This window comes from Kitasatospora sp. NPDC059827, from assembly GCF_042731675.1.
Taxonomy (GTDB): domain Bacteria; phylum Actinomycetota; class Actinomycetes; order Streptomycetales; family Streptomycetaceae; genus Kitasatospora.
Window position 1 is genome coordinate 1 of record NZ_JBHWIV010000064.1, and the last position, 47,962, is coordinate 47,962.

At 73.0% G+C, this 47,962-nt stretch carries 31 protein-coding genes, 1 tRNA gene and 1 pseudogene; 11 read left to right on the forward strand and 22 right to left on the reverse strand.

Annotation, left to right across the window (positions count from 1 at the left end):
* Positions 1-102: 102 nt before the first annotated feature.
* The 11 genes from ACFV8H_RS30425 to ACFV8H_RS30475 form a co-directional block, all read right to left on the reverse strand.
* Positions 103-1,212, reverse strand: a complete 1,110-nt coding sequence (locus tag ACFV8H_RS30425) for a methyltransferase (RefSeq protein WP_380406416.1) — start codon at positions 1,210-1,212, stop codon at positions 103-105.
* A gap of 55 nt (positions 1,213-1,267) precedes the next feature.
* Entirely contained in the window at positions 1,268-2,008 is a 741-nt protein-coding gene (gene fabG / locus ACFV8H_RS30430; protein ID WP_380406419.1) for a 3-oxoacyl-ACP reductase FabG, read from the reverse strand.
* On the reverse strand, positions 2,005-3,045 hold the full coding sequence (locus ACFV8H_RS30435) for a beta-ketoacyl synthase N-terminal-like domain-containing protein (RefSeq protein ID WP_380406421.1): 1,041 nt from the start codon (positions 3,043-3,045) through the stop codon (positions 2,005-2,007). Before ACFV8H_RS30435 ends, fabG begins: the two co-directional genes overlap by 4 nt.
* The gene (locus ACFV8H_RS30440; RefSeq protein ID WP_380406424.1) at positions 3,042-4,274 is read right to left on the reverse strand and encodes a beta-ketoacyl-[acyl-carrier-protein] synthase family protein; all 1,233 of its coding nucleotides are present in this window, start codon (positions 4,272-4,274) and stop codon (positions 3,042-3,044) included. Before ACFV8H_RS30440 ends, ACFV8H_RS30435 begins: the two co-directional genes overlap by 4 nt.
* Positions 4,271-4,519 carry an acyl carrier protein gene (locus tag ACFV8H_RS30445; RefSeq protein ID WP_375895633.1) on the reverse strand — a complete coding sequence of 83 codons (249 nt, stop codon included), beginning with the start codon at positions 4,517-4,519 and terminating at the stop codon, positions 4,271-4,273. Before ACFV8H_RS30445 ends, ACFV8H_RS30440 begins: the two co-directional genes overlap by 4 nt.
* Positions 4,520-4,577: 58 nt before the next feature.
* Positions 4,578-4,784, reverse strand: a complete 207-nt coding sequence (locus ACFV8H_RS30450) for an MbtH family protein (protein WP_030289532.1) — start codon at positions 4,782-4,784, stop codon at positions 4,578-4,580.
* Between the two features lie 104 nt (positions 4,785-4,888).
* Positions 4,889-12,043, reverse strand: coding sequence for an amino acid adenylation domain-containing protein (locus ACFV8H_RS30455; RefSeq protein ID WP_380406428.1), 7,155 nt, complete (start codon positions 12,041-12,043; stop codon positions 4,889-4,891).
* A complete protein-coding gene (locus ACFV8H_RS30460) occupies positions 12,040-19,902 on the reverse strand; it encodes an amino acid adenylation domain-containing protein (protein WP_380406431.1) in 7,863 nt (2,620 codons plus the stop codon). Before ACFV8H_RS30460 ends, ACFV8H_RS30455 begins: the two co-directional genes overlap by 4 nt.
* The gene (sbnA, locus tag ACFV8H_RS30465; RefSeq protein WP_380406434.1) at positions 19,899-20,903 is read right to left on the reverse strand and encodes a 2,3-diaminopropionate biosynthesis protein SbnA; all 1,005 of its coding nucleotides are present in this window, start codon (positions 20,901-20,903) and stop codon (positions 19,899-19,901) included. Before sbnA ends, ACFV8H_RS30460 begins: the two co-directional genes overlap by 4 nt.
* Positions 20,904-21,150: 247 nt before the next feature.
* On the reverse strand, positions 21,151-21,456 hold the full coding sequence (locus ACFV8H_RS30470; protein WP_380406437.1) for a hypothetical protein: 306 nt from the start codon (positions 21,454-21,456) through the stop codon (positions 21,151-21,153).
* A gap of 253 nt (positions 21,457-21,709) precedes the next feature.
* Positions 21,710-22,012, reverse strand: coding sequence for a hypothetical protein (locus ACFV8H_RS30475; protein WP_380406440.1), 303 nt, complete (start codon positions 22,010-22,012; stop codon positions 21,710-21,712).
* Positions 22,013-22,248: 236 nt separating this feature from the next.
* Here ACFV8H_RS30475 and ACFV8H_RS30480 point away from each other — a divergent pair, with 236 nt between their 5' ends.
* Positions 22,249-23,178 (forward strand): LuxR family transcriptional regulator, encoded by a 930-nt coding sequence (locus ACFV8H_RS30480; RefSeq protein ID WP_380406443.1) that lies wholly within the window; start codon positions 22,249-22,251, stop codon positions 23,176-23,178.
* An 89-nt stretch (positions 23,179-23,267) separates the two neighbouring features.
* On the opposite strand, the gene ACFV8H_RS30485 is transcribed toward ACFV8H_RS30480, so the two are convergent.
* Together ACFV8H_RS30485 and ACFV8H_RS30490 are read right to left on the reverse strand one after the other, a co-directional pair.
* Positions 23,268-24,086 carry an ABC transporter permease gene (locus tag ACFV8H_RS30485; RefSeq protein WP_380406446.1) on the reverse strand — a complete coding sequence of 273 codons (819 nt, stop codon included), beginning with the start codon at positions 24,084-24,086 and terminating at the stop codon, positions 23,268-23,270.
* Complete coding sequence (locus ACFV8H_RS30490) at positions 24,083-25,162, reverse strand: ATP-binding cassette domain-containing protein (RefSeq protein WP_380406475.1); 1,080 nt, start codon at positions 25,160-25,162, stop codon at positions 24,083-24,085. The genes ACFV8H_RS30485 and ACFV8H_RS30490 overlap by 4 nt, the downstream gene beginning before the upstream one ends.
* Before the next feature lie 461 nt (positions 25,163-25,623).
* Between ACFV8H_RS30490 and ACFV8H_RS30495 the strand changes: the two genes are divergently transcribed.
* On the forward strand, positions 25,624-27,855 hold the full coding sequence (locus ACFV8H_RS30495; protein ID WP_380406449.1) for an MMPL family transporter: 2,232 nt from the start codon (positions 25,624-25,626) through the stop codon (positions 27,853-27,855).
* 72 nt (positions 27,856-27,927) lie between these two features.
* Entirely contained in the window at positions 27,928-28,935 is a 1,008-nt protein-coding gene (gene sbnB / locus ACFV8H_RS30500) for a 2,3-diaminopropionate biosynthesis protein SbnB (RefSeq protein ID WP_375896278.1), read from the forward strand.
* Positions 28,936-29,055: 120 nt separating this feature from the next.
* Here the strand turns inward: sbnB and metG are convergent, their stop codons facing one another.
* The 3 genes from metG to ACFV8H_RS30515 form a co-directional block, all read right to left on the reverse strand.
* On the reverse strand, positions 29,056-30,777 hold the full coding sequence (metG, locus tag ACFV8H_RS30505) for a methionine--tRNA ligase (protein WP_380406451.1): 1,722 nt from the start codon (positions 30,775-30,777) through the stop codon (positions 29,056-29,058).
* Positions 30,778-30,910: 133 nt separating this feature from the next.
* Positions 30,911-31,111: a DUF397 domain-containing protein gene (locus ACFV8H_RS30510; protein WP_375896283.1), complete on the reverse strand. Its 201-nt coding sequence runs from the start codon at positions 31,109-31,111 to the stop codon at positions 30,911-30,913.
* A complete protein-coding gene (locus ACFV8H_RS30515) occupies positions 31,108-31,956 on the reverse strand; it encodes a helix-turn-helix domain-containing protein (protein ID WP_380406454.1) in 849 nt (282 codons plus the stop codon). Before ACFV8H_RS30515 ends, ACFV8H_RS30510 begins: the two co-directional genes overlap by 4 nt.
* 357 nt (positions 31,957-32,313) lie before the next feature.
* Here ACFV8H_RS30515 and ACFV8H_RS30520 point away from each other — a divergent pair, with 357 nt between their 5' ends.
* Complete coding sequence (locus ACFV8H_RS30520; RefSeq protein ID WP_375896289.1) at positions 32,314-32,469, forward strand: hypothetical protein; 156 nt, start codon at positions 32,314-32,316, stop codon at positions 32,467-32,469.
* 21 nt (positions 32,470-32,490) lie between these two features.
* Here ACFV8H_RS30520 and ACFV8H_RS30525 read toward each other — a convergent pair whose 3' ends face one another.
* Together ACFV8H_RS30525 and ACFV8H_RS30530 are read right to left on the reverse strand one after the other, a co-directional pair.
* A complete protein-coding gene (locus ACFV8H_RS30525; RefSeq protein ID WP_380406457.1) occupies positions 32,491-33,093 on the reverse strand; it encodes a GNAT family N-acetyltransferase in 603 nt (200 codons plus the stop codon).
* A 125-nt stretch (positions 33,094-33,218) separates the two neighbouring features.
* A complete protein-coding gene (locus ACFV8H_RS30530; RefSeq protein WP_375896292.1) occupies positions 33,219-34,502 on the reverse strand; it encodes an adenylosuccinate synthase in 1,284 nt (427 codons plus the stop codon).
* Positions 34,503-34,628: 126 nt separating this feature from the next.
* Between ACFV8H_RS30530 and ACFV8H_RS30535 the strand changes: the two genes are divergently transcribed.
* The 3 genes from ACFV8H_RS30535 (at position 34,629) to purM (ending at position 38,467) form a co-directional block, all read left to right on the forward strand.
* Positions 34,629-35,474, forward strand: coding sequence for a diacylglycerol kinase (locus ACFV8H_RS30535; protein ID WP_375896295.1), 846 nt, complete (start codon positions 34,629-34,631; stop codon positions 35,472-35,474).
* A 240-nt stretch (positions 35,475-35,714) separates the two neighbouring features.
* Entirely contained in the window at positions 35,715-37,298 is a 1,584-nt protein-coding gene (gene purF / locus ACFV8H_RS30540) for an amidophosphoribosyltransferase (RefSeq protein ID WP_375896298.1), read from the forward strand.
* A gap of 83 nt (positions 37,299-37,381) precedes the next feature.
* Positions 37,382-38,467 carry a phosphoribosylformylglycinamidine cyclo-ligase gene (gene purM / locus ACFV8H_RS30545; RefSeq protein ID WP_380406461.1) on the forward strand — a complete coding sequence of 362 codons (1,086 nt, stop codon included), beginning with the start codon at positions 37,382-37,384 and terminating at the stop codon, positions 38,465-38,467.
* Between the two features lie 276 nt (positions 38,468-38,743).
* On the opposite strand, the gene ACFV8H_RS30550 is transcribed toward purM, so the two are convergent.
* Together ACFV8H_RS30550 and ACFV8H_RS30555 are read right to left on the reverse strand one after the other, a co-directional pair.
* Positions 38,744-39,001, reverse strand: a complete 258-nt coding sequence (locus ACFV8H_RS30550) for a DUF3073 domain-containing protein (protein ID WP_375896303.1) — start codon at positions 38,999-39,001, stop codon at positions 38,744-38,746.
* 403 nt (positions 39,002-39,404) lie between these two features.
* Positions 39,405-40,562: a Glu/Leu/Phe/Val dehydrogenase dimerization domain-containing protein gene (locus ACFV8H_RS30555; protein ID WP_380406464.1), complete on the reverse strand. Its 1,158-nt coding sequence runs from the start codon at positions 40,560-40,562 to the stop codon at positions 39,405-39,407.
* Between the two features lie 207 nt (positions 40,563-40,769).
* On the opposite strand from ACFV8H_RS30555, the gene ACFV8H_RS30560 reads away from it, so the two are divergent.
* Positions 40,770-41,666 (forward strand): hypothetical protein, encoded by an 897-nt coding sequence (locus tag ACFV8H_RS30560; protein ID WP_380406467.1) that lies wholly within the window; start codon positions 40,770-40,772, stop codon positions 41,664-41,666.
* A 487-nt stretch (positions 41,667-42,153) separates the two neighbouring features.
* Positions 42,154-42,360 carry a developmental transcriptional regulator BldC gene (gene bldC, locus ACFV8H_RS30565; protein WP_014137253.1) on the forward strand — a complete coding sequence of 69 codons (207 nt, stop codon included), beginning with the start codon at positions 42,154-42,156 and terminating at the stop codon, positions 42,358-42,360.
* A gap of 347 nt (positions 42,361-42,707) precedes the next feature.
* Here bldC and ACFV8H_RS30570 read toward each other — a convergent pair.
* Both ACFV8H_RS30570 and hrpA read right to left on the reverse strand, forming a co-directional pair.
* Positions 42,708-42,781 (reverse strand) — tRNA-Asp (locus ACFV8H_RS30570).
* Positions 42,782-42,913: 132 nt separating this feature from the next.
* On the reverse strand, positions 42,914-46,894 hold the full coding sequence (gene hrpA / locus ACFV8H_RS30575; RefSeq protein WP_380406470.1) for an ATP-dependent RNA helicase HrpA: 3,981 nt from the start codon (positions 46,892-46,894) through the stop codon (positions 42,914-42,916).
* Positions 46,895-47,125: 231 nt separating this feature from the next.
* On the opposite strand from hrpA, the gene ACFV8H_RS30580 reads away from it, so the two are divergent.
* The gene (locus tag ACFV8H_RS30580; protein WP_380406472.1) at positions 47,126-47,647 is read left to right on the forward strand and encodes a SigE family RNA polymerase sigma factor; all 522 of its coding nucleotides are present in this window, start codon (positions 47,126-47,128) and stop codon (positions 47,645-47,647) included.
* A pseudogene (locus ACFV8H_RS30585) lies at positions 47,644-47,962 on the forward strand (hypothetical protein); the annotation flags it as partial. The gene ACFV8H_RS30580 and the pseudogene ACFV8H_RS30585, both read left to right, overlap by 4 nt.

Genomic DNA, 47,962 nt, shown 5'->3' on the forward strand with positions numbered 1-47,962 from the left:
GGTACGCATGTGGGGGGGGCGGTGGGTCAGGGGCGCCTCGGGGTGGGGGAACCCGGCCGGCCCCGACGCGGGGCGTCGGGGCCGTCGAGGGGGGTCGTCGGATCAGGCGTGCTTGACCAGGAGGAGACGGTGCATGGGGGTGTCGAGCAGGGCGACGCGGCGCAGGCCGGCGTCGGCGAGCCACTGGTCGTAGTCCTGGACGGTGAAGGCGTCGCCGCCGCCGGTGGCGAGCATGGAGGCGGCGAAGAGCCGGAAGAAGCGGTTCTGGGTGTTCCCGTCGGTGCTGTCCTCGTCGACGATGTGGTCGGCGATGGCGATGACGCCGTCCTCGGTGAGGGACTTGGCGGAGCGGAGGAGGAGTTCGCGGGCCGACTCGGGGGTCTGGAGGTGGAAGATGTTGACGAAGAGGGCGACGTCGACGCCGGTGCCCCAGTCGTCGGACCAGAAGTCGGCGATCTCCGGGTTGAAGCGGTCGGCGACACCGAGGCGGTGGGCCTGGGCGTTGGCGATCGGGACGATCCGCTCGGCGTCCAGGGCCCGGGCGTTGAGGCCGCTGAACTCCTGGAGCAGCAGCTGGCTGTAGATGCCGGTGCCGCAGCCGACGTCGAGCAGGGTGCGGCCGGCGCCGTCGGTCCAGCCCTGCTCGCGCAGGGCGTCCGCGAGGGTGGCGGCGATCGGCGGGGCCCAGAAGTTGATGCCGCGGACGAGGGAGGTGTAGTCCTCCTCGGAGATCTGGTTGAGCTGCTGCGAGCCCTCGGAGTTGCGGGCGCCGGAGCGGACGTTGCCGGCCAGGTTGCGCCAGGCGCCCCAGGCGACGTTGCGGTCGTGCCGGATCTTGCCGACCAGGCTGTACAGGCCCTCGGGGGCGAAGACGTCGTGCATCTCCGGTGGCAGGGTGTAGACGGCCTGGCCGTCCGCCGCGCGGCTGCGCTCGACCACGTCGTAGGCGGCCAGGCCGTCCAGCAGGACGCGGGTGGCGCGCAGGTCGGTGCCGAGCCGGCTGGAGAGCTCCCCGGCGGTGGCCGGGGCGGCGATCAGGGCGGTGAAGGCGCCGAGGTCGTGGGCGGCCTCGATGACGCCGGTGGCCCAGATGCCGATGAGGTGCTCGTACATCCGGTGGGCGGCGTTGACGCCGGTGCCGCGGCCGGGGAGCAGCTCGGTGTCGACGAGCGGGGTGTGGTTGTCGAAGCTGCGCACGGCGGGGATGGTCATGGTCGTTTCTCCTAGTCGAGGTGGACGGTGCGTCTGGTGCGTCTGGTGCGTCTGGTCACAGGACGATTCCGCCGTCGATCTGCAGGACCGAGCCGGTGAGGTAGGCGGACTGCGGGCCCGCCAGGAAGGCGACCGATTCGGCCACCTCGTCCGCCGTGCCGAAGCGGCCGAGCGGGATGTGCTTGAGGGCGTCGGTGCGTTGGGCGTCGGTGAGCACCGAGGTCATGTCGGTCTCGATCATGCCGGGGGCGACCGCGTTGACCCGGACCCCGTAGCGGCCGACCTCCTTGGCCAGCGCCCGGGTGAGCGCGATGATCCCGGCCTTGGAGGCCGCGTAGTTGCTCTGGCCGGGGTTGCCGTAGACGCCGGAGACGGAGCTGAGGGTGATGATCGAGCCGGCGCGGCGCTTGACCATCGGGAAGGCCACCGCGCGGCAGAGGTTCGCGGTGCCGGTCAGGTTGGTGTCGGTGACGGACCGCCAGTCGTCGTCGGACATCAGGAGGAGCGGCTTGTCGCGGGTGATTCCGGCACTCGCGACGGCGACGGTGATCGGGCCGAGCTCCTCCTCGGTGCGGGTGACCCAGGCGCGGACGGCGGCGGCGTCGGTGACGTCGACCTTCTCGGCCAGGGCGGCGACGCCGAGGGCGTCGAGCTCCTTGGCCAGGACGTCGGCGGCCTGCCGGTCGGACTGGTAGCAGAAGCTGATCGGGTGGCCCCCGGCGGCGAGCCGCAGGGCGGCGGCCTTGCCGATGCCGCGGGAGCCGCCGCTGATCAGGACGGTGCCGGGAGTGCTCATCGGTCACCGCCGGTGAGGCGCAGGACGGCGCAGGCGGCCAGGCCCTGGTGGTCGAGCGAGGCGATCACGGCGAGGCGGCCGGCGGCCGCGGGATCCTGCTCGGCCAGGGACAGGACGGTGGTGAGGGAGAAGACGGTCGCGGCGGAACCGGTGTCGCCGAGCAGGTCGGGGACCCGGTCGACGGCCTCGGAGCCGACCAGCTCGGCGAGCCGGTCGCGGGCCGGCTGCCCGGTGACGGTCGCGGCCCAGACCTGGTCGGGGGTCGCGCCGGCCTGGGCGAGGGCGTCGCGGACGGTGGCGGCCAGGGCCGCCTGCGGGTCGTCGTCGACGTCCAACCGGACGTCCAGGGACAGCAGTTCGGCCAGCACCCGGCGGCCGGGCGGCAGGGTCCGCCCGGTCTCCACCAGCAGGACGGCGCTGCCCTCGCCGCTGGGCCGGTCGCTCTCCCCGGCCAGCCACGCGCGGGTCTCGGACTGCTCCTCCACCGCGCCGACCAGGGCGCGTTCGGCGCGGCCGGCCGCCAGCAGGCGGCGGGCGTAGCCGAGGGCGAGCAGGCCGCCCGCGGCGCCGCCGGCCAGGGTGGTGTTGGGGCCCTTGAGGTCGAAGCGGATGGCGGTGGCCGCGGCCGGGCCGTTCATCAGCACGTTCGGCATCAGCTGGGCGGGCACGTCGTAGGGCTTGTCGCCCTCGAAGGAGGCCCGGCTGAACCCGGCGGCGCTGTGGGCGCTGCCGAGGGTGGTGCCGAGGACGAGGGCGGTGCCGCCGCCGGTGGCGATCGGGCTCTGCGCGGCCTCGGCCTCGCCGAGCAGTTCGCGGACGGCGGTGACGGCCAGGCCGGTGGCCCGGTCGAAGGTGCGGGTACCGGCCTTGCCGAGCACCTTGCGGGTCTCGAAGTCGGGTACCTGGTGGGCCGGTTCCCCCCGGCCGACCCCGGCCGCGAACGCGTCGCGGCCGAGGCCGAAGGGGGAGACCGCGGACCATGCGGTGATCAGCGGCCGGTCCCGATGGATCGTGGTCGAGCTCGTGCGCTCGCTCATCGGCTGGGCTCCTCCTCGTGGCGCCCCAGGACGACGGAGGCGTTGTTGCCGCCGAAGGCCAGTCCGTTGTTGACCACCACCCGGAGGTCCGCGGGGACGGAGTGGTTGGGCACGCAGTCGATCTGGCACTGGGGGTCGGTGGTGCGGTGGTTGACGGTGGGCGGGACGAAGCCGTGGGCCAGCGCGAGCGCCGAGGCGGCCGCGCCGAGCGCGCTCGCCGCGCCCATCGAGTGGCCGAGCATCGCCTTGAGGGCGACGGTGCGCGGCGGGGTGTCGCCGAAGACCTCGCGGATCGCGCGGGTCTCGGTGATGTCGTTGGTGGGGGTGCCGGTGCCGTGGGCGGAGACCAGGTCCACCTCGGCCGCCTTGACCCCGGCGTCGTGGAGCGCCAGTTCCATGCAGCGGGCGACGCTCGACTGGTCGGGGGCGGTGGGGTGGTGGGCGTCGCAGTTGAGCCCGTAGCCGAGCAGTTCGGCGTAGATCCGGGCGCCGCGGCGCCGGGCGGAGTCGAGGGTCTCCAGGACGAGGACCCCCGCGCCCTCGGCCGTGAGGAGCCCCTCGCGGTCGGCGTCGAACGGACGGCAGTAGTCGGAGGAGACCAGGCCGAGCCGGCTGAACCCGGCGAAGGTGCGGCGGCAGATCGCGTCCGCGCCGCCGACGACGGCGATGTCCGCCTCGCCGGTGCGCACGGCGTCGAAGCCGTCGCCGATCGCGTAGTTCCCGGCCGCGCAGGCGGTGCCGAGGACGGCCGGGACGACCCGCGGGAGCCGCAGCTCCCGGGCGATCGCCAGGGCCAGCTGGTGGGCCGGCAGGCGGCCGGCCACCAGCTGGTCGACCGGGTGCTCCGGCCCGTTGGCGACCGACTCCGCGATCAGCTTGTCCAGCTCGGGCGCCTCGCCGTCGGTGGTGCCGATGGTGATCTGGGCTCGGAGCCCGGCGAGTTCCTGCTCGTCGAGCCCGGCGTCCCGGACGGCCATCCGGGACGCCGCGACGGCGAACTGGGTGGCGCGGCCGAGCTCCTCGACCTGGAGGCGGTGGATCCACTGCTCCGGCTCGAAGCCGTTGACCTCGTGGCCGGAGGAGCGCAGGAACCCGTCGGTGTCGAAGCTGGTGATCGGACCGGCACCGCAGCGGCCCTCGCGCAGGGCCGAGGTGAAGTCCTCGACCCCGTTGCCGATGCTCGACAGGACGCCGATGCCGGTCACCACCACGCGCTGCGGCGCGGTCATCGGGCGGTCGCCCGGGACAGGACCTCCAGCACGGCGCCCAGGTTGACCATGTTGGGCAGCTCCTCCTGCGGGATGGTGACGTGGAACTCCTTCTCCAGGCGGGCGAGCACCTCGATGGCGTTCAGCGAGTCGGCGCCGTAGTGGTCGATGAAGTGGTCGGTGAGGGTCAGTTCGTCCAGCTCCAGGTCGAGGCAGTCGGCGACGATCTCGCGGACCTTGGACTCGTCGATGGCGACGGTGCTCATGGGGTGCTCCTCAGGTGGTGTCGGATCGGTGGTGCTCTGGTCGGGCGGTGTTCGGGGGTCAGGCGGTGGCGTCGATCAGGCTCTGCGGGCGCAGGTCGGTCCAGGTGCGCTCGATGTGGTCCAGCGCCTCCTGCCGGGTGCTCGCGCCCTTGACGGTCCGCCAGCCGGCCGGGACCTCGGCGAAGGCGGGCCAGAGGCTGTGCTGGTTCTCGTGGTTGGCGAGGACGAGGAAGGTGCCCTGCTCGTCGTCGAACGGGTTGCTCATGATTTCTCGGTCCTTTCGGAAATCCCGGAAATCGTCCGGTTCTCGGGCGCAGTGCCCCCGGGATGGAATTTCCGGGGCGGCCACCGGTATATCGGTGCGGTGATTCAGGATTCCTTGCGGAGAGCGGCGGAGAGGGTTTTTCCGATGGATTCGGCCGGGGCCGGTTCGAGCATCGAGTCGTGGTCGCTGTCGACCGGGTGCCGGAGGATCCGGCCGGTCACGTGCGCCCGCCAGGACTCCTCGTCCGGGTCGCCCGGGGTGCGCCCCCGGGTGGCCGCGAACAGGAGGAGGTCCCCCTGGAAGCGGCCGGGGCGGTGGGCCTCGCCCAGTGCGCTGTGGGTGCGGATCACTCCGAGCAGTCGGACCAGCTCGGTCTCGTCCAGTTCCGCGAGCGCGTTGCCGGCCTCGGCCAGGCGCCGGCGTGCGGTGCCGGGGTCGAGCGGGCCGTCGCCGGGGAGGCCGGCCCGTTCGAGCAGTTCGGCGAGGACGGCCCGGTCGTCCGGCAGCTCCTCGGCCGGCGCGCCGGTCCCGGGGTAGCCGTCCAGGTCGGCGAGCAGTTCGACCTGCTCGCCGCGGGCCTGCAGCTGGACCGCGATCTCGTGGGCGACGAGCCCTCCGAACGACCAGCCGAGAATACGGTAGGGCCCCGCCGGCTGGATTTCCAGCATTTCGCCGAGATATTTTCCGGCGATTTCCTGGACGGACCCCGGGGTCTTTTCCGGGGAGCGTACCCCACCGGCCTGGAAAGCGTACACGGGAATGTCCGCGTCAATTTCCGCGGCGAGTGTCAGGAAAGGCCAGCCGAGGCCGACCGCGCCGTGCACGCAGAACAGCGGACGGCTGCCGCCGGTCGGCCGGACGGCCAGGACGGGCGCGAACGGGTCCTCGGGCGCACCGGTGCCGTCGACCGTGCCGGCCACCGGGGCCAGGCCGGCCACGGTGCGGTGGGCGAAGACGTCGGCGGGGGTGAGCGACAGCCCGGCCGCGCGGGCGCGGCTGACCAGTTGGATCGATTTCAGGCTGTCGCCGCCCAGCTCGAAGAAGCCGTCCTCGGCCCCGACCTCGTCCAGGCCGAGCACCTCGGCGAAGATCCGGGCAAGGGCGCGTTCGACCGGCCCGTCGGGCGCTCGGCCGTCCGAGCGGGCCACCGCCCGGTCGTCGGCCGCGGGCGCGGGCAGCGCCTTGCGGTCCACCTTGCCGTTCGGGGTGAGCGGCAGGGCGTCCAGCTGGACGTAGGCGGCCGGGAGCATGTACTCCGGCAGCACGGCCGCCAAGTGGGCCCTCAGTGCGGCCGGTTCGGGCCGTTCCGGACCGGCCGGCACCAGGTGGGCGACCAGTCGGCGGACGCCGGGCGGGTCCTCCCGATCGGTCACCGAGGCCCGTTCGACCAGCGGATGGTCCGTCAGGACGGCCTCGATCTCGCCGAGTTCGATCCGGAAGCCGCGGATCTTCACCTGGTGGTCCACCCGGCCGAGGTAGTCGACCGAGCCGTCCGGCCGCCAGCGGGCGAGGTCCCCGGTGCGGTACATCCGCGTGCCGGGCGGCCCGTACGGGTCGGCGGTGAAGCGTTCGGCGGTCAGGCCCGGGCGGTCCAGGTAGCCGCGGGCGAGGCCCGCGCCGGACAGGTACAGCTCGCCGACGACCCCCGGTGGCACCGGGCGCAGCGCGGCGTCCAGCAGCCGGACCTGGTTGCCGGCCAGCGGGCGGCCGATCGGCGGGGTGCCGTCCTGGTCGGGCGGGACGTCCGCGACCAGTGACCAGATGGTGGCCTCGGTCGGGCCGTACAGGTTGCTGACCTTCGCGGCGGCGCCGGTCAGCGCCGTGGCCAGGGCCGGGGGGAGCGCCTCGCCGCCCGTCAGGACGTGCAGTCCGGCCAGGGCCCGCGGCCGGGTGGTGACCAGCGCGTGCCACAGCGTCGGGGTGGCCTGGAGGACGTCCGGCCGGCTGTCGTCGATCAGTGCGGCGAGCAGTTCCGGGTCGCGGACCGTCTCCAGCGGGGCGACCACCAGCCGGGCGCCGCCGAGGAGCGGGGCCAGCAGCTCCAGGTTGGCGATGTCGAAGCCGAAGGTGGTGACGGCCAGCAGGGTGCGTCCGGGGGTGAGGTCGAGCCGGCCCGCCAGGTCCAGCAGGTGGTTGGTCAGCGCGCTACGCGGCACCACGACGCCCTTGGGGCGGCCGGTGGAGCCCGAGGTGTAGATGACGTACGCGGCGTGTTCGGGGCGTACGGGCGCGGCCAGTTCGGTCGGGCGCAGGTGGTCCGCCGGCTGCCGGTCGAGCAGGGTGCGGGTGGCCGGGTCGTCCAGCAGCAGGAGCGGGCCGGCGTCCAGGCCGGGGACGGCGGCGGCCACCCCGGACGTGGTGACGGTCAGCACCGGCTGGGCGTCCTTGGCCATCCCGGCGATCCGGTCCGCCGGGTAGGACGGGTCGATCGGCAGGTAGGCGGCACCGGTCTTGATCACCGCGAGCGCGGCCACCACCAGGTCGACCGAGCGCGGCAGGGCGATCGCCACCAGCCGGTCCGGTTCCGCGCCCTGGGCGACCAGGGTGCGGGCGAGCCGGTTGGCCCGCCGGTGCAGATCGGCGAAGTCGAGCCGCCGGTCGGCGAATTCGAGGGCGACGGCGTCCGGCGTGGCGTCCGCCGCGGCTTCCAGCAGTTCGGCCAGTGTCCGCCCGCTGACCAGGGCGTCGGCGCCGGTCCCGACGGTCAGCAGCTCCTCCTGCTCGCCGGGCAGCAGCGCCGGGGCGGTGCTGATCGGCCGGTCCGGCCGGTCGACCAGGACGCCCAGCAGGTGCACCAGCCGGTCGGCCAGTCGCTGGGCGCCGGCCGCGCCGAAGAGGTCGGTGCTGTACTCCAGCCGGCCGGTCAGGCCGCCGGGGCCGGGCTGCTCGGCGAGCTCGAAGCTGAGGTCGAGCCGGGCCACGCCGAGCTCGGCCGCGGCCGCCTCGGCGGTGACGCCGGGCAGCTCCAGCCGGGCGGTGGCGTTGTTGTGCAGGGCCAGCAGGGTCTGGAACAGCGGGTTGCGGCCGTGGGCGCGCTCCGGGCCGAGGGCGTCGACCAGCTTCTCGAACGGCAGGTCCTGGTGGGCGTAGGCGGCCAGGTCGACGGCCTTCACCCGGTCCAGCAGTTCGCGGAAGGTCGGGTCGCCGGACAGGTCGGTGCGCAGCACCAGGGTGTTGACGAACATGCCGACCAGGTCGTCCAGGGCGTCGTCGGTGCGGCCCGCGATCGGGGTGCCGAGCGGGATGTCCTGGCCCGCGCCGAGCTTGCCGTACAGCGTGGCCAGCGCGGCCTGGAGCACCATGAACAGGCTGGCCCCGCTCTGCCGGGCCAGGGCGGCCGCCCGGTGGTGCAGTTCGGCGGGGACGGTGAAGCGGACGGCGGCGCCGCGGTAGCCGGTGGTGGCCCGGCGGGCGGTCTCCACCGGCAGCTGGAGCTCCTGCGGCAGTCCGGCCAACTGGTCCTTCCAGTAGGCGGTCTGGCGGGCGAGGAGGGACTCCTCGTCGTCCTCCGCGCCGAGCAGTTCGCGCTGCCAGAGCGCGTAGTCGGCGTACTGCACCGGCAGCGGCGCCCAGGCGGGCGCGCGGCCGGCCAGCCGGGCGGCGTAGGCGGTGGAGAGGTCGCGGGCGAGCGGCCCGTTGGACCAGCCGTCCCCGGCGATGTGGTGGATCACCACGACCAGCAGGTGGTCCTCGGGGCCGGCCGCGAGCAGGGTGGCCCGGATCGGCGGCCGGTGCGCCAGGTCGAAGGTTCCGGTGGCGAACTCCGCTGCTGCCTCGGTGAGTTCGGCATCGGACAGCTCGCGGACGGGCAGCTCGACGGCGGCCCGCTCGACCGGGAGGACCAGCTGGTACGGCAGGCCGTCGCGGTCCGGGAAGACGGTGCGCAGGCTCTCGTGCCGGCCGACCACGTCGGTCAGCGCGGCGGCCAGCGCGGCGCGGTCCAGCGGGCCGCGCAGCCGCAGCGTCCACGGCAGGTTGTAGGTGGCGGAGGGGCCCTCCAGCCGGTCCAGGAACCAGAGCCGCTGCTGGGCGTACGACAGCGGCAGCAGGTCCGGGCGGGCCCCGGCGGTCAGCGCGGGGCGGACGGCGTCCTGGGTGAGCCGGCCGGCCAGGGCGGCCACGGTGGGCGCCTCGAAGACGGTGCGCAGCGCCAGTTCGGCGCCGAGCAGCGTGCGTACCCGGCTGACCAGCCGGGTGGCGAGCAGCGAGTGGCCGCCGAGCTGGAAGAAGTCCTCGTCGATGCCGACCGCGGGCCGGTCGAGCACCTCGGCGAAGGCGGCGCAGAGCACCTCCTCCTGCGGGGTGCGCGGGCCGCGGCCGGTCGCGGCGGTGAGGTCGACCTCGGGCAGCGCCTTGCGGTCCACCTTGCCGTTGGGGGTCAGCGGCAGGGCGTCCAGCACCACCAGGGCGGAGGGCACCATGTACTCGGGCAGCAGCGCGGCGGCCGCGGCCCGGCAGCGGGCCGGGTCGACCGGGCCGGTCAGGTAGCCGACCAGCCGGGCGTCGCCGGCCCCGCCGCGGCGGACCACCACCACGGCGTCGCCGACCTGCTCGATCGAGCGCAGCGCGGCCTCGACCTCGCCGGGCTCGATCCGGTGGCCGCGGATCTTGACCTGGTGGTCGACCCGCTCCAGGAACTCCAGCTGGCCGTCCGGCCGCCGGATCACCCGGTCGCCGGTGCGGTACATCCGGGCGCCCGGCAGCGGGCTGAACGGGTCGGCGACGAACACCGCGGCGGTGCGGCCGGGCTGGTCGAGGTAGCCGCGGCCGACGCCGCGCCCGCCCACGTACAGCTCGCCGGGGACGCCGTCCGGGACGGGGCGCAGGGCGTCGTCCAGGACGTACAGTCCGGTGCCGCGCACGGCGCGGCCGATCGGGGCGCGCACCGAGTCCAGCTCGGCCGGGGAGCCGATCACCGCGTGGGTGACGTCGTCCGAGCACTCGGTCGGCCCGTACGCGTTGACCAGCGGGATCGCCGGGTAGCGGGCGAACCAGCGGTGCGCCAGGTCGGCGGGCAGCGCCTCGCCGGTGACGACCAGCTTGCGCAGCCCGTCCAGGACGGGCGGCTCGGCGCCGTCGTCCCAGCTGTCCAGGGCGGTGCGCAGCAGCGAGGGGACGACCTCCAGCACGGTGACGCCCTCGGGGGCGACCAGGCCGAACAGGGCCTGCGGGTCGGCGGCGAGGTCGCGGCCGGTGACCCGCAGCCGCCCGCCGACGACCAGCGCGGCGAGCATCTGCCAGACCGAGATGTCGAAGGTGACCGGGGCGTTGTGGACCAGCACGGTGTCCCCGTCCAGCTCCAGGTCGGCGACCTTGGCGAGCAGGTGGTTGACCATGCCCGCCCGGTGCACCATGGCGCCCTTGGGGCGGCCGGTGGAGCCCGAGGTGAAGATGACGTACGCCAGGTCGTCGCCGGCCCCGCGCGGGGCGGGCAGCCGCTTGGCGGTCCTGGTGCCGGTGGCGAGCGCCGTGATGTCCAGCACCGGGACGTCCAGGCCGGCCGCGGCCAGCAGTTCGGTGGCCGCGGCGTGCTCGTCGGGGCCGACCAGCAGGGCGCCGATCCGGGCCTCGGCGGCCAGCACGGCGGCGCGTGCGACCGGCGCGGAGACGTCCAGCGGCAGCCAGGCCGCGCCCGCGCCGAGCACGCCGAGGACGGCGGTGACGAAGCCGCAGCCGGGCGGGGCCAGCACCCCGACCGGTCCGGTCGCGGCGCCCGCCCGGGTCAGGGCCCGGGAGACGGCGCCGGCCCGGGTGGCCAGTTCGCGGTAGCCGAGCCGCTCGGTGCCGTCGGCGACGGCGACGGCGTCCGGGCGGGTCCGGGCGAACCGCTGCACCCGTGCCACCACGTCCGTCCACGGGTCGGTCTCGGCCGGCTCCGGGGCGGGGACGGCCAGCCGGGCGCGCTCGCCGGGCAGCAGCAGGTCCAGCCGCCCGAGCGGGCGGTCCGGCTCGGCCTGGGCGGTGCGCAGCACGTGCAGCAGCCGCTCGGCGACGAGGGCGGCCTCGGCCGGGGTGAACCGGGCGGTGTCGTAGCCGATCTGGAGGCGCAGCCGCTCGCCGGGCAGGGCCATCAGGCTGAGCGGGTAGTGGTTGGCGTCGCCGGCCCGGAGGCCGGTCAGCCGCAGTCCGGCGACCTCGCCGGCCAGCGCCTGCGGGTCGAGCGGGTAGTTCTCGAAGACCAGCACGCTGTCGAAGAGGTCGCCGACCCCGGCGTTGCGCTGGATGGTGTCGAGGCCGAGGTGCTGGTGCGGGAGCAGCAGCGACTGGCGGTCCTGGAGCGCGGACAGCAGCTCGGTGAAGCTCTGCGCCGGGTCGAGGTCGACCCGGACCGGCAGGGTGTTGATGAACAGGCCGACCATGCCCTCGACGCCGGGCAGCTCCGGCGGGCGGCCGGAGACGGTGCCGCCGAAGACGATGTCGCGCAGCCCGGTGAGGGTGCCCAGCACGGTCGCCCAGGCGCCCTGCACCACGGTGTTGACGGTCAGCCCGCGGGTGCGGGCCCAGCCGGTGAGCGCGGCGAACTCCGGCGCGTCCAGCTCGACGGCGTGCTCGCCGGGCATGCCGGGCCGGCCGGGCTCGGCGGCGGCCGTGCCGGACAGCCGGGTGGGCTCGGTGAAGCCCTCCAGCGCGGCCGTCCAGGCCGCCTCGGCCGCCGCCCGGTCCTGCCGGGCCAGGTGGGCCAGGTAGGACTTGTACGGGGCGGGGCGGGGCAGCGAGACGCCGCCGTCGGCGTAGCAGGCGAACAGCTCGCGCACCACGACCGGCATGGACCAGCCGTCGAACAGGATCTGGTGGGAGGTCAGCACCAGCCGGTGCTCGCGCTCGCCCAGCCGCAGCAGGCTGAACCGCAGCAGCGGCGGGCGGGCCAGGTCGAAGGGCCGCAGCCGGTCGGCCTCGGCGAGCTCCTCGGCCTCCTCGGCCGAGGAGGGGACGTCCCGCAGGTCGAGCTCGCGCCAGTCCAGCGCGACCTCGCGCGGCACGACCTGCACCGGGTCGCCGTTCTTGCGGTAGCGGAACGCGGCCCGCAGGTTGGGGTGCCGCTCCAGCAGGGCGGTGACCGCCCCGCGCAGCCGGGACCGGTCCAGGTCGCCGGCCAGGTCCAGCACCAACTGCACGGTGTAGACGTCGAGTTCCTCGCGGTGGTACTGCGCGTGGAACATCAGTCCTTCCTGCAGCGGTGCCACCGGCAGGATGTCGCTCAGATTGGAGCTCCGTCCGGGGCGTCGCCCGGTGCGGGGCTCGGCCGAGGCCGTGGTCACAGCTCGTCCCCCCAGTCGTCCATCTCGTCCTCGAATTCGTCGATCTCGTCCTGGCTGAGTGCCACCAGGTCGAGGTCGGACGGCGTCCAGCCGCCCGCGCCGGGTTCCCGGGTGTGTCGCACCAGGGCCCGCAGGGCGGTGAACCAGCCGTCGGCCACGGCCTCGGCGTCGGCCTGCGCCAGGGCCTGGCCGGCCCAGGTCCAGCGGGCGTTCAGCCGCGGTCCGTCCGCGCCGTCCTCGGTCACCGCGTTGACGTCCAGGACGTGCGGCAGCGGCATCCCCGGGTCGGACCCGGCGGCCAGTGCGGCGGACCGCTCGGTCAGCGACCAGTCCTCGTCGGTGGGCGCGGGCAGTCGGCCCAGGTAGTTGAAGCCGAGCTGCGGCCGGGCGGCGCCGGACAGCTCCGCGGTGCCCGCTCCGTCCGGGCCGTGCTCGGCCAAGTACCGCAGCAGGCCCCAGCCGAGCCCGTGTCCGGGCACCATCCGCAGGTGCTCCTTGACCAGCTTGAGGCTGTGTCCGGCGGCCGGACCGCCGGCCAGCGCCTCCGCCAGGTCCACCGGGCCCGGGTCGAGCCGCAGCGGGTAGGCGGTGGTGAACCAGCCGACCGTGCGGGACAGGTCCACGCCGGGGGCGAACTCCTCGCGCCCGTGGCCCTCCAGCTCCACCGGGACGGCGCCCTCGGGCCGTCCGGTGCGCCGCCGCCAGTCGGCGACGGCCAGTGCCAGGGCGGTCAGCAGCACGTCGTTCACCTCGGCGTGGAACGCCCCGGTGACCTCGGTGAGCAGCGCCGCCGTGGTGTCGGTGTCCAGGACGCGGTGCAGCGTCCGGGCGGTGGCGACGGTGTCCACCGTGGGGTCGGCGGCCCGGTGGCCGAGCGGGGCCTGCCCGCCGGCCGACTCGGCCCGCCACCAGTCGAGTTGGGCGCGCAGCTCGGGCGTGCCCGCGGTCCGCTCCAGCAGCGCGGACCAGTGCCGCAGCGAGGTGCCGACCGGCTGCAGCCGGACCGGCTCGCCGGCCCGTACGGCCGCGTGGGCGCGGGCCAGGTCGGGCAGCAGCACCCGCCAGGACACCCCGTCGACCACCAGGTGGTGCAGGGTGAGCAGCAGCTCGCCGCCGGCCGGGTGCCAGAGCGCCCGGACCATCCCGCCCTCGTACGGCGCCAGCCGCTCGCGGTTGGCGACCGCCTCGGCGGGCCAGTCGGCGGCCGGGCCGTCCAGGACGGACAGCAGCGTGCCCGCGTCGACCGTGCCGGGCTCGCCGATCAGCAGCGACCAGTCCGGCAGCAGCCGCATCCGCAGCCCGTCGTGGTGGTCCAACAGGGCCTGGAGGGCCGCGGTGAGCGACTCCCGGGTGGCGTCGGCCGGGGTGCGGACCAGCACGGCCTGGTGGAAGCCGTCCACCGGCCCGCCGAGTTCGCGCAGCCAGTGCCCGATCGGCAGCTGGCCCAGCGGGCCGACGCCGTCCTCGGTGCCGACCGTGGCGACCGCCTCCGGGCCCTCGCCGTCGCGGGCCACCACGGCCAGCGCCGCCGGGGTCCGGTGGGTGAAGACGTCCTGCGCGGTGACCACCAGCCCGGCCGCGCGGGCCCGGCTGACCAGCTGGATGGAGACGATGCTGTCGCCGCCCAGGTCGAAGAACCCGTCGTCGGCGCCGACCTCGGGCAGTCCGAGCACCTCGGCGAAGACCGCGCAGAACGCGGCCTCCCGGGCGCCGGCCGGGGCCCGGCCGGTGGAGGCGGCGGCGTAGTCGGGCGCGGGCAGTGCCCGGCGGTCCAGCTTGCCGTTGCCGGTCAGCGGCAGGGTCTCCAGCGGGACGAACGCGGAGGGCACCAGGTAGTCGGGCAGTTCCGCGGCGAGCGCGGCCCGCAGCTCGCCGACCGGCAGGCCGGCCGGGGTCACGTAGGCGACCAGCCGCTTGTCGCCGGGGCGGTCCTCGCGGACGATCGCGGCGGCCTGCTCGACGCCGGGCTGCGCGAGCAGCGCGGTCTCGATCTCGCCGAGCTCGATCCGGAAGCCGCGCAGCTTGACCTGCTCGTCGACCCGGCCGACGTAGTCCAGCTGGCCGTCGGCCGTCCAGCGGACCAGGTCCCCGGTGCGGTACATCCGGTCGTTCGGGTCGCCGTACGCGCCGGCGTACGGGTCGGCGGTGAAGCGCTGGGCGGTGAGCTCGGGCCGGTGCAGGTAGCCCAGGGCCACCCCGGCGCCGGCCACGTACAGCTCGCCGATCACGCCCGGCGGGACCGGCCGCAGGGCCTCGTCCAGCACGTACACCCGGGCGCCGGCCAGCGGTCGGCCGATCGGCGGCTTGACCGCTCCGGCCAGCGGCTCGCTGACGGTGGCGCAGACCGTGGTCTCGGTCGGGCCGTACGCGTTGAGCATCCGCCGGCCCGCGGACCAGCGCTCGACCAGCTCGGGCGGGCAGGCCTCGCCGGCCGTGATCAGGGTCAGCCCCTCGGGCATCGGCAGCCGGGCGGGCCAGGCGGCGAGCACCGTCGGCGGCAGGCAGACCACCTCGATGCCGGCCGCCCTGACCAGCTCGGCGAGCGGCTCGCCGGGCGCCCGGTCGGCCTCCGCGGCCAGCACCAGGACGGCGCCGTTCAGCAGCGCGGTGAGCAGCTCCCAGGCCGCGGCGTCGAAGCTGAACGAGGCGAACTGGAGCAGCCGGGTGCCCTCGCCGACGCCGAAGCGGTCGTGCTCGGCGGCCAGCGCGGCCACCGCCCGGTGCGGCACCAGCACGCCCTTGGGGCGGCCGGTGGAGCCGGAGGTGTAGATCACGTACGCCGGGTGGTCCGGCCCCAGCGGGGTGGTCCGTTCGGCGTCCGTCGGGTCGTGCGCGGGGGCGGCGGCGATCGCGGCGGCGGTCGCCGGGTCGTCCAGCAGCAGCAGCGGTGCGTCCTGCTGCTCCGGCAGCCGCCCGGCCACCGAGCCGTGGCCGAGGACGGCCAGCGGGGCGGAGTCGGTCAGCAGGTAGGCGATCCGCTCGCGCGGGTACGCCGGGTCGACCGGCAGGTAGGCCGCGCCCGTCTTGAGGACCGCGAGCACCGCGACGACCGCGTCGACCGTGCGCGGCAGCGCCAGGGCGACGATCCGTCCGGGGCCCGCGCCCAGGGCGATCAGGTGGTGGGCGAGCCGGTTGGCGCGCTCGTTGAGCTCCCCGTAGCCGACCTCGGCGCGCACGGCGCCGTCCTCGAACCAGCGCAGCGCGGGCCGGGCGGGTGCGCGGTGCGCCCGCTCCTGGAACAGCGCCGGGAGCTGGACCGCGCCGACGGTGGTCGGGGTGGCGGCCCCGCTCCAGGAGCCGAGCAGCCGCTCGCGCTCCTCGGGCAGCAGGGCGTCCAGGCCGCTCAGCGGCCGGTCGGGCGCGCCGGCCAACAGGCCGAGCAGGTGGGTCAGGCGGTCCGCCAGGCCCCGGGCCGTCCGCTCGGTGAACAGGTCGGTGCTGTACTCCAGGGTGCCGGTGAGGCCGTCCGGCTCGCCGGCGGCGCCGTGCCGCTCGACCAGTTCGAAGGCCAGGTCGAACTTGGCGGTGCCGTTGCCGACCGGGCTGACCTCGGCGGTGATCCCGGGCAGCTCGGGGCGGGCCCCGGCGTTGTTCTGGAAGGCGAGCATCACCTGGAAGAGCGGCTGGCGGGCCAGCGAGCGCCCGGCGCCGAGCCGGTCGACCAGCTTCTCGAAGGGCACGTCCTGGTGGGCCAGGGCGGCCAGCACGGTCTCCCGGGCCCGGCCGACCAGCTCCCGGAAGGTCGGGTCGCCGGACAGGTCGGTGCGCAGCACCAGGGTGTTGACGAAGAAGCCGACCAGGTCGTCCAGGGCGTCGTCGGTGCGTCCGGCGACCGGGGTGCCGAGCGGGATGTCGGTGCCGGCGCCGAGCTTGCCGAGCAGGACGGCCAGGGCCGCCTGCACCACCATGAACGGGCTGGCGCCGGTGGACCGGGCCAGCTCGGCCAGGGCGCGGTGCGCCCCGGCGTCCAGCCGCAGCGGCACGGTGGCGCCCCGGTAGCTGGGCACGGCCGGCCGCGGGAAGTCCGCCGGCAGCGCCAGCTCCTCCGGGAGCTCGGCCAACTGGGCGGCCCAGTAGTCAAGCTGACGGTTCATCAGACTGGTCGGGTCGTCCTGCTCGCCGAGCAGGCGGCGCTGCCAGAGGGTGTAGTCGGCGTACTGGACGGGCAGTTCGGCCCAGGCCGGGGTGCGCCCGGCCAGCCGGGCGCGGTAGGCGGTCTGCAGGCCCTCGACCAGCGGGCGCACCGACCAGCCGTCGGCCGCGATGTGGTGCTGCACCAGCAGCAGCACGTGCTCCTGGACGCCGGTCTCGAACAGCACCGCGCGCAGCGGCGGTTCGACGGCCAGGTCGAAGGGGGCGCCGGCCCGGGCGGCCAGTTCGGCGTCCAGCTCCTCGGCCGGGCGGCCGGTGTACGGCACCACGGGCAGCTCGGGGCAGGCCTCGCCGACCGGCAGCACCAGCTGGTGCGGGCGTCCGTCCTCGCTGGGGAAGACGGTGCGCAGGCTCTCGTGCCGGGCGACCACGTCGGCCAGGGCCTCGGCGAGCGCCGCCCGCTCCAGCGGGCCGGTCAGCCGGACCGCGTGGGACAGGTGGTAGGTGGCGCCGGCCGCGTCCAACTGGCTCAGGAACCACAGCCGTTGCTGCCCGGGGGAGAGCGGGATCCGCTCCGGCCGCGGGCCGGCGGTGAGCTCCTCCCGGGCCGGCGCGGCGCCCTCCAGGGCGAGGGCCAGCGCGGCCGGGGTGGGCGCCTCGAACAGGGTGCGGATCGGCAGTTCGACGCCGAGCCGGGCACGCAGCCCGGTGACCACCCGGCCGGCCAGCAGCGAGTGCCCGCCGAGCGCGAAGAAGTCCTCGTCGGCGCCGACCCCGTCCAGCTCCAGCACCTCGGCGAACAGCGCGCACAGCAGCGCCTCGCGTTCGGTGGCCGGGGCCCGCCGCTCGCCGCGCAGCGCCCCGAAGTCCGGGACGGGCAGGGCCTTGCGGTCCACCTTGCCGTTGGGGGTCAGCGGCAGCGCCGCCAGCGGCACCAGTGCCGCCGGGACCATGTAGTCGGGCAGTACCCGGGCGAGTTCGGTGCGGACGGCGGCCGGGTCGGCGCCGCCGGTCAGGTGGGCGACCAGCCGGGTGCCGCCGGAGGGGTCGCGGGCGACGGTGACCACCGCGTCGGCGACGCCGGGGACGGCGCGCAGCGCGGCCTCGACCTCGCCGGGCTCGATCCGGTGGCCGCGGATCTTGACCTGGTGGTCGACCCGCTCCAGGAACTCCAGCTGGCCGTCGCCGCGGTGCACCACCCGGTCGCCGGTGCGGTACATCCGGGAGCCGGGCGCGGCCGCGTACGGGTCGGCGACGAAGGCCCCGGCGGTGCGCCGGGGGTCGTTCAGGTAGCCGCGGCCGACGCCGCGCCCGCCCACGTACAGCTCGCCGGGCTGGCCGGCCGGGACGGGCTGGAGCGAGTCGCCGAGCACGTAGAGCCGGGTGTCACGGACCGGGCGGCCGATCGGGGCGCGCACCGAGTCCAGCTCCGCGGGGGAGCCGATCAGGGCGTGGGTGACGTCGTCCGAGCACTCGGTCGGCCCGAAGGCGTTGACCAGCGGGATGCCGGGACGCAGCGCGAACCAGCGGCGGGCCAGGTCGGCGGGCATCGCCTCGCCGGTGACCACCAGCCGGCGCAGCGCGGACAGCGCGGGCAGCGGGGCGCCGGCCTCCCAGGAGTCCAGGGCCGCGCGCAGCAGGGAGGGGACGACCTCCAGCACGGTGACGCCCTCGGCGTCGGCGAGCGCGAACAGGGCGCCGGGGTCGGCGGCGAGCTCGCGGGAGACCACCCTCAGCCGGCCGCCGGCGACCAGCGGGCTGAGCATCTGCCAGACCGAGATGTCGAAGGTGACCGGGGCGTTGTGCACCACGGTGTCGGCCTCGGACAGCTCCAGGTCGGCGTGCTTGGCGAGCAGGTGGTTGACCATGCCGTCGCGGTGCACCATGGCGCCCTTGGGGCGGCCGGTGGAGCCCGAGGTGTAGATGACGTAGGCCAGTTCGGCGGGGCCGCCGGCGGGTGCCAGCAGTTCCGCGTCGCGGGCGTCGTCGAGGGCGAGGACGGCGGGCCGCTGCGGCAGGGCGTCGAGCAGGGTGTCGGCGTACGGCCGCTGGTCCTCGCCGTGCAGCAGGACGGTGGCGCCCGCGGCCTCGACCAGCGCCGCGCCGCGGGCGGCCGGGGCCCGGACGTCCAGCGGGAGCCAGGCCGCGCCGGCGCCGAGCACGCCGAGGACGGCGGTGACGAAGCCGGTGCCGGGGGCGGCGGCGATCGCCACCAGCCGGTCCGGTCCGGCCCCGGCGGCGAGCAGCCGGCGGGAGAGGGCGCTGGCCCGGGCGACCAGCTCGGCGTAGTCGAGCCGGCCGGCGTCGTCCTGGACGGCGACGGCGCCGGGACGGGCCTGGGCGAGGGCGTGGATCCGGGGCAGCACGTCGGTGAACACCTCGGGCTGCTGCCGGTAGCTGTTCCACTCGACCAGGACGCGCTCGCGCTCGGCGGCGGGCAGCGCGGTGATCCGGCCGACCGGCAGCGCGGTGGAGACGGTGGTGAACTGCTCCAGGTACCCGAGCAGGGCGTCCCGGAAGAGGTCGAGGCGCTCCTGCGGGTAGCGGTCGGCGTCGCCGTCGACGCGCAGCTCGCAGCCGTCCTCGCCGCTGTCCAGGAACAGGATCTGGAGGTCCGGGACGGGGCCGGTGGACAGGTTGCGGACCAGGGCGCGGCAGTCGCCGAGGGCGAACTCGCCACCGGTCTGCAGCACGTTGACGGTGGGGCCGAAGGTGCGGCCGGCGTCGCCGGTGAGTCCGAGCTCGCGGCGGATCGCGTCGTGCCGGTGGCGCTGGTGGCGCAGCGTGCCGCGCAGAGCCGTGGCGACCTGGGTGAGCAGGCCGTCGCGGCCGAGCGCGGGGTGGGCGGTGAGCGGCAGCGGCAGGAAGTTGGCGCGCATGCCGGGGACGGACTGGGCGAGCGGGGTGGTGCGGGCGGCGACCGGGAGGGTGAGCACGACCCGGTCGGTGCCGCAGAGTTGGGCGAGGCAGCCGGCGGTGGCGCCGATCAGCAGGGTCTGCCAGGTGACCCGCTCGGCCCAGGCGGCGTCCTGCAGCCTGGTGACGATGGCGGCGGGGATCAGGCCGGTGCTGCGCAGGGTGTCGCGGGCGGGCGAGCCGAGGTGGCCGGAGAGCACGGTGGGTTCGATGCCGTCGGCCAGCCGCTCGGTCCAGTAGGCGCGGTCGCGCTGGTGGGCGGGGGAGGCGAGGTAGTCGCGCTCCTCGGCGAGCAGTTCGGCGAGGGTCGGGTCGAGGGCGGGTTCGGCGTCGGGCAGGTCGTACTCGGCGGCGAGCCGGCGGTAGACCAGGGCGCGGCTGAACCCGTCGACCAGGATGTGGTTGGCCCGGACGTACAGCCAGGCCAGTTCGGGGCCGATCAGGACGAGGGTGGCGGCGAGGGCGTCGGGGCCGAGGGTGGACGGACGGTGTCCCTCGGACTCCAGAAACGTTTCGGCAGCCGCGAGCGGGTCGGCCTCGCCGGTCAGGTCGAGCACCGGGAGGGGGCGCTCCCGGGGCGGTTCGACGATCTGCACCGGCAGGCCGTCGCGCTCGGCGAAACGCACCCGCAGGCACTCGGTGCGGTTCAGCACGCGCTGCCAGGCGGCCCGCAGCCGCTCGTGGTCCAGCGGGCCGGTCAGCTCCAGGAGGTCCGCCATGGTGAACACCGGATTGCCCGGGTCGAGCTGCTGGGCGAACCACATCTCGCGCTGGGCGTCGGACAGCGGCAGTTCTCCGGGCCGCCCCGGTTCAGGAAACTCAGAAAGTGGCGCGGCATGACGCATCGTCATCTTACCCCCGTGGCAATGGCGTTGGGCGGCGTGAGGCGGTCGACGGCGTCAAGCGCGTCGGCCCCGTAGATGTCGCGCACCCAGGCGCTCTGGTAAATGGTGTCGAGGTATCGGTCGCCCAGGTCCGGCGAGACGGCGACGGCGACCACGTCCTGGCCGAGGCGGTGCTCCGCCAGCCAGGCCGCCGCTCCGCTGACCACCGTCCCGGTGGAGCCGCCGAACAGGAAGCCGCCGCGGGCCAGTCGGTGGCAGGTGCGGACGGTGTCCAGTTCGGGCACGTGCACCACGTCGTCGACGAAGCTCTCGTCCAGCAGGGCCGGCCGGACGCCGGCGCCCAGGCCGGGGAGCATCCGCGGGCCGGGCTCGCCGCCGAAGGTGACCGAGCCGACGCTGTCCACCGCGACGATCCGGGTGTCCGGCCGGTGCTCCTTGAAGTAGCGGGCGCAGCCCATCAGCGTGCCGGTGGTCCCGGCGCCGATGAACAGCAGGTCCAGGTCCGGGAATTGGCGGTGGATCGACGGCGCGGTAGTGCGGTAGTGGGCGCGCCAGTTGTCCGGGTTGGCGTGCTGGTTGAGCCAGACGTACCGCGGCGAGGAGGCGCACAGCTCGCGGACGAAGTCCAGTCGGGCACCGAGGAAGCCGGTCTCCGGCGACGGCTCGGTGATCATGTGGACTTTGCCGCCGAGTGTTTCGATCAGCTGACGGGTGGACAGGTTTGTCCGTGGGTCGACGACGCAGATGAACTGGTAGCCCCGGACGGAGGCGATCATGCTCAGCGCCATCCCCAGGTTCCCCGAGGAGGACTCCACCAGGATGGAGTCCCGGTTCAGCCGGCCGTCCCGCTCGGCCGCGTCGACCATGCTGAGGGCCGCCTTGAGCTTGACGGAGCCGGCGAAGTTGAAGCCCTCGCACTTGAGGTACAGCGGGTAGTCGAACATCGCCCGGAGGTCGACGAAGAGTTCGTCCTCGTTGAACTCCTGCGGCGTTCTGATGATGGGCATCGCCCGTTCCCCTTCGGTGTCAGGAGAGTGACGGGACGTCAGTCCCAGATGATGTCGTCGCCGTGCGCGGAGCCGGTGCCCGGGCCGGCCGGGCCGGTGGTGGTGCGGGCGGTGGTGACGGTGGTGCTGGTCATGGTGAACCCCCGGTGGCGGTGGAGCCGCGGGCCGTGGAATCGGCGGCGGCGGGAACGACGTGGGCGGATGGGTGTGCTGCTGGGTCCGGTCCCCGTGCCGGACCGCCGGGAGGTCAGTCCCAGATGATGTCGTCGCCGTGCACGGAGCCGGCGCCCTTGGCGGCCGGGGCGTGGGCGACCGGGGCGTCCCAGATGATGTCGTCGCCGTGCACGGAGGCGGTGGTCGCGTGGACCGGGGCGCCCTTGGCGGTCGGGCCGTCCCAGATGATGTCGTCGCCGTGAACGGAGCCGGCGCCCTTGGCGACCGGGGCGGCCACCGAGGTGGCGGCGCCGGCGACCGGAGCGGTGAGGGCGGCGCCGGCGACCAGCAGGCCGAGGACGGCGGCGGTGCGGGCGGCGACAATGGTGATGCTGCGCATGGTGAACCCCCGGTGGCAATGGAGCCGCGGGCCGTTAAATCGGCGGCGGCGAGACAGGCGAAACGGATGAGTGCTGTGCCTGGTTCAATTCCCGCGGTGAATGACCGCGCGGGACCGGCTCTCGAATCCTGCGGGAGGGGGTTCCGGCCCCCTTCGGCATGACCAAGTCTGTCTCGCACACACGTTCCGTGCCACAGTTCTCCATGTCAGGGTCCTGCCCTGGCAGCACCCTGCACAGCGCCCGCCCCGCGGGTCACTCCTCCAACAACGGCAGCCGGTCGTCGCTGAATTCGGTCGCCAGCCGCCATCCGCGCAGTTCAGGCGCATCCCGCAGGCAACGGCGGGTGATCCGGTGAGCGGCGGAATCCAACTCTCCGGATTTCGGGGGGCCGAGAAAGAAGACCAGATCGGCACCGAGGGGGTCGATCTCGACGTAAACGTGCTCCAGTCCGTCGGCCGGCTCGGCGGCGTTCCGGAGCAGTTCGACGAGTTTGTCGGGCGTGACCTGTTCCGGTTCGACGATACCCCGAACCAGACGTCCGACAGTGATATACATGTCAAATCCTCTCGTGGGTGGACCCGCTCGAAGTCCGCAGGAAAGGGCCTGGGCCCGAACGGTGGGTGGTTGTGGGCAGGGTGTCGTAGCATGCCCCCGAGATCCGGCGATGACGTGGCGTCATCAGGTTCGCAATATCGGGGGGGCAGGCGGTGCTGTCAGTGTTAGGACTGGATCCCGACGCCGAGGCCGTGTACCGGACGGTGCTGGCCAGGCCTGAACTCGGAATCCCAGGAGTGGCACAGGACCTCGACTGGCCCGAACAGCGGGTCCGGGACGCCCTGGACGGACTGGCCCGGCTCACCCTGATCAGGCACTCCGAGCTGGAGCCCGGACACCTCCTCCTGGTCAACCCCGAGGTCAGCCTGGCCATGCTGATCGGCCGCCAGGAGGTCGAACTCGCCGAGCGGCAGCGCCAGATAGCGCACAGCCGACTGGAGGCGGCCAAGCTGGTCGCCCAGTACGCCGAGAACCGCAAGGGCGAACGGGGGCTGGGAGTCGAGCAGTTGGAGGGCGTCGACCAGATCAGGCTCCGGCTGGAGGAGCTCTCGCACTCCTGCACCAGCGAGATCATGGGCTTCGCGACCGGCGGCGGACAGTCGCCGGCCGCCCGAAGAGCCGGCCAGGTCGCCGACCAGGAGGTCTTCGACCGGGGCGTGCAGATGCGCAGCATCTACCTGGAGAGCGCCGCCAACGACGGCGGCACCATCGCCCACCTGGAGTGGCTCACCGAGCGGGGCGCCCGGGTGCGGATAGCGCCGTCGCTGCCGATGCGCCTGGTGATCTTCGACCGCAAGGTCGCGGTCGTCCCGACCGATCCGGACGACACCAGCGTGGGGGCCCTGGTGCTGTCCGGTCCGGGACTGGTCTCCGCGCTCTGCGCGCTGTTCGAGTACGTCTGGGAGAACGCCGCCCCGTACGGGAAGGCCCCGGCCAAGGGGGCCGAGGGCCTCAACCCGCAGGCGATGGCCGTGCTCAGCCTGCTCGCCCAGGGCCACACCGACGAGGTGGTGGCCCGCAAGCTCGGCGTCTCGGTGCGCACCTCGCGCCGGATCACCGCGGAACTGATGGCCTGGCTCGGCGGCCGGAGCCGCTTCCAGGCCGGGGTGATCGCCGGTGAGCGCGGCCTGCTGCAGGGCGGCGCGCCGCCGCGCGAGGGCGACTGAGGGCAGCTGCCCGGCGGCGCGCGGACGCGGCCGGCCGGTTCGCACGGGACGACTGCCGTCCCGTCCGAACCGGCCGGCCGGGTGGTGCGTCAACGCGTCACCGCGGTGCGGTAGACCCGCAGGTTGACCGGGATCAGCACCGCGAGCAGGGCCGCCACCACGATCACCGCGAGCAGCACCGGGTGCCGGTCCGGCAGGCTGGTGCCGACCACCGACGGGGTGTTGCCCCACAGCTCGCGGCAGGCCGCGGCCACCAGGCTGACCGGGTTCCACTCGGCCACCGCGCGCAGCCAGGCGGGCAGCCCGGACAGCGGCATGAACGAGTTGGACAGGAACGACAGCACGACCAGGAACAGCGCCGAGATGCCGTTGATCGCCTCGGCGTTGCGCATCAGCATGCCGACCAGCGCGCCCAGCCAGAGCATCGCGTAGGCGAAGGCCAGCACCAGGACGAAGCCCAGGGCCGCCGAGCCGACGTCCTTGTGGATCCGCCAGCCGACGCCCAGGCCGGCCAGGGTGACGGCGAAGGTGGCGGCCGCGGCGGTCAGCAGGTCGGCCGCGGTGTGGCTGACCAGCACGGCGGAGCGGCCCATCGGCAGCGAGCGGAAGCGGTCGATCAGTCCGGTGCGCAGGTCGGTGGCCACGCCCAGCGCGGCGACGCCGACGCAGGTCAGGCCGACCTGGGCGAACACCCCGGCCATCACGTAGTCGTGGTACTCGCCGGAGCCGGTCACGGTCACCACGCTGGCGAACAGGTAGCCGAGCACGACCACCATGGTCACCGGGGTCAGGGTGATCGCGATGATCTTCTCCGGGGTGCGCCGCAGGTGCCGCAGATGGCGGCCGATCAGCGCGGCGGTGTCTCCGATGGCCGTGCCGAGGCCGGCCGAGGCGCCGATGTCGCTCACTGCTCGTCTCCCGTCCGTCCGGCGGCGGCCGCCACCGGTTCCCGTTCGCCCTGCTCGTCCTCTTCGCCCTGCCCGGCCCGCGGCTGCGGTGCGCCCGGGGCGAGCGCCGGTGTGCCCTCCTCGGGAGCCCGGCCGATCTGGGTGCCGCGCCCGGTCAGGTGGAAGAACACGTCGTCCAGCGAGGGACGACGCAGCGCGAAGTCCGTCACCGGCACCCGGGCCGTCTCCAGGGCGACCGCGGCGGCGGCGATGGTGCCGATGCCGTCGGCCAGTTGGACGGTGATCCGGCGCCCGGTGCGGTCCACCTCGGGCTGGGCGGCGGCCACCGGGGCGAGTACGGCCAGGGCCTGGGCGATGGCCGCGTCGGTGCCGACGCCCACCTCCAGCCACTCCTCGCCGACCTTGCGCTTGAGCTCGTCCGGGGTGCCCTCGGCGATCACCGTGCCGGTGTCGATGACCAGGATCCGGTCGGCCAGGAAGTCGGCCTCCTCCAGGTACTGGGTGGTGAGCAGCACGGTCACCCCCTGGGCGACCTGTTCGCGGACCATCTCCCAGAGCACCAGCCGGCTCGCCGGGTCCAGCCCGGTGGTCGGCTCGTCCAGGAACAGCACCTCGGGCCGGCCGATCAGCGCGGCGGCCAGGTCCAGTCGGCGGCGCATGCCGCCGGAGTAGGTCTGGGCCGGCTTCTCGGCGGCGTCCTCCAGCTCGAACCGGGCGAGCAGCTCGGCCGCCCGCTCCCGGGCGCCCCTGCGCCCCAGGTGCAGGAGCCGGCCCAGGAGTTCGAGGTTCTCGCGACCGGTGAGCAGCCCGTCGACGGCGGCGTACTGACCGGCCAGGCCGATCCGCCGGCGCACCTGGCGCTGCTGGCGCACGACGTCGAAGCCGGCCACCTCGGCCCGCCCCTGGTCCGGTTCGAGCAGGGTCGCGAGCAGTCGGACGGTGGTGGTCTTGCCGGCGCCGTTGGGGCCCAGCAGGCCGAGCACGGTGCCCGCCGCGACCTCGAGGTCCACGCCCCTGAGCGCGTGGTGATCGCCGTATCTCTTGCCGAGTCCGGTCGCCCTGATTGCGGTGTCCATCATTCATTCCCCCTTCCACGGAGGTCTGTGGATCGTTCGGAAAGTAGACGCCGGAGCACATTCCGGCGCGGAATCGTGAAATTCGGTGGAATCGTTCGGGTCGGCCCGCGGGCCCGGTCGGGTACTCGCGCACTCGACGACCGGTCGGTCGCTCGGGGCGGCCGGCCGACTTTCCCGAATCATCGGCCCGGCGTCACTCGAATGTGGTCCGCTCGAATGGTTGTCCCTCAACGGGGACCGACCGTAGCACCGGGGAAACGAGGCCGGTAAGGGGCTCCGGCCCGCCTCCGCTGGCAGCAGCTTGCCACCGCAGGATGCTGCAACTCCCAGGGGCTCCAAAGCCGTTCGCTAGGGCCTACGGTCATGGTTATTCCGCCGGCCCCCCTCAAGCCGGTCAGGACACATCCAACCCGTCTGTCGCCACCGCGGCTTGATCATTGCCGCCGATCGCAGGAGAGGTAATGGCACGTCAAAGCAATTTCGCGGCCCGGCTGGGCGAGTGGAGTGCCCAGCACCGCAAGACAGCCGTCTTCGGCTGGATCATCCTGGTCATCCTGGTCACCGTGCTCGGTGGCATGGTCGGGCAGAAGAGCCTGACCCAGGCCGACTACGGGACCGGGGAGTCCGGCAAGGCCGCCCAGATCCTCAAGGACGCCGGGATCAACGACCCGGTCAACGAGCTGATCCTGGTCCACAGCGACGCGCTGACCGCGGACTCCGCGGAGTTCCGCGGCGCCGTCCAGGCCACCGCCGACGCGGTCAACAAGACCGGTCTCGCGGAGAACCTGCGGGACCCGTACACCACCCAGGCCTTCTCGGCCGACAAGCACTCGGCGCTGATCATGTTCGCCGTCACCGGCGACCCGGACACCGCGGCCGACCGGATCGACCCGGTGATCACCGCCGTCCAGGACACCGCCAAGGCCCACCCCCAGGTGACCCTCGGCGAGTTCGGTGGCGCGACCGCCCTCAAGGGCATCAACGACAGCCTCGGCGACGACTTCACCCGCGCCGAACTGACCGCCCTGCCGGTCGCGTTGGGCATCCTGCTGGTGGTCTTCGGCGCCTTCGTGGCGGCCGTGCTGCCGGTGGCCCTGGCGGTCACCGCCTGCATCGGCGCGCTCGGGCTGCTCGCGCTGAGCAGCCAGGCGGTGCCGGTGGACGGCATGACCAACTCGGTGATGTTCCTGATGGGCCTCGCCGTCGGCGTCGACTACTGCCTGTTCTACCTGCGCCGCGAGCGCGAGGAGCGGGCGGCCGGCCGGGACAAGGCGACCGCGCTGCGGATCGCCGCCCACACCTCGGGCCACTCGGTGATGGTCTCCGGCCTCACCGTGATGGTCGCGATGGCCGGCATGTTCCTCTCCGGGCTGACCGTCTTCGAGGGCTTCGCGATGGCCACCATCGAGGTCGTCGCGGTCGCGGTGGTCGGTTCGATGACCGTGCTGCCGGCCCTGATGTCGATGCTCGGCGACAAGGTCGCGGCCGGCCGGATCCCGTGGATCAGCAAGCGCCGGCAGGCCGCCGCGGCGAGCCCGAAGCCCGCCAACGCGCTGCTGCGCGGCGTGCTGGCCCGCCCGGGGATCTTCGCCCTGCTGTCCGCCGCCGTGCTGCTGGTGCTGGCCCTGCCGGCGCTCGGCATGAAGACCGAGAAGCTCGGCATGGACAAGCTGCTGCCCTCGGACAACCCGCTGGTCTCGGTCTCGCAGCGGATCGACCGCGAGTTCCCGGGGTCGCCCTCGCCCGCCACCGTGGTGGTCAAGGCCGACTCCATCGACTCGCCGCAGGTCGCCAAGAGCATCGAGGACTTCAAGCAGGCCGCCCTGGCCTCCGGGAAGACCGGCAACCAGATCGACGTGCGGTACTGGAAGGACAAGAACATCGCCCAGATCAGCGTTCCGCTGGCGGGCAACGGCACCGACGCGACCTCCAAGGCGGCCCTGTCGGCGCTGCGCGGGCAGATCGTCCCGCAGACCCTCAAGACCGTTCCGGGCACCACCGCGCTGGTCGCCGGTGACCTCGCCTTCTCGGTCGACTACAACGACCAGCTGGACCGCAGCATCGTCCCGGTGTTCGGCTTCGTCATGGGCGTCACCTTCCTGCTGATGCTGTTCTGCTTCCGCTCGCTGACCATCTCGATCACCTCGATCCTGCTCAACCTGCTCTCGGTGGCGGCCGCGTACGGCGTGATGACCGCGGTGTTCCAGCACGGCTGGGGCGCCTCGCTGGTGGGCACCAAGGCGCCGGGGGCGATCGAGTCCTGGATGCCGCTGTTCGTCTTCGTGGTGCTCTTCGGCCTCTCGATGGACTACCACGTGTTCGTGGTCTCCCGGATCCGCGAGGCCTACCTCTCGGGCAGGTCCAGCCGGGAGGCGGTCGGCCTCGGCATCCGCAACACCGCCGGGGTGGTCACCAGCGCCGGTCTGATCATGGTCGCGGTGTTCGCGGTCTTCGGCACCCTGGGCATGCAGGACTTCAAGCAGCTCGGCATCGGCCTGGCGGTCGCGGTCCTGCTGGACGCCACCCTGGTCCGCGCGGTGCTGCTGCCCGCGGTGATGGCCCTGCTCGGCGACGCCAACTGGTACCTGCCGCGCTGGCTGGGCGGCGGCCGCACTACCCGCGCCGCGCACGCCGCCGGGGCGCACCCCGCCGCCGGCCAGCACGAGCCGGCCGGCACCGCCTACGTCGGCTGACCCGGCCCCGCCCGCCCCTTCGCACCGCCCGACCCCCGCCCGCACCGGGCGGACCCGACTGGAGCCACCACCGTGTTCGAGTTCAGAGTCATCGACGGCACCACCGCCCGCGAGCTCATCGCGGGAGCCCGCCCGCGGATCGTCCAGGAGGTCCGGGAGACCTACCTGACCCACGGCGCCGGCGAGTCCGTGAACCCCGACAGCTACTTCCTGCGGTTCCCGGCCAAGCCGGACGCCCGGATCATCGCCCTGCCGGCCTACCTCGGCGGCGGCGTCGGACTGGCCGGGATCAAGTGGATCAGCAGCTTCCCGGCCAACGTCGAGCGGGGCTTCCCGCGCGCCTCGGCCGCCCTGCTGCTGAACGACTACGAGACCGGCTACCCGTTCGCCGTCCTGGAGGCCTCGCAGATCAGCGCGGCCCGCACCGCGGCCTCCGCCGTGCTCGCCGCCGAGGTGCTCAGCGGCGGCCGTACGGCGGGCCGGCTGGCGGTGGTCGGCGCCGGCATCATCGCCCGCAACATCCTGGAGTTCTTCGGCGCCCAGCAGTGGGAGATCGACGAGCTGGTGGTGCACGACCGCAAGGCCGAGTACGCCCGGGCGCTGGTCGACCACGCCGACGCCGAACTCGGCTACCCGGCCCAGGTGGTGGAGGACCTGCACGAGGCGCTCAAGGGCGCCGACGTGGTGGTGCTGGCCACCACCGCGGGCGAGCCGTACATCCTCGACCCGGAGACCTTCGCCCCCGGGCAGCTGGTGCTCAACATCTCGCTGCGCGACCTCGCGCCGGAGATCATCGGCGGCGCGTACAACGTGCTCGACGACGTGGAGCACTGCATGAAGGCGAACACCTCTCCGCACCTGGCCGAACAGCTCTACGGCAACCGGGAGTTCGTCACCGGCACGCTGGCCCAGGTGATCGAGGGCGAGGTCGCCGTCGGCACCGACCGCCCGGTGGTCTTCTCGCCCTTCGGCCTCGGCGTGCTCGACCTGGCGGTCGGCGCGCTGGTGCACGACGAGGCGGTGGCGGCCGGCCGGGCGACCGAGATCCCCGGCTTCTTCGCGGAGACCACCCGCTGGTAGCCCCACCCCGGGCCCGCCCCACCGGGCCCGCCGACCCCGGGCCCGCCCCCCACGAAGGGCCCGGCACCACCGACGAGGGCCCCGACCGCCGTGACCGCGGTCGGGGCCCTCGTGGCGTGCTCAGGCCTGCGTGCCGCCGAAGCGCGCCGCCCAGGCCGCCAGGTCCTCGTCGGTGACCTTCGCGAACAGCACCGGCGGCACGGTGAACGGCGTCCCGGCCGGGACGAGGTCCAGCGCCCTGGCCGCGTCCCCGTCGATCCAGGTCCGGGTGTCCCCGGGCAGCGCGAAGGCGCCGCGCATCGCGGCCGCCGCGGTCGGGATGAACGGCTCGGACACCACCGCGTACAGGTGGATCAGGTTCATCGCCGTCCGCAGGGTCAGCGCCGCCGCCGCCGGGTCGGTCTTCACCTGGAGCCAGGGCGCCTTCTCGTCCAGGTAGGCGTTCCCGGCGCTCCACAGCGCGCGCAGCGCCTGCGCCGCCTTGCGGAAGTTGAGCGCCTCCAGCTGGGCCTCGTACTCGGCCAGCAGGCCGGCGGTCTGCTCGCCGAGCCGCTCCTCGGCCCCGCCCGGCGCGGCCCCGGCCGGGACTTCGTCGCCGAAGCGCTTGCGGCTGAACGAGAGCACCCGGTTCACGAAGTTGCCGAGGGTGTCGGCGAGGTCCTTGTTGACCACCGAGGCGAAGAGGTCCCAGGTGAAGCTGGAGTCGTCCGACTCGGGGGCGTGCGCCATCAGGAAGTAGCGCCAGTAGTCGGCGGGCAGCAGCTCCAGCGCGACGTCGGTGAAGATGCCGCGCTTCTGGCTGGTGGAGAACTTCCCGCCGTAGTACGTCAGCCAGTTGAAGGCCTTGACGTAGTCGACCTTCTTCCACGGGCGGCGCGAGCCGAGGATCGTCGCCGGGAACATCACGGTGTGGAACGGGACGTTGTCCTTGGCCATGAACTCGGTGTAGCGGACGGTGTCGTCGGCCTCGTACCACCAGGACTTCCAGTCCCGCCGCTGCCCGGCCGGGGCGGCGTCCGCCCACTCCTTGGTGGCGCCGATGTACTCGATCGGGGCGTCGAACCAGACGTAGAACACCTTGCCCTCGGCGGCCAGTTCGGGCCACACGTCGGCCGGTACCGGGACGCCCCACTCCAGGTCGCGGGTGATCGAGCGGTCCTGGAGGCCCTCGGTCAGCCACTTGCGGGCGATCGAGGAGGCCAGCACCGGCCAGTCGTCGCCGTGCGCGGCGATCCAGGCCTCGACCTCCTCGGTCAGCTTCGACTGGAGCAGGAACAGGTGCCTGGTCTCCCGGACCTCCAGGTCGGCGCTGCCGCTGATCGCCGAGCGCGGCTCCAGCAGGTCGGTCGGGTCCAGCACCCGGGTGCAGTTCTCGCACTGGTCGCCGCGCGCCTTGTCGTAGCCGCAGTGCGGGCAGGTGCCGACGATGTAGCGGTCCGGCAGGAAGCGGCCGTCGGCGTTGGAGTACACCTGGCGGATCGCGCGCTCCTCGACGAAGCCGTTGCGCTGGAGCTCGCGGGCGATCTCCTGGGTGATCTCCCGGTTCTGCGGCGAGGAGCTGCGGCCGAAGTGGTCGAAGGACAGCCCGAAGCCGTCGTACACCGCCCGCTGGGCGTCGTGCGCCCGGGCGCAGAACTCGGCGACCGGCAACCCGGCCTCCTGCGCGGCCAGTTCGGCGGGCGTGCCGTGCTCGTCGGTGGCGCAGATGTACAGCACCTCGTGGCCGCGTTGGCGCAGGTAGCGGGCGTGGACGTCCGCCGGGAGCATCGACCCGACCAGGTTGCCCAGGTGCTTGATCCCGTTGATGTACGGAAGGGCGCTGGTGATCAGGTGCCGAGCCATCCTCGGATGCTCCGATTTCTCCCGCACGCGCACCCCACCCGGAGTGCGGTGCCAGGCGCAGGGGTCCACTGTGGGCTGCCAAGCCTACCGTCGGCCGCCCCGCCGCCGGGCCCGCGACGGGGGCACCGCGGCCTCACGGACGGGTGAAGTCGGCGTACCGGTCGAACTCCCCGGCCTTGACCCCGCGGACGAACGCCGCCCACTTGCGCGGCGTGGTCCGCACGACCACCTCGGGCAGGTCCGACTCGCGGATCTCCACCTGCCCGGCGTAGGTTCTGACCTCCACGCAGTCGGTGCTCTCGCCGCTGGCCGACGCCTTGCGCCACGTACTCATGAGAAGTCTTTCAGTAAGGCCCGGATGAACTCCCGGGACTCCGCCGCCCCCAGCGCGATCGCCGCGGTCTTCTCCTTGATCCGTCGGTAGGACGACAATTCCGCCTCGGAGTGCACGAACTTCGGCCCGTGCACGAGCTCGATCTGGACGGTGTCCAGCTCCGGGACGGGCCCGCGCGCGAGATACGGGCTCTCCGAGGAGCCGGTGTACGTGGGCACGCTGAACGGGATCACCCGGATCTCCAGTCCGGGCCGCTCGGAATTCAGCAGCAGGCTGCACAACTGGTCGCGCAGCACGGCGGGGCCGCCGAACTGCATCCGCAGCGCGGATTCGTGCAGGATCGCGCTGTACGGCTTCGGGCGGTCGACGAAGATCTGCTGGCGCCGAATCCGGAATTCCTTCCGGACCTGCGCCTCCTGGCGGTGCTGGGCGGGGAGCCGCTCGAACACCGCGGCCGCGTAGTCCGGGGTCTGCAGCAGCCCGGGGATGAAGGTGCTGTTGAGGATGGAGAGCGACGCGGCGTGGTGCTCCATCTCGGCGATGTCGATGATCCCGCTGGGCATCCGGCCCCGGTAGCCGTCCCACCAGTACTTGCGGCGGTCCTGGGTCATGGCGAGCAGCGCGTCCAGGTACGGGCCGTCGGGGCAGCCGCAGGTGCGCGCCCAGGTCCGGAGCCGTTCGGCGCTGATGCCCGACTTCCCGTTCTCCATCTGGGAGATCTTGGGCAGGTCGGTGCCGATCGTGGCGGCCAGGCTCTTGGGCGTCACGCCCACGCGCTCGCGCATCTTGCGCAGCTCGATCCCCAGGCGCTGCTGGCGGACGGTCGGCGACAAGCGGGGTGGCATGACTCTCTTCTCCGGATCGCGGCTTCGGTCGATGCTTCCGGTGAAGTGTGACGTGCACACCGGGCCCTAGCTAGCGAATTGGGGGATACCCCACGATGGAGTGAACGTCCAGTCCCTCGGTAGCAACTCTGGCACCCTGACCCTATGGTCGTCCGTGTCACTCGCTGACTTGTTGTCCCCTAAACAGTCGCCAAGTCGCCTATCGGCCCTGCCAATCAGCCGTAAATACACCCAGATGCACGGTCAGGGCGTTCGGCATCACCGACCGGAGACAGCCGTGCCCCTTCCTCCCCCTCCCGGCCCCCCGCACCCGCGCCCCCACCGCCCCCACCGCCCCCAGCGCATTTCCGTACCCCGGTGAATGCCCTTCTGGTCGCCGGATTGTCCGCCCTCCTCCTCGCCGTCCTTTTCGTCGGCTGGCTGGTCTGGCTGGTCAACATGCAGCCCAGGGAACTCCGCGCGACAAAACGGGAGTTGATCCCCCGTCATTCCACCCGCGCCGAGCACGAATAGCCCCCGGCCCGGGGCCCGCCGTCAGCCGCGGGCGAGGCGGGCGGTCAGGCGGGCCTTGGCGGGGGGCCACTCGTCGGCGAGCATCGAGAAGTAGGCGCTGTCGCGCCAGGTGCCGGTGGGGCGGAGGCGGTGGCGGCGCAGGACGCCCTCGAACCGGGCGCCGAGGCGCAGGATGGCGTTGCGGGAGCGCTCGTTGAGGGCGTCCGTCTTCCAGTAGACGCGCCCGGTGCCGAGGTCCTCGAAGGCGTGGGTGAGCAGCAGCAGCTTGGCCTCGCTGTTGACCGCGGTGCGCCAGACGGAGCGGGCGTACAGGGTGCCGCCGATCTCGACCGACTCGTCGGCGGGGTTGATGTCGTGGTAGCCGGTGATGCCGACGGCGGTGCCGGCCGCGAGGTCGACGGCGGCGAACCAGACCGAGTCGCCCCGCTCGGCCCCGGCGATGCGGAGGTCGAGGATGCGGCCGAGCTCCTCCTCGGAGGCCGGCGGGAGGTCCATGGTCCAGCGCCAGACCTCGGGGTCGGAGCCGATGGCGGCCCAGAGGTCGGCGAGGTGGTGGCGCCCCAGCGGCTCCAGGCGGATGTGGCGGCCGGTGAGGGTGATGGCGGTGGGCGGCTTCGCGGTCATGCCCCCGAACGTAGCGCGCCTCTGCACTAGATGCAATGGATCTATGTACTAGTGCAATGAGTCGAGGGCAAAGCGGAGGGCCCCGCGGGACGGTGCGTCCCGCGGGGCCCTCCGGAGGAACGGGCTCAGATGAACGAGTTGATCTGGATCGTCTCGTCCCGGCCCGGGCCGACGCCGATGGCGGAGATCGGCGCGCCGGACATCTCCTCCAGCGCCTTCACGTAGGCCTGGGCGTTCTTCGGCAGCTCGGCGAAGGTCTTCGCCTTGCTGATGTCCTCGGTCCAGCCCGGCAGCGTCTCGTAGATCGGCTTGGCGTGGTGGAAGTCCGACTGGTTGTAGGGGAGTTCCTCGACCCGCCGGCCGTCGATCTCGTACGCGACGCAGACCGGGATCTGCTCCCAGCCGGTCAGCACGTCGAGCTTGGTGAGGAAGAAGTCGGTGAGGCCGTTGACCCGGGTCGCGTAGCGCGCGATGACGGCGTCGAACCAGCCGCAGCGGCGGTCGCGGCCGGTGGTGACACCGCGCTCGCCGCCGATCCGGCGCAGCGCCTCGCCGTCCTCGTCGAGCAGCTCGGTCGGGAACGGGCCGGAGCCGACGCGGGTGGTGTAGGCCTTGAGGATGCCGATGACCCGGTCGATCTTGGTGGGGCCGATGCCGGCGCCGGTGCAGGCGCCGCCCGCGGTCGGGTTCGACGAGGTCACGAAGGGGTACGTGCCGTGGTCGACGTCGAGCAGGGTGCCCTGGCCGCCCTCCAGCAGGACGACCTTGTTCGCCTTGAGCGCCTCGTCCAGGACGAGGGTGGTGTCGGCGAGGAAGGGCCGGATCTTGTCCGCGTAGCCCAGGTACTCCTCGACCACCAGGTCGGCCGGGATGGCGCGGCGGTTGTAGAGCTTGACCAGGATCTGGTTCTTGTCGTGCAGCGCCGCCTCGATCTTCTGGCGCAGGATCGACTCGTCGAACAGGTCCTGGACCCGGATGCCGACGCGGTTGATCTTGTCCGCGTAGGTCGGGCCGATGCCGCGGCCGGTGGTGCCGATCCGGCGCTTGCCGAGGAAGCGCTCGGTGACCTTGTCGATGGTCCGGTGGTACGGGGTGATCAGGTGGGCGTTGCCCGAGACCAGCAGCTTCGAGGTGTCGATGCCGCGCTCGTTCAGGCCGGCCAGCTCGGAGAGCAGCACGCCCGGGTCGATGACGACGCCGTTGCCGATGACCGGGGTCACGTTCGGGCTGAGGATGCCGGAGGGGAGCAGGTGCAGGGCGTACTTCTGGTCGCCGATGACCACCGTGTGACCGGCGTTGTTGCCGCCCTGGTAGCGGACGACGTAGTCGACGGAGCCGCCGAGGAGGTCGGTGGCCTTCCCCTTGCCCTCGTCCCCCCACTGAGCGCCAACGAGCACGAGTGCCGGCACAGGCGTACACCCCTTCCGGTTGGGGCATCCTGCGTAGGCCGCAGTCTGCCCCGAGATAGACGAAGCCCCTGGCGCAATGGCGCAAGGGGCTCTTGCACCGAGAGATTACCTGAGGAAGGACCGGTCGTGTCGTCCCTGTCCACGCCTGGAACCGGCGGTCCCGAGCCCCTTCTGCTGCTGCTCGACCCGGTGGCCCGGCGGACCGACGGGGAGTCGGTGCGGATCGCGAGGGACGTGCTCTGCGGGGGTGCGGACGTCAAGGTGGCCTATCCGGACAACCCGACCGAACTCGACCGGATGCTTTCGCACCGGGGTCGGCGGCGACCGGTGGTGATCGGTTCCGACCTCGCCCTGCAGCGGGTGCTCCAGGCCCTGCACCGCCAGCGTGAGCTGGGCGCGGATCCGGTGGGCATGGTTCCGGTCGGCCGCGCGGAGGAGCTGGCGGCGGCCCGCGCACTGGGTGTGCCGGAGGAGCCGGTGCGGGCCGCGCGGGCGGTGCTGTCGGGGTCGCCGCGCACCTTCGACCTGCTGGTGGACGACGGCGGCGGGGTGGCGCTCGGCGGGGTGCGGATCACCGGCGGCGGAGCGCCCCGCTCCGAGGGCCGTCCGGGTGGTTGGCGTTCGCTATGGGCGAAACTGGCTGCGGCCGAGCAGGCGAACGCACTCACCTCCGACGCGGTCGACCACAGCCCCCGGGTCCGGGTCGAGGCGGACGGCCGGCTGCTGGCCGACGTGCACCGCCCGGTCCGGCTGGTCGAGCTGACCCTCACCGGCGCCGGCGCGGACGGCGCCGGCGTGCTGGAGGTGGTGGTCCGTGCGCCCGGCGCGCTGGTGCGGGCGCGGGCGGCCAGCGTCTCGGTGGTCGGGCGCGGCTTCGGCTACGAGGCGGACGGCCATCCGGTCGGCCCGGTCCGGGCCCGGACCTGGACGGTGCACCCGGGCGCCTGGGGCCTGTTGCTGCCCGCCGCCTGACCTCCGGGTGAACCCCGGGTGAGCAGGCTCACGTTCGGAGCCGCCCGGCGGCCACCGCTGCGCACACGGAAGGCCCCAACAGGCGCGAACCGCAAGGCCAACCGCCGCCCGCCGGAATTCCCCCACCCGAATTCCCGGCTCCGTAAGGGGTTTTGTCTACGCGCGTTACTCCGCGATCTCCGCCCGGAGCGGACCTCCCGGGTACCGGAAGCCCTGGTCAACTGCCCTAGACTCGAAGGCGTGCCACGTGGTGACGGAAGACTCAACCACGATCTTCTTCCCGGTGAGAAAGGCCCCCAGGACGCTTGCGGCGTCTTCGGTGTCTGGGCTCCCGGCGAGGAGGTCGCCAAGCTCACGTTCTTCGGCCTTTACGCCCTGCAGCACCGCGGTCAGGAATCCGCGGGCATCGCAGTGAGCAATGGCTCCCAGATTCTCGTCTTCAAGGACATGGGACTCGTCTCCCAGGTCTTCGACGAGGCCTCCCTGGGGTCGTTGCACGGGCATATCGCCGTCGGACACGCCCGCTACTCGACCACCGGTTCCTCGGTCTGGGAGAACGCCCAGCCGACCTTCCGGGCGACCGTCCACGGTTCGCTGGCCCTCGGGCACAACGGAAACCTGGTGAACACCGCCGAACTGGCGGCCATGGTCGCCGAACTGCCCGGCGAGGAGCACGTCTCGCGCTCCGGCCGGACCGCCGCGACCAACGACACCGACCTGGTGACCGCCCTGCTGGCCGGCCACCCGGACCTCTCCATCGAGGAGACGGCCAAGGTCGTGCTGCCCAAGGTCAAGGGCGCCTTCTCGCTCGTCTTCATGGACGAGCACACCCTCTACGCCGCCCGCGACCCGCAGGGCATCCGCCCGCTGGTGCTCGGCCGGCTGGAGCGCGGCTGGGTGGTCGCCTCCGAGACGGCGGCGCTGGACATCTGCGGCGCCTCCTTCATCCGCGAGGTCGAGCCCGGCGAGCTCATCGCCATCGACGAGAACGGCATGCGCACCTCGCGCTTCGCCGAGGCCAAGCCCAAGGGCTGCGTCTTCGAGTACGTCTACCTGGCCCGCCCCGACACCTCCATCGCCGGCCGCAACGTGCACCTCTCCCGGGTGGAGATGGGCCGTCGGCTGGCCGTGGAGGCCCCGGTCGAGGCCGACCTGGTGATAGCGACGCCCGAGTCCGGCACCCCCGCCGCGATCGGCTACGCCGAGGCCAGCGGCATCCCGTACGGCTCCGGCCTGGTGAAGAACGCCTACGTGGGCCGCACCTTCATCCAGCCCAGCCAGACGATCCGCCAGCTCGGCATCCGGCTCAAGCTGAACCCGCTGCGCGAGGTCATCGCCGGCAAGCGCCTGGTGGTGGTGGACGACTCGATCGTCCGCGGCAACACCCAGCGCGCGCTGGTGAAGATGCTGCGCGAGGCGGGCGCCGCCGAGGTGCACATCCGGATCTCCTCGCCCCCGGTGAAGTGGCCCTGCTTCTTCGGCATCGACTTCGCCACCCGCGCGGAGCTGATCGCCAACGGCATGACCATCGAGGAGATCGGCCGCACCCTCGGCGCCGACTCGCTCTCGTACATCTCGATCGACGGCATGATCGAGGCCACCAAGCAGCCCAAGGACAAGCTCTGCCGGGCCTGCTTCGACGGCGAGTACCCGATGGAGCTGCCGGACCCGGCGCTGCTCGGCAAGCTCCTGCTGGAGGCCGAGATCAAGGGCGGCCAGCAGCAGCCGGCCGTCCGCGGCAAGCCGACCAGCGGCAGCGACCTGGACGGCGTCCAGTCGCTGCTCGGCGGGGCGGGCGCGGCCGACGCGCTGCGCCGCCCGTAGCGAATCCACGGTGGGGTCCCGCGAACCGGGGCCCCACCGCTGTTTCCGAACCACCCCCACCTGACCCGAAAGGGCCGCACGCAGTGACCAGCAACCAGAACGGCGCCACCTACGCCGCCGCCGGTGTCGACATCGAGGCGGGCGACCGCGCCGTCGAGCTCATGAAGCAGTGGGTGAAGAAGGCCAGCCGCCCCGAGGTGGTCGGCGGTCTCGGCGGCTTCGCCGGCCTCTTCGACGTGTCCGCCCTCAAGAACTACGAGCGGCCGCTGCTGGCCTCGGCCACCGACGGCGTGGGGACCAAGGTGGCCATCGCGGCCGCCATGGACAAGCACGACACCATCGGCCACGACCTGGTCGGCATGGTCGTGGACGACCTCGTGGTGTGCGGCGCCGAGCCGCTCTTCATGACCGACTACATCTGCGTCGGCAAGGTCGTCCCGGAGCGGGTCGCCTCGATCGTCAAGGGCATCGCCGAGGGCTGCGCGCTGGCTGGCTGCGCCCTGGTGGGCGGCGAGACCGCCGAGCACCCGGGCCTGCTCGGCCCGGACGAGTACGACGTCGCGGGCGCCGGCACCGGCGTGGTCGAGGCCGACGCGCTGCTGGGCGCCGAGCGGGTCCGGGCCGGCGACGTGGTGATCGCGATGGCCGCCTCCGGCCTGCACTCCAACGGCTACTCGCTGGTCCGCCACGTGCTGCTGAACGAGGCCGGCTGGAAGCTGGACCGCAAGGTCGAGGAGTTCGGCCGCACCCTCGGCGAGGAGCTGCTGGAGCCGACCCGGATCTACTCGCTGGACTGCCTGGCGCTCACCCGCGCCACCGAGGTGCACGCCTTCTCGCACGTCACCGGCGGCGGCCTGGCGGCCAACCTGGCCCGGGTGATCCCGGAGGGCCTGCACGCCCGCCTGGACCGCGGCACCTGGACCCCGCTGCCGGTCTTCCGGACCGTCGCCGAGGTCGGCAGGGTGGCCACCCTGGAGATCGAGAAGACGCTCAACATGGGCGTCGGCATGGTCGCCGTCGTCCCGCCGCACTCGGTGGACGTGGTGCTGTCGATCCTGGAGGACCGGGGCGTCGAGGCCTGGCTGCTCGGTGACGTGGTCGACCGCACGGACGAGCACGAGGCCGGCGCGGCGCTGTACAACGCCTACGAGGGCTTCACGACGGCCTGACGGCCGGTCGGACGCGCAGAGGGCCCCTCCGGTGCACCGGAGGGGCCCTCTCGCACGTAGCGGTGCCCCCGGTCGCCCAGGGCCCATCCGCCCCGAGCCGAAGGGGCGCGCCGGTGCCGAAAGGGAGAAGCGAGGGAGCGACGCAGGAGCGAGGGAGCGCCGACCGTCGGCACCGGGTCGGAGCGCCCCGGAGGCGAGCGGGCGAGTAGCAGCACAGCAACGCCGAAGACCGGTCCGGCGCCCGGGGGCGTCAGGACCGGTCAGGCGAAGCTGCGGTTACGAGCGGCGGGAGGCCTGCGACGGCCCGGTGCCCGGCTCGCTGTCGTCCTCGTCGTCGAGGTCGGCGTAGCGGGCGGCGTACTCCGCGTACGGGTCGTCGTCCTCCACCTCCTCGATCGGCTCAGGGTCGATCGGAGCGGTGGACGGCGATGCGCCCAGCTCGTTGGACAGACGGTTAGCATCGAACCCGCCGCTGTTGTACTTCAGCTCGCGGGCGACCTTCGTCTGCTTGGCCTTGGCCCGGCCGCGCCCCATGGGTCGACCCCCTCAACGATGGGGCTCACGGCCCCGAGTCTGACACGTGTTCATGATCAGGACCGGCCTGCCCGAATGGGAGGACCGTCCCTTGGAGCATTAACGGTACCTGTTTCCGCCGCTGGACGGTACGTCGTGGTTGTGACGTGGCGCGCACTGACCGCACCCGAGACCAGGTCTTCCCAGGTCAGGGGAGGTTTTGCGGCGATTTGCACGCTGTCCAGAGGTGTCTCGGGTCCGTCGTTCCAGGACTGATTATCCCCCCTACGGGGGCGTTGGATCACCTGATCGGACGCAGAAGTGAGAATCCGGTTCCACATCGTGATGCGCGGGGGGCCGAAGGTGACGGCCCCCCGCGCGTCAGGCGCCCGGGAGGGGTCCGGAGCCGGACCGGCCCGCCGGATCAGCCGCGGCGCGAGCCCGGCAGCAGGACCGTGCGCAGCGCGCTGATCTCGCGCATCCGCTTCTCGGCCAGGCGGTCCGCGGCGACGGCCGGCGGGATGCCGTCGGAGGCGGCCCGGGTGAAGATCTCCAGGGTGGTGTCGAAGATCTTGGTGGCCTTGTTCTTGGCCCGCTCGAAGTTGAAGCCGTCGATCTCGTCGGCGACCTGGATCACGCCGCCGGAGTTCACCAGGTAGTCGGGGGCGTAGAGGATGCCGCGGTCGGCCAGGTCCTTCTCGACGCCCGGGTGGGACAGCTGGTTGTTGGCCGCGCCGCAGACGATCGAGGTGCCGAACCCGCCGAGCGCGGCGACCACGTCGTCGGTCAGCGCGCCGCCGAGGGCGCACGGGGCGTAGACGTCCAGCTCGGCCTGGAGCAGGGCGGCGGTGTCGGCGACCACCTCCACCTCCGGGTGGGCGGCGCGCACCCGGTTGACGGCCGCCTCGAACGGGTCGGTGACGACGACGGTGGCGCCGTCCGCGACCAGGTGGCCGACCAGGTAGTGGCCGACCTTGCCGACGCCCGCGACGCCGACCCGCTTGCCGCGCAGGGTCGGCTGGCCCCAGCGGGCCTGGGCGCTGGCGCGCATGCCCTGGAAGACGCCGAAGGCGGTCAGGATGGAGGAGTCGCCGGCGCCGCCGTGCTCGGGCGAGCGGCCGGTCACGAACTCGGTCTCGCGCGCGATGACGTCCATGTCCTGGACGTAGGTGCCCACGTCGCAGGCGGTGATGTAGCGGCCGCGCAGCGACTCGACGAAGCGGCCGTAGGCGCGGAGCATCGCCTCGTTCTTGTCCTTGTTCGGGTCGCCGATGATGACGGCCTTGCCGCCGCCGAGGTCGAGCCCGGCCAGCGCGTTCTTGTAGGACATGCCGCGGGACAGGTTCAGCGCGTCCTCCAGGGCCGCCTCCTCGGAGGCGTACGGGAAGAAGCGGGTGCCGCCGAGGGCGGGGCCGAGCGCGGTGGAGTGGATGGCGATGATCGCCTTGAGGCCGGAGCTGCGGTCGTGGCAGAGGACGACCTGCTCGTGGCCGTCGCCGGGGGCGCCGTCCTGCTCGGTCCGGAAGATCCTGCTGAGCACACCGGGTGCGGGGTGCGTGGCGGGGGTCTGTACGTCGGTCACTGTGGTGACTCCAGTATCGAGGGCCCGCTGCTGTGGTGCGGGCGTCTGGGGCGAAAGCGTAGTCGCGCGCGCGGGCCCGACCGGCCCTCTTGTCCGAGCTTGTGCCCATTGTCCGAGGAGTGAGACGCGAGGGGGCCGGAGTCCGGGCGCGAACGGTTCGGGGTCGCGCCCTCCCGGGGCCGGGCGGCGCGTGCGACCATGCAGGACGTGACCGTCGTGCGCACCTCCGTACTGCCGCCCTACGCGGCCCACCTGCGGGTCTACGAGCCGCTGGCGGCCTATCCGGAGCCCGAGCGGGCGCACTGGCAGGCCTACGCCGCGGAGCACGGGCCGGACGCCGCCGCGGCGGAGCAGTCGGTCGCGGCGGCGGTGCTGGAGGAGCAGCGGGCCGCCCTGGTGGAGCTGGCCGCCCGCACGCCCCGGGCGCTGCCGGAGCAGGAGAGCAGCCGGGCGTACCTGCGGACCGTGGACGGCGTACTGTACGTGTGCCCGTGGGCGACCAGGCTGCGCAGTTGGCAGGCGCTGGAGGAGCTGCGGGCGGGGGCCCCGGTGGCGCTGGTGGACACCGCGGTGCCGCCGGTGACCCGGGCGGCCGCCGAGGCGGACCGGGAGCGCTGGCTGGCCGGGCACCCGGACGCCCGGCCGTGGATCCTCACCAGCCGGTGGGAGGTCCCGGTGCGCTGGTTCCTGCCGTTCGGGGACGAGGACCGGTGCTTCGTTCCGGGGGGAGCGGGCACGGAGGAGGGGGAGCGGGGGAGGCCGGCGGCGCTGTTCTACCTGGTGCCGATGGCCCAGGCGCGGCGCCGGGTGGCGCGGGCCTACCGGGCGCTGCGCGAGGCGGTGCCGGACGGGGAGCTGGTGCGCGGGGCGGAGCGGGTCGGGCGGTGGCTGGAGGAGTTCCACCCGCGCTCGCTGGTGGAGCTGGACTACGGGGGGCTGGTGCATCTGCTGGGGCCGGAGCGGTTGTTGGCGGACCGTTCGGCGGGGGAGCTGGAGGACGGGCTGCGCGCGCTGCGGGCGGGGGACACCGCGGAGGCGCTGCGGGCGTACGGGGAGCTGACGGGGCGGTGGCAGCGGGTGCTGGCGCTGCGGCACGCGAACTGACGTCGGACCTCCCGTGTATGACTGTCAGAGGTCTTTGGTCCACAACGGCGCCGACCAAGGTCCCGGTTCGGGTCAATAGCTGTCGAACGTGACACTACTCACCGTTGACGCGAACTAACCCCTATGTGCAAAAATGGGACAACCAGCCCAACTTCACGTGAGCGTGCCCACTTTTGGGTGGTTCTGGAGTCGATGCGTGCTTTGCGGGGAAACGGAGGGTCTGGTCCCCTCGTAACCGGACGTCACGGCCGTGTGACTGTCCGTTATGGGGTGGTCCATCGCCATCCGTCGGCCTTGAACCCGTGAGGGGTCAATTTTGGCGGTTTGGTCGATAGGGCTGGACGGATGGTGTAGTTGTAGACACCAGGACAAGCCGTTCGTCCTATAACCGACTCGGCCCGTCTATGCCATTTCGGGCATCGCGGGCCAAGGTGCAGAATTTGAAGGATAGAACCGCCCTGGTTCGGTTCTCCCGAGGAGGCCGCTCATGACCGCTCGTACCCCTGATGCTGAGCCGCTGCTGACGCCGGCAGAGGTTGCCACCATGTTCCGCGTGGACCCGAAGACGGTCACCCGCTGGGCCAAGGCCGGCAAGCTCACGTCGATCCGCACGCTCGGCGGTCACCGCCGCTACCGTGAGGCGGAGGTGCGCGCTCTGCTGGCGGGGATTCCCGCTCAGCGCACTGAGGCCTGATAGGCCAAAGGCTCTTTCGAAGGGGCCGCTTACCGGACTCCGCCGGGTCCGGTAAGCGGCCCCTTTGTCATACCCGGCGACGGCCCCCAACGGTCGGAATGCTGAACTCCGGATAACGATTCGGTGCGCATGGTGCGGGGGGGATTTACAGTGAATAACAGTGCAATTTTACATATTAAATTAGTGGAGTCCGGAACGGGTCGTTTCGGGGGCGGTTTCACGGGGGTGCGAGTGACGACCGTCACGCGTTCAACCACTTGTGGTCCGGATCCGGTGCGGAGTAGGGGCCGTACGGCCAAACGCGAGAGGCCCGGAACCTTGACGATTCCGGGCCTCTCGCACTGCGGCGATCCTGACGGGACTTGAACCCGCGACCTCCACCTTGACAGGGTGGCGAGCTAACCAACTGCTCCACAGGACCAGAGTGTTCTGATCTCGTTCACCCGCTTGCCGCGCTGCGAACAAGACAGACTGTAGCCCATGGTGGGCCCCCAGGTCGAACTGGCTCCTGAGGGCCCCACGGCGCACCCGCAGCTCAGCGGTGCCGCCCGGGTCACAGCGTGGCCCGGGCCGCCTCCATCGCCTTGGTGATCCGCTTCTCCGAGACCGGGCTCGGCGTGCCCAGCCCCTGGGCGAAGAAGCTGACCCGCAGCTCCTCGATCATCCAGCGGATCGCCAGCACCTCCGCGGAGGGCTGCTGCCCGGCCGGTACGGCGGCCAGCAGCTCCCCGTACGCCTGCTGCACCTGCTGGACCTTCAGCAGCTGCTGGGCGTCCCGCTGCGGGTGGTTGGGCAGCGCCTCCAGCCGGCGGTCCACCGCCAGCAGGTAGCGCTTGAGGTCGGGCAGCCGCTGCCAGCCGGTGGCGGTCACGAAGCCCGGGTGCACCAGCGAGGCCAGGTGCAGCCGGACGTCGTTCACCGCGTTCAGCAGCACCGGGCTGCTCACCGACTTCAACCGGGTCGAGGCCTTGTGGAAGGCGATCAGCGCGGTCGCCGTCTTGAGCGTGGTGTCCGCGGACAGGTCGTACAGGTCCGTCCGCACCTTGTCGTGCAGCTTGCCGAAGGCCGCCTCGTCCCAGGCCGGGCCGCCGGCCAGGGTCATCAGCCGGTCCGTCGCGGCGGCGACGACGTCCTCGAACAGGGCCGCGATCGAGCCGTGCGGGCTGTGCGAGAGCGCCAGCTTCGCCTGGTTGCCCAGCCGGCCCTGGATCGACTTGGCCGGGGAGGTGGTGGTCAGCATCAGCAGCCGGCGGGTGCCCTCCCACATCGCCTGCGCCTGCGCCTGCGGGGTGTCGAACAGCTTCACGCCGACCGTGGCGCCCTCGTCCACCAGCGCCGGGTAGGCGCGCAGCGAGTGGCCGCGGGAGCGCTGCTCGAAGGTGCGCTGGAGCACCGGCAGCCCGGCCGGCCAGGCGGTCAGCCCGCTCTGCTCGATGCCCTGCCCGGAGGCGGCCGAGGAGAGCGTCTCCTTGAGCTTGGGCTTGAGCCTCAGCCGCAGCTCCTCCAGGTCCTTGGACTCGGCGAGCCGGCGCTTCCCGTCCACCACCCGGAAGGTCACCTTGAGGTGCTCCGGGACCCGTTCGTCGTCCCAGGCCTCCGGGGGCACCGTGACGGCCGTCAGGCGCTTGAGGGCGTGCTCCAGGGACGGCAGCAGCGGCTCCTGGCGGTCCTTCACCGCGCGCAGCGCCGCCCGGGCGAAGTCCGGGGCCGGCACGAAGTTGCGCCGGATCGCCTTCGGCAGCGACTTGATGTACGCGGTGACCAGCTCCTCCCGCAGACCGGGGATCTGCCAGTCGAAGCCCTCCGCGGTGACCTGGTTGAGCACCGGCAGCGGGATGTGGACGGTCACGCCGTCCGCGTCGCTGCCCGGCTCGAACTGGTAGGTCAGCTGGAAGCGCAGCTTGCCCTGCTGCCAGTGGTCCGGGTAGTCGGCCTCGGTGACGCCGTCCGCGGCGTCGTTGATCAGCATCGACTTCTCGAAGTTCAGCAGGTCCGGCTGCTCGTGCCGGGCCTTCTTCCACCAGGAGTCGAAGTGCCGGGTGGAGACGACCTCCTCGGGCAGCCGGGCGTCGTAGAAGTCGAACAGGGTCTGGTCGTCCACCATGATGTCCCGGCGGCGGGCCCGGTTCTCCAGCTCCTCGACCTCGCCGAGCAGCTTGCGGTTCTCGGCGAAGAACTTGTGATGGGTCTCCCAGTCGCCCTCGACCAGCGCGTTGCGGATGAACAGCTCGCGACAGAGCTCCGGGTCGATCCGGCCGTAGTTGATCTTCCGCTGGGCGACGATCGGCACCCCGTAGAGGGTCACCTTCTCGTAGGCCAGCACGGCACCGGACTTCTTCTCCCAGTGCGGTTCGCTGTAGCTGCGCTTGATCAGGTGCCCGGCCAGCGGCTCGACCCACTCGGGCTCGATCTTCGCGTTGATCCGGGCCCACAGCCGGGAGGTCTCCACCAGCTCGGCCGACATCAGCCAGCGCGGCGGCTTCTTGAACAGGCCGGAGCCCGGGAAGACCGCGAAACGGGCGCCGCGGGCGCCGCCGTACTCGCGCTTCTCCACGTCGAACAGGCCGATGTGGGAGAGCAGTCCGGCCAGCAGCGACTGGTGGATCCGGTCCGCGTCCGGCTCGGCGTCGGGGTGCGGCTCCTCGATCGTCACGCCCAACTGCTTCGCCACGGTGCGCAGCTGGGTGTAGACGTCCTGCCACTCCCGTATCCGCAGGTAGTTGAGGAACTCGGACTTGCACATCCGGCGGAAGGCCGAGGAGGAGAGCTCCTTCTGCTGCTCCCGGACGTAGCGCCACATCGCCAGGTAGGACAGGAAGTCGGAGGTCTCCGAGGTGAACCGGCGGTGCCGCTCGTCGGCGGCCTGGCGCTTCTCGGCCGGGCGCTCGCGCGGGTCCTGGATGGACAGCGCGGCGGCGATCACCATGACGTCCCGGACGCAGCCGTTCCGGTCCGCCTCCAGCACCATGCGGGCCATCCGCGGGTCGACCGGGAGCTGGGCCAGCTTGCGGCCGAGCGCGGTCAGCCGCTTGCGCGGGTCCTTCTCCTCCGGGTCCAGCGCGCCCAGTTCGTGCAGCAGGTGGACGCCGTCCTTGATGTTGCGCGAGTCCGGCGGGTCCAGGAACGGGAAGGCGGAGATGTCGCCCAGGCCCGCCGCGGTCATCTGCAGGATCACCGAGGCCAGGTTGGTGCGCAGGATCTCGGCGTCGGTGAACTCCGGGCGGGAGAGGAAGTCCTCCTCCGAGTAGAGCCGGATGCAGATGCCGTCCGAGGTGCGGCCGCAGCGGCCCTTGCGCTGGTTGGCGCTGGCCTGGCTGATCGCCTCGATCGGCAGCCGCTGCACCTTGGTGCGGTGGCTGTAGCGGGAGATCCGGGCGTTGCCCGGGTCGATCACGTACTTGATGCCGGGGACGGTCAGCGAGGTCTCGGCCACGTTGGTGGCGAGCACGATCCGGCGGCTGTTGGAGCGCTGGAACACCCGGTGCTGCTCGGCCGAACTGAGCCGGGCGTACAGCGGGAGGATCTCGGTGCCGCGCAGTTTCAGCTTGGTGAGGGCGTCGGCGGTGTCGCGGATCTCGCGCTCGCCGGAGAGGAAGACCAGGATGTCGCCCGGGCCCTCGTCCTGGAGCTCCTGGGCGGCCTCGCAGATCGCCTGGATCTGGTCGCGGTCGCGGTCCGCCTCGTCGGCCTCGTCGTCGCCGTCGTCCAGGACGGGGCGGTAGCGGACCTCGACCGGGTAGGTGCGGCCGGACACCTCGATCACCGGGGCGTCGCCGAAGTGCCGGGCGAAGCGCTCCGGGTCGATGGTCGCGGAGGTGATCACGACCTTGAGGTCGGGGCGGCGGGGGAGCAGCTGCTTGAGGTAGCCGAGCAGGAAGTCGATGTTGAGGCTGCGTTCGTGCGCCTCGTCGATGATCAGGGTGTCGTACTGGCGCAGGTCCCGGTCGGTCTGGATCTCCGCCAGCAGGATGCCGTCCGTCATCAGCTTGACCAGGGTGTCCCGGCCGACCTGGTCGGTGAACCGGACCTTCCAGCCGACCGCCTCGCCGAGCGGGGTGTCCAGCTCCTCCGCGACGCGCTCCGCCACCGTGCGGGCGGCGATCCGGCGCGGCTGGGTGTGGCCGACCAGACCGCGGACGCCGCGGCCCAGCTCCAGGCAGATCTTCGGGATCTGGGTGGTCTTGCCGGAACCGGTCTCACCGGCGACGATCACCACCTGGTGGTCCCGGATCGCCGCCAGGATGTCGTCCTTCTTCTGGCTGACCGGGAGCTCGGCGGGATAGGTGATCTTCGGTACGGCGGCCCGGCGCTGCTCGACCAGCAGCTCGGCGCGGTCGATCTCGGCGGCGATCTCGGCGGCGACCTGCTGACGGGCCTCCGGCTTGCGGACCCGGCGGGCCCCCTCCAGCCGGCGCCCGATCCGCACCTCGTCGCGAAGGGTCAGCTCGGGCAGGCGGGCGGCCAGCTCACCGATTCCGGGACCCTCGGCGGGAACGGAGGCGGACTGGACTGCGGGAGAACTCACTGCGGGCATCCCTCTAGGTTCGCAAGGAGGCACGGCGGAGCGCACCTCGGTTTTCGAGCCCCTCCAGTGTCACAGCCGCCGGTGCCCAATCGCGAACGCCGGGCGCCCCGGTCGCGCGGGCCGCGCGGAACGCGTCCGGCGGGCCGGGCGGAACGCGTTCGGCGGGCCGGGCGGAACGGATCCGGCGGGCCGGGCAACGATCCACGGCGGTTCCGGACTCTGGAGGGGGAGGAGGTGCTCATGGGAGCCCACGAGACCGCACGGGACGAGGAGTTCCGGGCGTTCACCGGCAGTGCGTGGTCACGGCTGCTGCGGACGGCCTACCTGCTGGCGGGGGACCGGCACGGCGCCGAGGACCTGGTCCAGCAGGCGCTGGAACGGGCCTACGTGCACTGGAACAAGGTCCGGGCGGCCGACGACCCGAACGCCTACGTGCGCCGCATCCTGATCAACGAGCACGCCCGGCGGTACCGGCGCAGACCGGCCGAGTACCTGGTCGAGGCCTTCCCCGACCGGCCCGCCCCGGCCGGCCCCGACCCGGACGACCGGGCCGTGCTGCTCGGCGCCCTCGCCGCCCTGCCGCCGCGCCAGCGGGAGGCCGTCGTCCTGCGGTACTGGGAGGACCTCAGCGAGTCCCAGACCGCGGCCGCGATGAACTGCTCGGTCGGCACGGTGAAGAGCCAGGCCGCCCGGGGGCTGGCCAAACTGCGGGAGTCCTCCTCACTCAACGGACTGGCCAGCATCGGAGGTAGCAGCAGATGAGCACGGAGTCCATGCCCGGGGACGAGGACGTGGAGGCGGCCGAGGCCGTGGTCTCGTGGGAGCTGGGCGAGCTGGCCGACAGCGTCGAGGCCGGGCCGGTGCCGTACGACCGGCTGCTGGCCGGCGGGCGGCGGCGGCTGCGGCGGCGCCGGCTGCTGACCGGGGCGGCGGTCGCCGGGCTGGTCGTCGCGGTCGGCGGGGCGGGGACGCTGATCGGCGGCCCGGGCACGGTGTTCGGCGGGTACGGGCGGGGCGCCGGCAGCGCCTCGGTGGCGGCGGTCCCGCCGGCGGCCGTCTCCCCGGCGGCTCCGGGTG

Excerpts from the sequence above, each read along its gene's own strand:
- ACFV8H_RS30580 (WP_380406472.1), top strand. The coding sequence starts at position 47,126 with ATGGGAGCCCACGAGACCGCACGGGACGAGGAGTTCCGGGCGTTCACC.
- bldC (WP_014137253.1), top strand. The coding sequence starts at position 42,154 with ATGACCGCTCGTACCCCTGATGCTGAGCCGCTGCTGACGCCGGCAGAG.
- ACFV8H_RS30525 (WP_380406457.1), bottom strand. The coding sequence starts at position 33,093 with ATGACCGCGAAGCCGCCCACCGCCATCACCCTCACCGGCCGCCACATC.
- fabG (WP_380406419.1), bottom strand. The coding sequence starts at position 2,008 with ATGAGCACTCCCGGCACCGTCCTGATCAGCGGCGGCTCCCGCGGCATC.
- ACFV8H_RS30515 (WP_380406454.1), bottom strand. The coding sequence starts at position 31,956 with ATGCCACCCCGCTTGTCGCCGACCGTCCGCCAGCAGCGCCTGGGGATC.
- ACFV8H_RS30475 (WP_380406440.1), bottom strand. The coding sequence starts at position 22,012 with ATGTATATCACTGTCGGACGTCTGGTTCGGGGTATCGTCGAACCGGAA.
- ACFV8H_RS30435 (WP_380406421.1), bottom strand. The coding sequence starts at position 3,045 with ATGAGCGAGCGCACGAGCTCGACCACGATCCATCGGGACCGGCCGCTG.
- ACFV8H_RS30490 (WP_380406475.1), bottom strand. The coding sequence starts at position 25,162 with ATGGACACCGCAATCAGGGCGACCGGACTCGGCAAGAGATACGGCGAT.
- ACFV8H_RS30440 (WP_380406424.1), bottom strand. The coding sequence starts at position 4,274 with ATGACCGCGCCGCAGCGCGTGGTGGTGACCGGCATCGGCGTCCTGTCG.
- ACFV8H_RS30425 (WP_380406416.1), bottom strand. The coding sequence starts at position 1,212 with ATGACCATCCCCGCCGTGCGCAGCTTCGACAACCACACCCCGCTCGTC.
- hrpA (WP_380406470.1), bottom strand. The coding sequence starts at position 46,894 with ATGCCCGCAGTGAGTTCTCCCGCAGTCCAGTCCGCCTCCGTTCCCGCC.
- ACFV8H_RS30510 (WP_375896283.1), bottom strand. The coding sequence starts at position 31,111 with ATGAGTACGTGGCGCAAGGCGTCGGCCAGCGGCGAGAGCACCGACTGC.
- ACFV8H_RS30460 (WP_380406431.1), bottom strand. The coding sequence starts at position 19,902 with ATGACGATGCGTCATGCCGCGCCACTTTCTGAGTTTCCTGAACCGGGG.
- ACFV8H_RS30450 (WP_030289532.1), bottom strand. The coding sequence starts at position 4,784 with ATGAGCAACCCGTTCGACGACGAGCAGGGCACCTTCCTCGTCCTCGCC.
- ACFV8H_RS30470 (WP_380406437.1), bottom strand. The coding sequence starts at position 21,456 with ATGCGCAGCATCACCATTGTCGCCGCCCGCACCGCCGCCGTCCTCGGC.
- sbnA (WP_380406434.1), bottom strand. The coding sequence starts at position 20,903 with ATGCCCATCATCAGAACGCCGCAGGAGTTCAACGAGGACGAACTCTTC.
- ACFV8H_RS30445 (WP_375895633.1), bottom strand. The coding sequence starts at position 4,519 with ATGAGCACCGTCGCCATCGACGAGTCCAAGGTCCGCGAGATCGTCGCC.
- ACFV8H_RS30550 (WP_375896303.1), bottom strand. The coding sequence starts at position 39,001 with ATGGGGCGCGGCCGGGCCAAGGCCAAGCAGACGAAGGTCGCCCGCGAG.
- metG (WP_380406451.1), bottom strand. The coding sequence starts at position 30,777 with ATGGCTCGGCACCTGATCACCAGCGCCCTTCCGTACATCAACGGGATC.
- ACFV8H_RS30495 (WP_380406449.1), top strand. The coding sequence starts at position 25,624 with ATGGCACGTCAAAGCAATTTCGCGGCCCGGCTGGGCGAGTGGAGTGCC.